The 56549-nt window shown below is 63.4% G+C and carries 48 protein-coding genes, 1 tRNA gene and 1 other RNA gene (1 of these 50 running past the window's edge); 32 read left to right on the top strand and 18 right to left on the bottom strand.

Annotated elements, in window-relative coordinates; genetic code table 11:
• On the top strand, positions 1–905 hold the 3' portion of the coding sequence (locus tag J2D75_RS09485) for a FecR domain-containing protein (protein WP_207854588.1). It extends 145 nt beyond the left edge of the window; the window shows 905 of its 1050 coding nt (coding positions 146–1050); its start codon lies beyond the left edge, outside the window; the stop codon is at positions 903–905.
• Between the two features lie 72 nt (positions 906–977).
• Positions 978–3494 (top strand): TonB-dependent siderophore receptor, encoded by a 2517-nt coding sequence (locus tag J2D75_RS09480; protein ID WP_207854587.1) that lies wholly within the window; start codon positions 978–980, stop codon positions 3492–3494.
• Positions 3495–3616: 122 nt separating this feature from the next.
• Here the strand turns inward: J2D75_RS09480 and nagA are convergent, their stop codons facing one another.
• The 3 genes from nagA to J2D75_RS09465 are packed head-to-tail and all read right to left on the bottom strand — an operon-like array spanning position 3617 to position 6526.
• Complete coding sequence (gene nagA, locus J2D75_RS09475; RefSeq protein ID WP_207854586.1) at positions 3617–4720, bottom strand: N-acetylglucosamine-6-phosphate deacetylase; 1104 nt, start codon at positions 4718–4720, stop codon at positions 3617–3619.
• On the bottom strand, positions 4717–6033 hold the full coding sequence (gene gluP, locus J2D75_RS09470; RefSeq protein WP_207854585.1) for a glucose/galactose MFS transporter: 1317 nt from the start codon (positions 6031–6033) through the stop codon (positions 4717–4719). The genes nagA and gluP overlap by 4 nt, the downstream gene beginning before the upstream one ends.
• 22 nt (positions 6034–6055) lie before the next feature.
• Complete coding sequence (locus tag J2D75_RS09465; protein WP_207854584.1) at positions 6056–6526, bottom strand: hypothetical protein; 471 nt, start codon at positions 6524–6526, stop codon at positions 6056–6058.
• Positions 6527–6661: 135 nt separating this feature from the next.
• Here J2D75_RS09465 and ffs point away from each other — a divergent pair.
• The 6 genes from ffs to folB all read left to right on the top strand — a co-directional run bounded on the left by ffs (position 6662) and on the right by folB (position 11197).
• Positions 6662–6759: signal recognition particle sRNA small type (ffs, locus tag J2D75_RS09460), an RNA gene on the top strand.
• A gap of 71 nt (positions 6760–6830) precedes the next feature.
• Positions 6831–8948 (top strand): DNA polymerase III subunit gamma/tau, encoded by a 2118-nt coding sequence (locus tag J2D75_RS09455; protein ID WP_207854583.1) that lies wholly within the window; start codon positions 6831–6833, stop codon positions 8946–8948.
• 55 nt (positions 8949–9003) lie between these two features.
• Positions 9004–9327: a YbaB/EbfC family nucleoid-associated protein gene (locus tag J2D75_RS09450; protein WP_207854582.1), complete on the top strand. Its 324-nt coding sequence runs from the start codon at positions 9004–9006 to the stop codon at positions 9325–9327.
• A gap of 26 nt (positions 9328–9353) precedes the next feature.
• The gene (gene recR / locus J2D75_RS09445; protein ID WP_207854581.1) at positions 9354–9962 is read left to right on the top strand and encodes a recombination mediator RecR; all 609 of its coding nucleotides are present in this window, start codon (positions 9354–9356) and stop codon (positions 9960–9962) included.
• 31 nt (positions 9963–9993) lie between these two features.
• Complete coding sequence (locus tag J2D75_RS09440; RefSeq protein WP_408736758.1) at positions 9994–10788, top strand: SDR family oxidoreductase; 795 nt, start codon at positions 9994–9996, stop codon at positions 10786–10788.
• Positions 10789–10795: 7 nt separating this feature from the next.
• Positions 10796–11197, top strand: coding sequence for a dihydroneopterin aldolase (gene folB / locus J2D75_RS09435; RefSeq protein WP_207854580.1), 402 nt, complete (start codon positions 10796–10798; stop codon positions 11195–11197).
• Positions 11198–11491: 294 nt separating this feature from the next.
• Here folB and J2D75_RS09430 read toward each other — a convergent pair whose 3' ends face one another.
• Together J2D75_RS09430 and J2D75_RS09425 are read right to left on the bottom strand one after the other, a co-directional pair.
• Positions 11492–12568 carry a DMT family transporter gene (locus tag J2D75_RS09430; RefSeq protein ID WP_207854579.1) on the bottom strand — a complete coding sequence of 359 codons (1077 nt, stop codon included), beginning with the start codon at positions 12566–12568 and terminating at the stop codon, positions 11492–11494.
• 237 nt (positions 12569–12805) lie between these two features.
• Entirely contained in the window at positions 12806–13138 is a 333-nt protein-coding gene (locus J2D75_RS09425) for an FYDLN acid domain-containing protein (protein WP_207854578.1), read from the bottom strand.
• A 305-nt stretch (positions 13139–13443) separates the two neighbouring features.
• Here J2D75_RS09425 and aroA point away from each other — a divergent pair, with 305 nt between their 5' ends.
• From aroA to rpsA, 3 genes are all read left to right on the top strand, one after another.
• Positions 13444–14796: a 3-phosphoshikimate 1-carboxyvinyltransferase gene (gene aroA / locus J2D75_RS09420; protein ID WP_207854577.1), complete on the top strand. Its 1353-nt coding sequence runs from the start codon at positions 13444–13446 to the stop codon at positions 14794–14796.
• Positions 14797–14816: 20 nt separating this feature from the next.
• Positions 14817–15473 (top strand): (d)CMP kinase, encoded by a 657-nt coding sequence (locus J2D75_RS09415; RefSeq protein ID WP_207854639.1) that lies wholly within the window; start codon positions 14817–14819, stop codon positions 15471–15473.
• A 384-nt stretch (positions 15474–15857) separates the two neighbouring features.
• Complete coding sequence (rpsA, locus tag J2D75_RS09410; protein ID WP_207854576.1) at positions 15858–17576, top strand: 30S ribosomal protein S1; 1719 nt, start codon at positions 15858–15860, stop codon at positions 17574–17576.
• A gap of 165 nt (positions 17577–17741) precedes the next feature.
• Here the strand turns inward: rpsA and J2D75_RS09405 are convergent, their stop codons facing one another.
• Entirely contained in the window at positions 17742–19553 is a 1812-nt protein-coding gene (locus tag J2D75_RS09405; RefSeq protein WP_243428650.1) for a DUF885 domain-containing protein, read from the bottom strand.
• 90 nt (positions 19554–19643) lie between these two features.
• Positions 19644–20309, bottom strand: coding sequence for an alpha/beta hydrolase (locus J2D75_RS09400; protein ID WP_141375873.1), 666 nt, complete (start codon positions 20307–20309; stop codon positions 19644–19646).
• A 384-nt stretch (positions 20310–20693) separates the two neighbouring features.
• On the opposite strand from J2D75_RS09400, the gene J2D75_RS09395 reads away from it, so the two are divergent.
• From J2D75_RS09395 to J2D75_RS09365, 7 genes are all read left to right on the top strand, one after another.
• Complete coding sequence (locus J2D75_RS09395; protein WP_207854575.1) at positions 20694–21857, top strand: cysteine desulfurase family protein; 1164 nt, start codon at positions 20694–20696, stop codon at positions 21855–21857.
• Entirely contained in the window at positions 21854–23107 is a 1254-nt protein-coding gene (locus J2D75_RS09390; RefSeq protein WP_207854574.1) for an aminotransferase class V-fold PLP-dependent enzyme, read from the top strand. The genes J2D75_RS09395 and J2D75_RS09390 overlap by 4 nt, the downstream gene beginning before the upstream one ends.
• A 45-nt stretch (positions 23108–23152) precedes the next feature.
• Positions 23153–23467 (top strand): ferredoxin family 2Fe-2S iron-sulfur cluster binding protein, encoded by a 315-nt coding sequence (locus J2D75_RS09385; RefSeq protein ID WP_207854573.1) that lies wholly within the window; start codon positions 23153–23155, stop codon positions 23465–23467.
• Positions 23468–23495: 28 nt separating this feature from the next.
• Positions 23496–24614: a tRNA 2-thiouridine(34) synthase MnmA gene (gene mnmA, locus J2D75_RS09380; protein ID WP_207854572.1), complete on the top strand. Its 1119-nt coding sequence runs from the start codon at positions 23496–23498 to the stop codon at positions 24612–24614.
• The gene (locus J2D75_RS09375) at positions 24607–25278 is read left to right on the top strand and encodes a glutathione S-transferase (RefSeq protein ID WP_207854571.1); all 672 of its coding nucleotides are present in this window, start codon (positions 24607–24609) and stop codon (positions 25276–25278) included. The genes mnmA and J2D75_RS09375 overlap by 8 nt, the downstream gene beginning before the upstream one ends.
• 28 nt (positions 25279–25306) lie before the next feature.
• Positions 25307–26446 (top strand): glycosyltransferase family 4 protein, encoded by a 1140-nt coding sequence (locus J2D75_RS09370; RefSeq protein WP_243428649.1) that lies wholly within the window; start codon positions 25307–25309, stop codon positions 26444–26446.
• 143 nt (positions 26447–26589) lie between these two features.
• Complete coding sequence (locus J2D75_RS09365; RefSeq protein ID WP_207854570.1) at positions 26590–28815, top strand: protein-disulfide reductase DsbD family protein; 2226 nt, start codon at positions 26590–26592, stop codon at positions 28813–28815.
• A gap of 68 nt (positions 28816–28883) precedes the next feature.
• Here the strand turns inward: J2D75_RS09365 and J2D75_RS14690 are convergent, their stop codons facing one another.
• Positions 28884–29594, bottom strand: a complete 711-nt coding sequence (locus tag J2D75_RS14690; RefSeq protein ID WP_207854636.1) for an RluA family pseudouridine synthase — start codon at positions 29592–29594, stop codon at positions 28884–28886.
• A 569-nt stretch (positions 29595–30163) separates the two neighbouring features.
• On the bottom strand, positions 30164–32932 hold the full coding sequence (locus tag J2D75_RS09355) for an FtsK/SpoIIIE family DNA translocase (RefSeq protein ID WP_207854569.1): 2769 nt from the start codon (positions 32930–32932) through the stop codon (positions 30164–30166).
• Positions 32933–33195: 263 nt separating this feature from the next.
• Here J2D75_RS09355 and J2D75_RS09350 point away from each other — a divergent pair, with 263 nt between their 5' ends.
• The 4 genes from J2D75_RS09350 to tyrS all read left to right on the top strand — a co-directional run bounded on the left by J2D75_RS09350 (position 33196) and on the right by tyrS (position 38947).
• Complete coding sequence (locus J2D75_RS09350; RefSeq protein ID WP_207854568.1) at positions 33196–35313, top strand: GMP reductase; 2118 nt, start codon at positions 33196–33198, stop codon at positions 35311–35313.
• Complete coding sequence (locus J2D75_RS09345) at positions 35310–36029, top strand: histidine phosphatase family protein (protein WP_207854567.1); 720 nt, start codon at positions 35310–35312, stop codon at positions 36027–36029. Before J2D75_RS09350 ends, J2D75_RS09345 begins: the two co-directional genes overlap by 4 nt.
• 52 nt (positions 36030–36081) lie before the next feature.
• On the top strand, positions 36082–37560 hold the full coding sequence (gene tldD / locus J2D75_RS09340; RefSeq protein WP_207854566.1) for a metalloprotease TldD: 1479 nt from the start codon (positions 36082–36084) through the stop codon (positions 37558–37560).
• 112 nt (positions 37561–37672) lie between these two features.
• Positions 37673–38947 carry a tyrosine--tRNA ligase gene (gene tyrS / locus J2D75_RS09335; RefSeq protein ID WP_207854565.1) on the top strand — a complete coding sequence of 425 codons (1275 nt, stop codon included), beginning with the start codon at positions 37673–37675 and terminating at the stop codon, positions 38945–38947.
• Positions 38948–39130: 183 nt separating this feature from the next.
• Here the strand turns inward: tyrS and J2D75_RS09330 are convergent.
• The 7 genes from J2D75_RS09330 to J2D75_RS09300 form a co-directional block, all read right to left on the bottom strand.
• Positions 39131–39205 (bottom strand) — tRNA-Thr (locus J2D75_RS09330).
• 123 nt (positions 39206–39328) lie between these two features.
• Positions 39329–39742 (bottom strand): RNA polymerase-binding protein DksA, encoded by a 414-nt coding sequence (dksA, locus tag J2D75_RS09325; RefSeq protein ID WP_141375850.1) that lies wholly within the window; start codon positions 39740–39742, stop codon positions 39329–39331.
• 344 nt (positions 39743–40086) lie between these two features.
• A complete protein-coding gene (gene ssb / locus J2D75_RS09320; RefSeq protein WP_207854564.1) occupies positions 40087–40680 on the bottom strand; it encodes a single-stranded DNA-binding protein in 594 nt (197 codons plus the stop codon).
• A gap of 110 nt (positions 40681–40790) precedes the next feature.
• Complete coding sequence (gene rsmD / locus J2D75_RS09315; RefSeq protein ID WP_207854563.1) at positions 40791–41429, bottom strand: 16S rRNA (guanine(966)-N(2))-methyltransferase RsmD; 639 nt, start codon at positions 41427–41429, stop codon at positions 40791–40793.
• A 2-nt stretch (positions 41430–41431) separates the two neighbouring features.
• Complete coding sequence (locus J2D75_RS09310; RefSeq protein WP_207854562.1) at positions 41432–42217, bottom strand: pseudouridine synthase; 786 nt, start codon at positions 42215–42217, stop codon at positions 41432–41434.
• Positions 42214–42945, bottom strand: a complete 732-nt coding sequence (locus tag J2D75_RS09305) for a gamma-glutamyl-gamma-aminobutyrate hydrolase family protein (protein WP_207854561.1) — start codon at positions 42943–42945, stop codon at positions 42214–42216. The genes J2D75_RS09310 and J2D75_RS09305 overlap by 4 nt, the downstream gene beginning before the upstream one ends.
• A gap of 118 nt (positions 42946–43063) precedes the next feature.
• Positions 43064–43210, bottom strand: coding sequence for a hypothetical protein (locus J2D75_RS09300; protein WP_207854560.1), 147 nt, complete (start codon positions 43208–43210; stop codon positions 43064–43066).
• Between J2D75_RS09300 and J2D75_RS09295 the strand changes: the two genes are divergently transcribed.
• The 3 genes from J2D75_RS09295 to J2D75_RS09285 all read left to right on the top strand — a co-directional run bounded on the left by J2D75_RS09295 (position 43209) and on the right by J2D75_RS09285 (position 45899).
• Positions 43209–43403: a hypothetical protein gene (locus J2D75_RS09295; protein ID WP_207854559.1), complete on the top strand. Its 195-nt coding sequence runs from the start codon at positions 43209–43211 to the stop codon at positions 43401–43403. The genes J2D75_RS09300 and J2D75_RS09295 overlap by 2 nt on opposite strands.
• A gap of 72 nt (positions 43404–43475) precedes the next feature.
• On the top strand, positions 43476–44024 hold the full coding sequence (locus tag J2D75_RS09290) for a nucleoside deaminase (RefSeq protein ID WP_207854558.1): 549 nt from the start codon (positions 43476–43478) through the stop codon (positions 44022–44024).
• Between the two features lie 285 nt (positions 44025–44309).
• Positions 44310–45899 (top strand): Do family serine endopeptidase, encoded by a 1590-nt coding sequence (locus J2D75_RS09285; protein ID WP_408736757.1) that lies wholly within the window; start codon positions 44310–44312, stop codon positions 45897–45899.
• Between the two features lie 137 nt (positions 45900–46036).
• Here J2D75_RS09285 and J2D75_RS09280 read toward each other — a convergent pair whose 3' ends face one another.
• Positions 46037–46822 (bottom strand): Crp/Fnr family transcriptional regulator, encoded by a 786-nt coding sequence (locus J2D75_RS09280; protein WP_207854556.1) that lies wholly within the window; start codon positions 46820–46822, stop codon positions 46037–46039.
• A 428-nt stretch (positions 46823–47250) separates the two neighbouring features.
• Between J2D75_RS09280 and J2D75_RS09275 the strand changes: the two genes are divergently transcribed.
• From J2D75_RS09275 to J2D75_RS09250, 6 genes are all read left to right on the top strand, one after another.
• Complete coding sequence (locus tag J2D75_RS09275; protein WP_207854555.1) at positions 47251–48060, top strand: OmpW/AlkL family protein; 810 nt, start codon at positions 47251–47253, stop codon at positions 48058–48060.
• Between the two features lie 7 nt (positions 48061–48067).
• Entirely contained in the window at positions 48068–49471 is a 1404-nt protein-coding gene (gene hemN, locus J2D75_RS09270; RefSeq protein WP_207854554.1) for an oxygen-independent coproporphyrinogen III oxidase, read from the top strand.
• Positions 49472–49726: 255 nt separating this feature from the next.
• Positions 49727–50413: a 2OG-Fe(II) oxygenase gene (locus J2D75_RS09265; protein WP_207854553.1), complete on the top strand. Its 687-nt coding sequence runs from the start codon at positions 49727–49729 to the stop codon at positions 50411–50413.
• A gap of 127 nt (positions 50414–50540) precedes the next feature.
• Entirely contained in the window at positions 50541–52178 is a 1638-nt protein-coding gene (locus J2D75_RS09260; protein WP_207854552.1) for an electron transfer flavoprotein-ubiquinone oxidoreductase, read from the top strand.
• A 63-nt stretch (positions 52179–52241) separates the two neighbouring features.
• Positions 52242–52991: an electron transfer flavoprotein subunit beta/FixA family protein gene (locus J2D75_RS09255; protein ID WP_207854551.1), complete on the top strand. Its 750-nt coding sequence runs from the start codon at positions 52242–52244 to the stop codon at positions 52989–52991.
• Positions 52992–52993: 2 nt separating this feature from the next.
• Positions 52994–53920 carry an FAD-binding protein gene (locus J2D75_RS09250; protein WP_207854550.1) on the top strand — a complete coding sequence of 309 codons (927 nt, stop codon included), beginning with the start codon at positions 52994–52996 and terminating at the stop codon, positions 53918–53920.
• 81 nt (positions 53921–54001) lie between these two features.
• On the opposite strand, the gene J2D75_RS09245 is transcribed toward J2D75_RS09250, so the two are convergent.
• The gene (locus J2D75_RS09245) at positions 54002–54733 is read right to left on the bottom strand and encodes a TetR/AcrR family transcriptional regulator (RefSeq protein ID WP_207854549.1); all 732 of its coding nucleotides are present in this window, start codon (positions 54731–54733) and stop codon (positions 54002–54004) included.
• Positions 54734–54889: 156 nt separating this feature from the next.
• Between J2D75_RS09245 and J2D75_RS09240 the strand changes: the two genes are divergently transcribed.
• On the top strand, positions 54890–56419 hold the full coding sequence (locus J2D75_RS09240) for an efflux transporter outer membrane subunit (protein WP_207854548.1): 1530 nt from the start codon (positions 54890–54892) through the stop codon (positions 56417–56419).
• Positions 56420–56549 lie beyond the last annotated feature (130 nt).

Here is a 56549-nt window from a genome sequence, read left to right as displayed (position 1 = left end):
AATTTGAGGTCTGGCGGGCGCAGGCTCCCGCACATGAGCAGGCATGGGCCAGTGTAACCCGTGCGGCTGGGGCCATGAGCCGGATGGCAGAGACTGCCGGGCATGCCAGTGCGGCAGGGCTGCAAACGCCCCAAACCGTTAGGGCCTCCCTTTCCTCCCGGCCTGTCAGGCCGCGCCGGGTCTACGGGCGTAAGGCTGCTGCCGCGCTGGCTGTTGGCATGGCTGCCTGTGTGGCGGGCCTTGTTTACGGATTTAATCTGCCCCTGCGCTGGCAGGCTGATCAGTATGCCCCCGTAGCCCAGACCCGTACCGTGCAACTGGCGGATGGTTCATCCATCCTGCTCGCTCCGCTGAGTGCGATCAGGGTCGAGTCCGCAGGGGGCGGGCGCACGATTACCCTGTTGCAGGGCGAAGCGCTGTTTACCGTGCGGCATGATCCGGCCCGGCCTTTCCGTGTCAAAGCGGGTGCGGTGACAGCCACCGATATTGGCACGGTGTTTGATGTGGCCCGTACAGCGCAGGGGGCCAGCGTTGCCGTGCGCGAGGGGGCCAGCCGGGTTGAAACCACAGACGGGCCGCAGACGGCGCTGGAGCTTGGCCCCGGTGCATGGGTGCGCGTGGCCGGGCAGTCTGTCCAGCGTGGGGAGGGGCTGCCCGGTCGGGTCGGTTTGTGGAGCGAGGGCCTGCTGATGGTTGAAAACACCAGCATAAGCGCACTGGTTGAGGCCATGCGCCCTTGGCAGCCGGGCTATATTGTGGTGCTGGACAAGGCGCTGGGCCAGCAGACTGTCAGCGGGGTGTATGACCTGCACCACCCGGCAGAGGCGCTGCAACTCGCGGTCAGGCAGCATGGCGGGCAGGTGCGCCGCCTGTCGCGCTGGCTGACGGTTATCAGCCGTTCCTGACACGGCGGTTTTTTATTTTAAAAAAAATCATCACCGGACAGGAAAAGTCCGCACGGGAAGCGTCTGGGTGTCATGCAACTGCGATCCATTCGCACACATGACCCGGAACAGGATGATTTTCTCGCAATGCGTGTGACAGCTTTCCCCAGAAATCGGCGTGCCTGCGCGTTGCAGGCACTCGGCCTTGCCTCTGCCCTGACTGCCCTGAGCCTGTCAGGCGCAGGTCAGGCCGCCGCGCAGCAGGCCATGCCTGATGTAGAGACTTTCCGTATTCCGCCGGGCGCTCTGGCCGATACGCTGTTTGCCTTCAGCCGTCAGGCGCATGTACAGATTGCCTCGGGTGGGGCCGCTCTTGAGCACAGGCTCTCCCCCGGTGTGAAGGGTACAATGACCCGCCAGCAGGCTCTTGCCCAGCTTTTGTCTGGCAGCGGGCTGACTTTTCAGCCTGCCGGGCCTGCGGCCTATCAACTGGTGGCGGCCTCAGCGGTGGCTTCCCCGGCACGCGGGGCGCAGGCCATGGCCCCCACGCGGGATATGGGCATTGAATCGCGTGAACAGGAACATATTCTTGTGCAGGGCGATGTTATTGGTAATGCCAGCCGTTATGGGCAGCGGCACTATGCGGGTAGCCGCACGGTTATCAGCAGTGCTGATCTGCATGAACATGCCGTACGCTCGATTGATGACGCCTTGCAGCGTATTCCCGGCATCAAGATTTTTGACGAAACCGGAACCGGCGCCCTTCCCCAGATCCAGATGCGTGGCCTTTACGAAAGCCGAAGCGGGCGTGTGCAGATTCTTGAAGATGGTATTCCTTTAGCGCTCGCCCCATACGGGCAGACCAGCGTATCCATGTTCCCCATGACCATGGACATGGTGGACCATATTGACGTGGTGCGGGGTGGGGCCGCCCTGCAATATGGCCCCAACAACATGGGGGGCGTGATTAATATTGTCAGTCGGCCCATTCCTGAAAAATGGACGACCAGCATTGGAGAGCGGCTGCAGATCGCGGGTAACAATGGTCATGTTCTCGCCAATACCGACTTTAGCACCGGCGGTAAGCTGACCCGGCGTTTTGGCGTGCAGCTTGATGCCAATTTTCAAAATGGCAACCAGTTCCGTGATAGCCATAGCGCGGCCAATGTGCGTAACCTGCGGCTGCGTACCGAATATGCCATTACGGATAATGACCGTATCCGAACAGACTTTGCCGATTACGAGGCGGATATAGACATGCCCGGCGCATTGTCTCCCGCTGATTACAAGAAAAATCCTTTCCAGAGCACACGTAATTACGACTCCATGTCAGGCTCTACCTATCGTGGCAGTCTTGTTGCCCAGCATGACATGCACCGCTGGAAAGGGATAACCGGCGGTCAGGCGACCCTGACCTTTTTTGCCGATGAAGCCAGCCGTAGCTTTACAAACGGCATGCGCCTGTCTTCCTCTGAAACATGGCGTTCAGACTTACCAGCCCAGCGTTTGCAGAACTCCCCACGTGATTTCACGGTTTATGGTGTGCAGCCACAAATGACCCTGCGTACCAAGGCATGGGGGGTATCGCATGAATTCGCTTTTGGGGCGCGTTATGTCAGTGAGGATATTCACTACATGGTTAACCGGCAGGCCCTTCCATCCGGGCCGTGGACATCCTTCAGGGACTGGCGGTTCAATACGGCGGCATGGTCAACATTCATTAGCGATAAAATGGGTTTCCTGAATGACCGGCTGACGTTCACGCCCGGTTTCAGGTTCGAGCATGTTGACCAGAGTTACGTCAACACCGCTACGGGGCAGAAAGAAGGCAATGGCACGCGCGACATTCTGCCCGGCGTAACCCTTGGCTACTCCATTGGCAAAACGGGCTATGTCTTCTTCGATGCACAGAAATCCATGCGTCCGGCGCAATCAACGGAAATCATTTACGGCAACAAGCTTGATACTGAAAAAGCATGGAATTACGAATTTGGTGGCCGCTGGTTCCCCAATCGCTATACCACTCTGGCGCTGACTTTCTACCGGATCGATTTTGGTAACCAGATTGAATATGACAGCACGATCATCAGCCCCACGCTGGGTACGCCGGGCGGGTATATCAATCTGGGGGGCACGCGGTATCAGGGTATTGAATTCTCGGGTGACTGGGCGCTGAAAAGCCTGCCTGCGCTGTCCTTCAATGCCGCATATTCCTTTCTTGATGCCCGGCAGCTTAATGGTGCCTATAAGGGCAATGTCGTGCCGTATACGTCCAAACATCAGGCTTCCGCTGGCGCGACCTATAAATGGGGGCAGACACGCTTTAACCTGAACGGGTTCTGGTTTTCGCGCTCTTATACCGATGCGGCCAACACCAAGAATGAAAACGCAACCGGCTCGGTCGGGCGTGTGCCGGGTTATGTCGTTTTCAATGCGCAGGTTACGCACACCATTCCCTTGCGTTCTGATGGCACAAAGCTCGATCTTTCACTGGCGATCATGAACTTTGCTGATGAACGCTATTATTTCCGTGGCATGGACACCAGCCCGTGGGGGCGTGAGGTGGCACCGGGCAGAACGTTCCAGCTTGGCAGCAGGATTACGTTCTGAAAGCCTGCTTTCACAAGGCTGTAAAGTTATAAAAGCTTCAAAGCCCATCGCCTTTTTTGAAAAAAGTCAGCACCAAAAAACTTTTATCATGTCTTATCAGGCGGTTGTTTTAGGCTAACCGTCTAGACAATGCGGCACCCACCAACCCAGACCTGCTCGACCTGCAAATCAGCAGACAGCACGACCAGATCAGCCCGCAGGCCGGTCTGGAGTGCACCCCGGTCTGTCAGGCCAAGATAGCGTGCGGGGTTGGCGGTGAGCAGGGCCGTGGCTTCCACCAGTCCGGTGCCTGCCTGCACGGCGTTACGCAGGGCGGCATCCAGTGTCAGCACGCTGCCTGCCAGTGCGCCATCGGGCAGGCGGGCGGTGCCATCGCGCACCATGACAGCCTGCCCGCCAAGCTGGCTTGGCCCATCGGGCAGGCCTGCGGCCTGCATGGCGTCTGTTACGAAAACAAGCCGGTCAGGCATGACTTTTTGTGCCAGACGGTACGTGCCGGGATGGACGTGATGGGTGTCAAAAATCATTTCCGCATAGGCATCGCTGCACATCAGGGCGGCAACCGGGCCGGGGCGGCGGCTTTCTATGCCCGGCATGGCGTTGAACAGATGTGTCCCCCCCGCCGTGCCGCCTGCGGCACAGATCAGGCACACGGCGTTGCTGGCCTGCTCGTAACTGGCGGTGGTGTGGCCAAGGCTTACACACACGCCCGCACGGGCAAAGCTGGCCATGGCCTCTGCCGCATGGGGCAGTTCGGGGGCCAGTGTCACCACACGCACGCAGCCGGGGGCCAGTGCTTCGGCCACTCGCGCGGCTGTGGGTTCCAGCGTGTGGGGGGGCTGTGCGCCCAGTCGGTGCGGGCTGACAAACGGCCCTTCCAGATGTGCGCCAGCAATAAACGGGCCATTGTCGATGGTCTGGCCTGTGACTTCGGCAATGGCATGCAGGGCCGACAGGACTTCGGGCCACGGACGGGTAATGGTGGTGGGCAGCAGGGTGGTGGTGCCGTGGCGGGCATGAAAACGTGCCAGCGTGCCAATGGCGGCCACACCGTCCATAGTATCCGCGCCATCGCCACCATGAATATGCCCGTCAATGAAGCCGGGCAGAATGTAGCGGTCGGGGGCCTGCGTACAGGGGGTTATATCCGCCAGCCGGTCGGTAAATGTCAGCCGTCCGGGCAGAATACGATCAGGTAGGACAAGGTGGCCGGAAAGGTCTGTCATGAGGGAGCCTGTTCCATGAGGGCGCTGGGGGCAGGGCGCGAAAAATACCAGCCATACAGCGCGATCAGCAGATAGGATGGCAGGCTGACCAGCGCTAGTGCTGGATGAAAGCCGATACGTGCGGCAAGATGAATGAACACCTGCGGCATGATCCCTCCCCCGCTATAGGCCATGACCAGCAGGGCCGATATGCGTGCGCTCTCCGCTGCATGGCCCCGCAGGGGGATAGGAAAAAGAGACGGAAAAATCATGGCGTTTGCAAAGCCGAACAGGCCAAGACAGATAACCGAGGCATAGCCTTGTGTTGCGCAGGCCAGTAGCGCCAGCCCTGCCCCTGCGGCGCAGCACAGCAAAAGATAGCGTTCCTGTGAGATGCGGCGGGGAATGAGAGCCAGCCCGCACAGATACCCCGCCAGCATGCAGCCAAGGGTCAGCGCGGTAAAAAAACCTGACTGGTTCAGGGGTAATCCGCTTGCCCGTGCATAGGTGCCGATGGCATCGCCTGCCAGAACCTCAACCCCGACATACAGAAACATCGCTCCAGCTCCCAGAAAGGCGCGGGGTGGCAGGGCGGAAAGCGGCTGTCTTGTCGTGTGGGGGCGGGCCTGCGGGGGGCTGGGTCTGAGGTCGGGCAGGTGGGCGCGGGCCATGCCCAATGCGGCGGTGGCCAGCACGCCCGCCATGCCCAGATAGGGCCATGCCAGCGTATCAAGTGCCTGCGCGCGCAGGGCTGTGCGGGTGGCGGCATCGGGGGCGTTTGTCAGGCTTGCGGCCAGCCCGTCCATGGTGTGCATGGCCAGTCCGGCCAGCACCAGCGGGGCGACAATCCCGCCCAGCTTATTGCACACGCCCATAATGGCCATGCGCTGGGCCGCGCGTGCATGCGGGCCAAGCAGGGTAACATACGGATTGACCGCCACCTGTAGCAAAGCCAGCCCGCCGCCCAGTGTCAGCAGTCCGGTCAGGGCCAGCGGGTATAACCCGGCATGCAGCCCGCCCCCGGTTATGGCCATACCCAGCGCCATGCTGCCAAGGGCCAAGGGCAGGGTGCGGTGTGGGCCTTGCCGCGTGGCCAGATGGCCCGCAGGCAGGGCAAAAACGACATAAGCGATATAGAACACCAGCGGAACAAGAAAAGCGCTGACATCATCAAGAGAAAAAGCAACCTGCACAAACGGGATAAGCGGGCCGTTGAGCCATGTTGCAAACCCGATAACAAAAAACAGCCCGGCCATGCACACCAGCGGCCCCCATCCGAACGAACCGGCCGGGCAGGCGGAGCGCGCAGGCGTGAGAGCCGCCGGACTGGTCATGCGGGGGTGTTCATGGGTGGGGTCAGTCGTTCTCGGGCAGGCTGTCTATGGCTTCGCAGGCGTGAACCAGTGCGGGGCTTGGGTTGGGGGCCATGCACAGGGCGCGCGCATCGGATGCGCAGCGCTCGGAAGCATTTTCAACATCGGAATCCAGCACGTCTTCAGCAACGCTCAGGTCGCGGGTGCGGTTGTCGTCCTGTTCTTTTTTCAGCACATCCTGCGTGGTGTGCAGGTCTTTGAGCGCATCAATACAGGCACTGCTGGAGGCTTCGGGCTTGAAGTGCAGTACCGCCAGCTCTTTGTGCAGCAGGATATTGGCTTCCGTATCCCGTGGGGCCACGCCGTCCTCATCGGCCCGGGCGGCCGAGGGCAGGCAGAACAGGGCGGCCAGCGCCAGTGCCAGAACGGAGGCCAGACAGGTGGTGTGGCGGGCCGGCCCTGCGGGCGGGCAGGCGGCAGGCTGAGCGACAGGCGCGGTATGCGAACCAGACACGGGCAACATTCTCCAGAACCTGTATGGTATGGTGTTGCGTTTTTTAGCCCGTGATCACGCCATGCGTAAAGAAACAAGCACGCCCGGCAGGCACGCCCTTGGCATGGCGGGTGCTTTGGTGCTAGACCGGGCCTTGGAAAGTCGGCGGTGGACGGATACCTTGCCAACCCGGTCAGGTCCGGAAGGAAGCAGCCATGACGAGTTTCATCCGGGTTACTGTCCGGCTTTCCACCCTGTTTCCCGCCATTTGTGGCGTGGCGGCCAGCCTGACTGGCAGGTGTCATACTCTTTCTTCGGGCAGGCCATGAGCGAAGATACAGACGCCCCACACGCGGGTGATGAAGGGCTTCCAAGCCCCGAACCGGAAGGCCCCGGTCTGTTCGGTGATGCCCCCTCCCCTCCGTCAGCCCCTGTGGCCGAGCCGTTAGCACCTGCCGCATCTGGTACGCCCGCTCCCTACCGGGTTCTGGCCCGCAAATATCGCCCCACCACCTTTGATGACCTGATCGGTCAGGAAGCCATGGTGCGCACCCTGCGCAATGCTTTTGCGCTCGGGCGGGTTGCGCATGCTTTCATGCTGACAGGCGTGCGCGGGGTGGGCAAAACCACCACGGCGCGTATTATCGCCCGTGCGCTCAATTGCACCGGGCCGGATGGCAAGGGTGGCCCCACGGCTGATCCGTGCGGTGTCTGCCCCAACTGCGTGGCCATTCTGGCCGACCGCCACCCCGATGTGCTGGAAATGGACGCCGCCTCCCGCACGGGGGTGGACGATGTGCGCGAGATTATCGAAGCCACACGTTTCCGGCCCATGCAGGGGCGGATGAAGGTCTTCATCATCGACGAAGTGCATATGCTCTCCCGCAATGCCTTCAACGCGCTGCTCAAGACGCTGGAAGAACCTCCAGCACAGGTTACATTTATTTTCGCCACCACCGAACTGCGCAAGGTGCCGGTTACGGTGCTGTCGCGCTGCCAGCGTTTTGACCTGCGGCGCGTGCCCCAGTCGGCTCTGGCCGGGCTGTTCGAGCAGATTGCCCGCAAGGAGCAGGTGCGTCTTTCGGATGATGCGCTCTCCCTTATCGCCCGGGCGGCTGATGGCTCGGTGCGGGATGGTCTGTCCCTGCTTGATCAGGCTATCGCACAAGGGGGTGGTGCGGGCACGGAGGCCGAAATCGGGGCCGAGGTCGTGGCCGACATGCTGGGGCTGGCGGATCGACAGGTGGTGTTTGACCTGCTGGATTCGGCTTTGCGTGGCCAGCCCGATGTGGCGCTGTCGCTGATGGATGCCGCCCACGCTCGCGGGGCGGATGCCGGGCTGGTGCTGGGCGATATGCTGGAGCTTGTGCATACGCTTTCACGCCTGCGGGCGGTGCCATCGCTCGAACACGCAGCCGACATGCCCGAGGCCGAACGTGTGCGCGGGCAGGAGATGGCAGGCACGTTCAGCGTGCCGGTGCTCATGCGGGCGTGGCAGATGCTGCTCAAGGGCATGCAGGAACTCGACACCGCGCCAGACCGGCGGGTGGCAGCGGATATGGTGCTGATCCGCCTGTGTTACGTGGCGGATATGCCCTCGCCCGAGGAACTGGTGCGCCACCTGTCCAATGCCGCGCGTGATGGGGCTGGCCCTGCTGTGAGTGGCCCTGTGGGGAGTGGTGCTGGCCCGGCGGGTGGTCTGCCACCTGCGGGGGCGCTCACGCCCGGTGCGTTTGTCGGTGGTAATGCCGCAGGCCATGTGGGTGGCGGGGCAACGGCCAGCGGCATGAGTGCTGTGGCTGATACACAGCCGCTGTCTGTCGGGGGCGATGACCGGCCCCGGCTACGGATGGTCGGCGGCACCGCCGTAGCGGTCGAAACCCACCCGGCGGCGCTGGATAGTGCCCCCCCGCAGCCAGCCCCCGTGGTGGAAGAACCGCCTGCTATCCCGCGCACATGGCGCGAAAGTGTCGCCCTTGTGCGCGATACGCGTGAGGCGGTTCTACACGGGCACCTGCGGCATGCGGCGCATCTGGTGTCGTTTGCGCAGGGGCGTATTGTCCTGCGGCTTGATCCCGGAGCCCCCCCGGATGTGCCTCGCCGCCTGCGGCTGGTGCTGGAGCGCGTGACCGGTATCGAATGGCAGGTTGAACTGTCGGAGGCGCCGGGCGAGCCTACTCTGGGCGAGCAGGGTGCCGAGGTGATCCAGTTCCGCCGGAAAGAGGCGGCCTCTCACCCGCTGGTGCAGGCGATCCTTGAGGCTTTCCCTGATGCGGAGCTGGGCGAGGTTTCCGAGCACGGGCTGGACGATTACGGCCTGCCCCCAGAAGAGGTACAGGCCGTTCTGATGGCTGATGACCCTTCTCTCATGTTTGCGCCGCTGGATGCGGAACTGCTTGATGAGGATGAACGGCCCTATGATCCGGGCCTTTCTCCAGACTGACGCGCATGGCCCGGCCACCGGGCCTGCCGGTTTTCAAAACCAGAGGAACTGACCAATGAAAAACCTTGCCTCGCTGATGAAACAGGCCACGCAGATGCAGGCCAAAATGGAAGCCATGCAATCCACGCTGGAAGGAATCAGCATCGAAGGGGCCGCGGGCGCTGGTATGGTCACGGTTGTGCTGAGCGGTAAGGGCGACATGCGCTCGATCAAGATCGACCCTTCGCTGGCTGATCCGGCGGAAATGGAAATGCTTCAGGACCTGATCGTGGCCGCCTGTACGGATGCCCGCCGTAAGCTTGATGAGCGTGCCGCTGAGGAAATGCAGAAGGTTACCGGTGGGCTGAACCTGCCCGCAGGTCTGAAGCTGCCGTTCTAAGTCCGACCCCACGAGAGAGCGCGCGCATGGGTGGGCAGGAAATAGAGCAGCTTATCCGGCTTCTGGGTCGCCTGCCGGGGTTTGGCCCCCGCTCTGCGCGGCGGGTGGCGCTGTACCTGCTGCGCGAGCCACAGTCCCGCCTTGCCCCGCTTGCCCGCGCCATGGAGCGTGCGGGAGAGGCCATTCGCACCTGCTCATCATGCGGCAATCTGGACACGGTGGACCCGTGCCATATCTGTGCCGATCCGCTGCGTGATCATGCTTTGGTGTGTGTTGTGGAAACGGTGGGCGACCTTTGGGCGCTGGAGCGCGCAGGGGTGCATCGGGGCGTGTATCAGGTGCTGGGCGGCACGCTTTCGCCGCTGGCTGGCACCGGGCCGGAAGACCTCAATACCGCTCCGCTCTTTGCCCGTCTTGAGGCAGGGCAGGTGCGCGAGGTTATTCTCGCACTCGGGGCCACGGTGGATGGTGCTACAACCCTGCACTGGCTGATGGATCGTCTGGCCCCCTATACCGCCCCGCAGGGTGCGGTAACGATCAGCCGCGTGGCGCAGGGTGTGCCGATGGGTGGTGCGCTGGATGTGCTGGATGATGGCACGCTGGCTGCCGCCCTTGGTGCGCGCCGCCCGGCCTGACCCCAAAAGCAATGGAGAACACCCCATGACGATGGATCTGTTTGCGGTATCCGACGCCATGCCGCGTCGCGCCCTTGTAACGGGCGGGGCCGCGCGTCTGGGCCGTGCGCTGGTGCTGATGCTGGCCCAAACCGGGTTTGATGTCGCCATTCATTACCGTGGCAACGCCGTGCGTGCGCGTGAGACACTGGCCGAGGTGGAAGCCCTTGGGCGCCGCGCCGTGCTGCTGCATGCCGACCTTGCGCGTGAGGAGGAAACCACTCCCCTGATCGAACAGGCCATGCAGGCGCTGGGCGGCCCGCTGGGGGTGCTGGTCAATAACGCCTCCACCTTTGAGCGGGATGAGTGGGATGACTCCACGCTTGAAAGCTGGATGCAGCATATGAAGCCCAACCTGCGAGCACCTTTTGTGCTGATGCAGGCTTTTGCCAAGGCGCTGCCTGCGGGGGCGGAGGGCATGGTGCTGAACATGCTCGACGAGCGCGTATGGTCGCTTACCCCCCATTTTATCAGCTACACGGTTTCCAAAAGTGCGCTCTGGACACTGACCCGCACCATGGCGCTGGCTCTGGCCCCGCGCCGCATCCGTGTTAACGCCATTGGCCCCGGCCCTGCCCTGCCCAGTACGCGCCAGACGGTGGAACAGTTTGCCCGCCAGTGTGCCTCTGTGCCACTGGGGCATGGTACCTCCGCGCGGGAGGTGGCGGGTGCCGCCCGTGCGCTGCTGGCGCTCCCCTCCGTTACGGGGCAGATGCTTGCACTCGATGGGGGACAGCACCTGCAATGGTCTCCGGCGATGGCCGCCGGTGACGCTCTGGAAGAATAGAACAATTATGTCCGTTTTCGCTCCCTGGGTGGAAAAGCCGCCCCTGCGCTGCCTGTTCATTAACAACATGCTGATAGAGGCCAATATCGGTGTGTTCCCGCACGAGCAGGGGGTGACACAGCGTATCCGCATTTCAGTCTGGTTCGGGGTGGATGACCGAACCGACCTTGAAATTGGAGCGGATGACCTCAGCCGCACGGTTTCTTACGAACAGGTGGTGGTGCTGATCCGCCGGATCGTGGCGGAAGGGCATGTGCGTCTGGTGGAAACTCTGGCCGAACGGATCGCCGCAGGTGTGCTGGCCGATACGCGCGTGCGCGTGGTACGGGTGCGGATCGAAAAACTGGATGTGTTCGAAGAAATCGAAGGCGTGGGCGTGGAAATTGAACGGCGGCCGGGTAACCCGTAACCGCCCAGCCCGGCCTTGATCCAAGAAAGAAAGGGCCTCCTGAATCACGTCCCGCTTTGGCTGGTCAGCGGCTCAGGGTTGCTTTGAGGGCAGGAGTTTCTAAATGCGTATTCTCGCAGAGTAGCTCAGAGAGTGTTTCAAAAACCAGTCTGAATGGGGCCCAGAAAACGCATAAAAGTTTTTGGTGAATATTTTTCAAAAAATCTTTAAGAGCCAACGTCTTTTTTAAAAAATACCACATCGGAAAACGTTCACCATTTTAGCGCCGCCGCAGGAGAGTCTCAAAACCCTCTTTTAGTGCGTATGCCGATGATGCAGGTCGGGGTAATGGGCATGGCGGTGCGTGAGTGCGCCATGCCGGTGCTGATGGGTGTGGGGTTCGCCTACGGGGTCGTTGGGGCCGTGGCTGTGCTGGTGGTGGGCATCATGCGTATGCTTGTGTTCATGCTCCATGCTGTCATGCGTGTGGTCATGGTCGTGCCGCTCGGTCAGGTGTAACCACAGGCCCAGCCCCATAAGTGCTCCCGCCAGCGCCAGACGGAGGGTGGGGGCTTCATGCAGCAGCGGAATGGCCAGACACGCACCCGCAAAAGGCGCCAGCGAAAAATAGGCCCCCGACCGTGCGGCCCCGAGTGCGCGCAGGCTGAGAATGAACAGCACCAGACTGGCCCCGTATCCTGCAAATCCGGTCAGGGCGGCCCCCAGTATCAGGGAGGGCGATGGCAGACTGGCCCCCGTAGCCAGAGCGAGAGACAGGTTGACCGTGCCTGCTACCAGTCCTTTGATAAGCGTGATCTGGGTTGGGTCAGCGCCAGAAAGACGGGCCGTGGCGTTGTTGTCCACTCCCCAGCATAAACAGGCCCCCGCAATCAGGAGTGCACCGGTGCTGGCGGTTATGCCCGTGCCTGACCATGACAGCACACAGGCTCCCGCCAGAATGGCGAATGCCCCCAGCACGACCCGTCTGTCGGTGTTTTCATGAAAAACACCCCAGGCAATGACCATGGTGGCCAGCCCTTCCAGATTGAGCAGCAGCGAGGCCGAGGCTGCATCCGTGCGTGCCAGCCCGAGCATCAGCAGCGCAGGCCCGGCCATGCCTCCGGTTATGACAGCCAGAGCCAGCCAGCCAAGATCAGCCCGGCGCAGGGGCGCTTCCTGTGTGTGTAGCGGACGTAGCCATGTTACGTGGCGCGCTGCGGTACGCAGGGCCAGAAGCCCAAGACCGGAACCCAGATAAAGCAGCCCTGCCAGCATGAGCGGGCTGGTTGCCCCCAGCAACAGTTTGGCGAGTGGGGTGCTGGCGCCAAACAGCAGAGCAGAAAACAGGGCAAGAGCAATGCCGGGCGGCGGAGGGGAAGCAGGGTCAGACATGCGGGCAGGCTCTCACAGAGCCGGAGCGATGGAAACCTGAAAATGTGTTCAGGCGGAGAGCGGGCAGGGCGCGGGCGCGATTGCTGTCTGGCATGGAGTGTCCCCAAAAACAGACACAAAAAAAGCCTGACCATTGTGCATGGTCAGGCTGGATAACGCCGTTTTGTTCACACCCGTTTTACGGTTGGTTCAGAGCGAACACAGCGTCAGGGCCGGGTGTGGGTCAGGCGGTGTATGTCAGGATTCGTGGTCTTCGGAATCGGAGCTGACATCGATATCGGAGCTGATGTCGTCGTCGTCATCGTCCAGATCGGTCGAATCTTCCATCACGTCATCATCTTCGTCGTCGGTATCGGTGTCGAGATCGATATCCTCGTCATCCTTCTTCTTGACGGGGGCCACGCTTGCCGTGCTGGCCGACAGGCTGTCCACGCTGCGGCGCAGGCGGGGCACCAGAGCGGGCTGTTCAGTTCCGCATTTGGGGCAAACTGCGGGAACGCGGCTCAGATCGTAAAAGCGGGCACCGCAGGAGACGCAGACGCGTTTGGTGCCGAGATCGGGCTGGGTCATCTTGCTACCTGTCGATCCTGATCAGAAGGATGTCTGATCAAACAAGGAAGGGGGCACATACCCCCGGAAAATACGGTCAAGTCCGCCGGGCCGCCACAAGGGCGTGCAGTCGGTGAGAATCGACCGGACGCTAGAGCGAGGCCAAATGCCATTGTGTGCGCGCTCATGTCAAACCCGAAGGTGGGAGGATGTGCATTTTTCCATGCCTGCCATGTTGCTGCCGCTGCGTGCAAGGCGGGTTTTTTATGGCGTAACCCTCCTGTGGCGGATTGACTTGCGTGCGCGTGCGCCGGAATGAACAGGGTATGACACATGCACCTGCTTCCGCCTCCCGTCCGCTTAGTGTGGCGCGTCCTGCTGCCCCGCTGTGTGGGGTCATCCGTGTGCCGGGTGACAAATCCATCAGCCATCGTGCGCTCATGTTTGCCGCTCTCGCGCGCGGGCAGACCACGATCCATCACCTGCTCGAAGGTGAGGACGTGCTGCGTACTGCCGCCGCCATGCGCGCACTCGGCGCGCAGGTAGAGCAGCAGGGTGCCGTCTGGATCGTGTCCGGGCCGGGAGTCGGGCATCTGAGCGAGCCGGAGGATGTGCTCGACATGGGCAATTCCGGCACGGCGGCCCGCCTGCTGTCGGGCATTCTGGCCAGCCACGGCATGGCTTCGGTCATGACGGGCGATGCCAGTCTGCGCCGCAGGCCCATGCGGCGCGTAACAGACCCGCTGGCCGCCACGGGGGCAACTTTCATTACCCGCGAGGGCGGGCGGCTACCGCTGGCTATCCGGGGGCAGGCTAACCCGCCAGCACTGGACTACCGCCTGCCGGTGGCCTCGGCGCAGGTCAAATCCGCCGTGCTGCTGGCCGGGCTGAACGCCACCGGCACCACCCGGGTGGAAGAACCCGTGCCCACGCGTGATCATACCGAAAACATGCTGCGTTATTTCGGCGCAACGGTAGAGGTTGAAACCACCCCGGAAGGGGGGCGTATCATCCGGCTTGAAGGCCGCCCCGATCTGGTGGCGCCGCAGGGCGGGCTGTTTGTCCCGGCTGATCCGTCCTCCGCAGCCTTTCCGCTGGTGGCGGCCCTGCTGGTGCCGGGGTCGGACATTACCCTGACGGATGTGGGGCTTAACCCGCTCCGCACAGGGCTGTTCACCACGCTTATGGAAATGGGCGCACAGGTTGATGTGGTGGAAAAGGCGTCCTCCGGCGGGGAGCCGGTAGGCGACCTGCGTGTGCGCGCCTCTGCCCTGCATGGCGTGGTGGTGCCTGCTGCCCGCGCCCCCTCCATGATTGATGAATACCCGGTGCTGGCCGTGGCCGCCGCTCATGCCACAGGCATTTCGCGCTTTTGCGGGCTGGAAGAACTGCGGGTGAAGGAAAGTGATCGCCTTTCCGCGACTGTCGCCCTGCTACGCGAAAACGGCGTGCGTGCCGAGGTGGAGGGGGATGACCTTGTGGTGCATGGCACCGCAGGCGCCATACCCGGCGGCGGGCTGGTTACAACCCATATGGACCACCGGTTGGCCATGAGTGCGTCCGTTATGGGGTTGGTGGCTGAAAAGCCCGTGCGGATTGATGATACCGCGTTCATCGACACCAGCTTCCCCGGCTATCTTACGCTCATGAACCAGCTTGGCGCGGGGTTTGCACAATGAGCAGCACACACGATAACGGCATGGTGCGTGGTGGCCCCGTTATTGCGGTGGATGGCCCGGCCGCGGCGGGCAAGGGCACGCTGGCCCGGCGTCTGGCCGAAGCATTGGGCCTGCCTTACCTTGATACCGGGCTGCTGTACCGCGCGGTGGGGCGTCTGGCCCTTGATGCAGGGCGTGATCCGGCAGACCCCGCGCAGGATATTGCCCAGACACTCAGCCCCGAAGCCCTGCGCCGCCCAGACCTGCGTGCCCCCGAAGTGGCCGTTGCGGCCAGCAAGGTGGCGGCACAACCGCTGGTGCGCGCAGCGTTGGTGGAAACCCAGCGCCGTTTTGCGCGTGAGCGCGGCGCGGTGCTGGACGGGCGTGACATCGGCACGGTGATTTTCCCCGATGCGGATTTCAAGCTGTTCATTACCGCCTCCCCCGCTACGCGGGCGCTGCGCCGCTTTCTGCAAATGGGGGGGGATGCCACCGCCCCGGATGCCCGGCAGAAGCTGGCAGACATGGAAGAAACCCTGCGCGCGCGCGATGCGGCGGATGCCGGGCGCGAAACGGCTCCGCTGTGCATTGCGGACGATGCCTGCGTAATTGAAACCGATACGCTGGATGCAGCCGCCGTGCTGGCTGAAGCGCTGCGTCTGGCCCGGGCGCGACTCGCCGGACAGCCAGCAGGCTGACGCGCTGGCCATAGCCTGCGGCATGGCTGGCGGCAGGCCGGGGCACCGGCCTGAACGCTCGGGCGGTTCTGGGTATTTCCCCCGCGCAGGACACGGGCTTTCAGCCTGTAGGCAGAAGCGGGGGCGAAGGAATGCCTCGCCCCCGCTTGTTTGAGTTGACAAACCCTGCCCGCGTGGTCTCTGTGCAATCATGGTTTGCCCGAATTGATACGGGCAGTCAGGGTCGGCCGCCTATGTGGCCGGCATGGACAAGGCCTGCAAGACAGCGGTGGGGGAAGGCTCCCGCCTGCTGGTCAGGCAAGACGTGCCGCGTGAAGCGGGGCGCAGGAACAGCCCGCCCGGCCCAGTATGGGTGCCGGTTCGGTGCAGGATTAACGGTTACACATGGCTTCAGCCACCCTTGATGCCACGGATCATTTCCGCGGCGAAGATTTTGCATCCCTTCTTGATGAAACCCTGGGCCGCGACACCGGCTTCGACGGGTCCGTTGTCCGTGGCCGTATCGTCCGTCTGACGGATGATTACGCGATCGTTGATGTCGGCCTGAAGAGCGAAGGCCGCGTGGCCCTGCGCGAATTCGCCCCCCCGGGCGTCAAGCCTGAAATCCAGCCCGGCGACGTGGTGGAACTGTATGTCGAACGGTACGAAGACCGTGACGGCAGCATCGTTCTGTCCCGCGAAAAGGCCCGCCGCGAGGAAGCCTGGACCAGCCTGGAAAAGGCGTTCGAGGCCAACCAGCGCGTGAACGGCACCATCTATGGTCGCGTCAAGGGCGGCTTTACGGTTGATCTGGGTGGCGCCATGGCGTTCCTGCCCGGCAGCCAGGTGGATATCCGCCCCGTGCGCGATGTCGGCCCGCTGATGGGTGTTCCCCAGCCTTTCCAGATCCTGAAAATGGATCGTGCGCGTGGCAACATCGTTGTGTCGCGTCGCGCCGTTCTGGAAGAAACCCGCGCCGAACAGCGCAGCGAGCTGATCCAGGGCCTGACCGAAGGCATGATCCTCGATGGCGTGGTCAAGAACATCACCGACTACGGCGCGTTCGTGGATCTGGGTGGCGTCGATGGCCTGCTGCATGTGACCGATATCGCATGGAAGCGCATCAACCACCCGTCCGAAGCCCTGCAGATCGGCCAGCCCGTGCGCGTGCAGGTGATCCGCTTCAACTCCGACACGCAGCGTATCTCGCTGGGTATGAAGCAGCTTGAAGCTGATCCGTGGGAGAACGTGGCGCTGAAGTACCCGCCGGGTGCGCGCTTCACGGGCCGCGTGACGAACATCACCGACTACGGCGCGTTCGTTGAGCTGGAGCCGGGCGTCGAAGGTCTGGTGCACGTCTCCGAAATGTCCTGGACGAAGAAGAACGTCCACCCCGGCAAGATCGTTGCGACCTCTCAGGAAGTGGACGTGATGGTTCTGGATGTGGACAGCGCCAAGCGCCGCATCTCTCTGGGCCTCAAGCAGGTTCAGCGCAACCCGTGGGAGCAGTTCGCCGAAGAGTACAAGGTCGGTTCGACCGTGGAAGGCGAAATCCGCAACATCACGGAATTCGGCCTGTTCATCGGCCTGTCCGCGGATATCGACGGCATGGTTCACATGTCCGACCTGTCTTGGGACGAAGCTGGCGAAGACGCCATGAAGCACTACGAAAAGGGCCAGGTCGTGAAGGCCAAGGTTCTGGACGTGGATGTCGAGAAAGAGCGCATCTCTCTCGGTATCAAGCAGCTTCAGGAAGACCCCGCAGCCGATGCCCTCGCGACCATCCAGAAGGGCGCCATCGTCACCTGCATCGTGACGGCTGTGCAGACCAACGGGATCGAAGTGAAGGTGGACGAAGTTCTGAGCGGCTTTATCCGCCGTGCGGAACTGGCTCGCGACAAGGCCGAGCAGCGCCCCGAGCGCTTCGCGGTTGGTGAGCGCGTGGATGCCAAGGTGGTGTCCGTTGACCGCGCCGCCCGCAAAGTGGCCCTGACCATCAAGGGCCGCGAGATGGAAGAAGACAAGCAGGCTATCAACGACTACGGCTCCGCTGACAGCGGCGCGTCCCTCGGTGATATTCTGGGTGCGGCGATCCGTCGTCGTAACACCGAAGGCGAAGGCTGATCCTGATCGGCTGGTGCCGGGGGCAACCCCGGCGCTGGCTGGTGCAGGCCAGTCTGGCTTGAGTGCAAAAAAGGCGTCGCGGTTTCCGCGACGCCTTTTTTCATGGCCCGGTGCACGGGCTACCCCCCGTGCAGAGGCAGCCCTGCGGCCCGCAAGGGGTTAGGGTTACAGGGCCGGGCCGTCATGGCCGGTCATTTCCCGGCGGATAAAACGCATGGGCACCAGCCCACGGCTGAGCAGGCCATCATGGAAGGCCCGTAGCGAAAAGTCCTTTCCGGCGGTTTTCTGCATATCCGCGCGCAGGTGCAGGATCATCAGCTTGCCTAGCAGATAGGCGTAATAGCCGGGGTCCATCGTACCCCGGCGGGCTTCCTTGTAGGCGGCATCGGGGCTTTGGTAGCATTCGTGCTGCATCAGGGCGGTGGCGTCCTGCACACTCATGTTCTGGGTATGCAGGCCAAAGGCCACCAGAAAGCGGCAGTCACGCAGCAGGGCGTCCTGTAGCTGGGCCAGATGCAGGCGTGGCGTAGCACCATGAAAGCCCTGCTCCACCATCATCTGCTCCACATAATGCGCCCAGCCTTCGGTTGTGGCGTAAGACTGAGCGCTTTTGCGGGTGAGCGACCATTGCGGGTTGGCCCGCAGATATAGCCCCTGCACAAAATGCCCCGGCATGGCCTCGTGTACGGTGGTGTTGAGCATGGTGGGGGTGTTGGCATCCCCCATTGCCGCCTCAATACTCTCGGGGTTTGCGCCCAGTGTTATGGGGGTGATGTAGTAATAGGATGTTGTCGCCACGCGCTCGAACGGGCCGGGCCAGTCGGTGGCGGCGGTAATGAGCGAACGCTCGAAGGAGGGCGTGCTGGTGACGATCGGCAGCGTCATGGCCGGGAGTGTCACCAGCTTGTGCGCCACGACAAAACGCTGGGCATCGACCAACTGGTTCTGAACCAGAGGGATCAGCCCATCAGGAAAGGTGTGGTCGCGGCGCAGGTTGTCCAGCGCGCGTTCGGGGTGCAGCGGATTGACGGCGCGTGCGGCATCATCAAGGGCGGCCTGATCGTGGCGGAGCTGGTCGCGGCCTGCGGCTACCACCTGATCAAGCGGGCTCTGCACGCCTTCGGTGGCCAGCATGGCGCTGAGCGTGTCAGCCCCCAGAGCGAAGGTGCCATCGGGTTTGAGCGTGCCAAGATAACGCTGATAGGCGTTCAGGGCGGCCAGCGCGCTTTTCGTGCTGGCCCGCAGTTCGGCCCGCGCCTTGCGGTCGGGAATGGTGTCAAAAACGGCGGGAATAACCTGTTCCACGAAGCTGAGTGCTCCGGTCAGATCTTCCTGTGCGATTTCAATAAAAATGTCGGGCACATGCGTCAGCTGTGCCTCGCCGGTTGCCAGCAGGCCCGGAATCTGGCGCTCACGTGCAATGACGGCGCGCAGACGGTCGGCGGCGGGGGCGAAGTTTCTGTCCACCAGACTGTAAAGTCCGTCCGTGGCCAGAGAGATATAAAAATCCGGGTTATGGAGAAAGGGCTGAACCTGTTCGTTTTCGATCAGGCTGAGGTCAATTTCCCCCAGCAGGATGTCGCGGTCATCCTGCCTGTCGGGTGGCAGGGCAGAGACATCGAGCGCTGCCAGTGCCGTGCGTTCGGCATGCAGGCGGTCGGTGCGGGCGTTAATGGCCGCCAGGCTGGTATTGTCCAGCAGGCTGTCGGTGGTGTGGATGCCAAGCTGGGTCGCACTGACCGGGCTATCGGCCCATTCAGCCTGAAAATGGGCTTTTTCCAGCGAATCCAGTGTGGCGGGGCTATCGGCATGCGCCATGCCGGTTGCCAGCAGCACCAGTGCGCTGCCAGTCATCAGTCCGGCACGTATGTTGTGCAGAAGGCTGGCTCGCCCAGTGGGGGGCAGGATGGCAGGCCGGGGCGTGCGGGAAGGAACGGGGCGGTCTGCCCGGTTCGGTATCGTAATGTCTGAAAGCATGCAAAACCCGGCACGGGCAGGTGGCGGCGGCCACGCGCCGCCAGCGTCACCCGGCGGAAAGCCGGGTGAGGAGATGGGCCAGAGGCAAGCCTAGTCGGCGGCCAGCGGCATGTTCAGTGCGCTCATGGCACGGGTAACGTGGTCTTCCATGGCGTTGGTGATTTTGTCTACCTGCTTGGCGAAGATGTGATCCGCCTCGGGGAAAACGCGGTAATCCACCTCAACACCTTTTTGGGTGTTCAGCTTGTCCACCAGCTTGTGGATGGCAGGCTCGGGGGCGAGTTCGTCTTTGCCGCCAGCAATCATCAGCCCGCCACACGGACAGGGTGCGAGAAAGCCGAAATCGTAATGGGCGGCAGGTGGCGCAATGCTGATCCAGCCGGTGATTTCGGGCCTGCGCATCAGAAGCTGCATACCCACGAACGCCCCGAAGGAATATCCCGCAATCCACAGACCGCTAGCGTTGGGGTTGACCATCTGCATCCAGTCCAGAGCGGCGGCGGCGTCTGAAATTTCGCCGATACCGCCGTCAAACCGGCCTTGAGAACGCCCGACTCCGCGCGAATTGTACCGCATGACCGAGAAACCCATTTTCTCGAACGACCGGTAAAGCGCGTAGGTAATGCGGTTGTTCATGGTGCCGCCGTGCAGCGGGTGTGGGTGCAGCACGAGGGCAAGCGGGGCGTTGGGCTCGTTGGAGTGGTGGTAGCGCCCTTCAAGACGCCCGTCCGGGCCGGCAAACATAACCTCTGGCATGTAGGTTCCGCTTGATCATGGGAACACGCCCGGGGGCATGGCGTGTCCAGGTTTGATAACTGTCCGTGCGGGGAGCGATGCCACGCTCCGTGCCCGGACATGCGGGCCGTGGCCCGCGGGCAGGTCTGTTCAGCGCGGGTCTTTTACAGTCAGGACGTATGTTCTACGTTTCCTGGCATTGACCTTGCGCGCGGGGCAGGCATAATCCATCCGTGCCATGATCTGTATGGCATGGTGCCTGATTAGGTTCCTGATCTGTCGGACAGGCAATGCCCCGTGGTGCTGACCATGTGGCTTCTATAGCGGCTGTGTGGTTCGTATTTCCACATAAATCGTGATAATAGCTGTCTTGCGTCCCCAGCAGAATAGTGCGGAAAGCTTTCCATGCCCCCTTCACCCGATGATGGTGCGGCCCATGCCGTCTATCTAGACGCCAACGCCACCGAGCCTTTGCGCCCATCCGCCGCTGCCGCCATGCTGGAGGCGGCGGGCCTGACGGGCAACCCGTCTTCTGTTCATGCACAGGGCCGCAGGGCGCGCGCCCTGCTGGAGGAGGCACGTGCGGTGGTGGCCCGCAGGCTCGATGCCGATCTGCTTAACTGCGTTTTTACATCAGGCGGGACAGAAGCCAACGTATTGGCCCTGCACGGTTTTGCGCCGGGGCGGCGTGTGCTGGTGGGGCGCACGGAGCATGATGCCGTGCGCATGGGCGTGCCTGAAGGGGCGGCGCTGGAATGGCTGGAGGTGGATGCTTTCGGGCAGGTTCGGCTTGATCTGCTGGAAGAAACGCTGGCTCGCCCCCACGCCCTACCTGCGCTGGTGTGCCTGATGCTGGCCAATAACGAAACCGGCGTGCTGCACCCCATGGCCGAGGTGGCGCGGCTCTGTGCGCGGTATGGCGCGCACCTGCATGGCGATGCGGTGCAGGCTGTCGGGCGTATGGATGTGGCGCTGCATGCAGGCGGTTTTGGCAGTCTTGCGTGTTCGGGGCACAAGCTGGGTGGCCCCAAGGGAGCGGGGGCGCTGCTGCTGGCCGGGCCTGCGCCGCGTGCGCTGTCGCCACTTTTCGTGGGCGGTGGGCAGGAGCAGGGGCGGCGTGGCGGCACGCAGGCCCTCCCCGCGATTGCAGGCATGGCCCGCGCATTGGAAGAGGCGCTGGATACCCAGCCCCACCACGCCCCCCTGCGCGATGCGCTGGAGCGGGCCGCATGTGCCGCGGGGGCCGTTGTCTGTGGTGCCGGAGCGCCCCGGCTGGCCAATACAAGCTGTCTGGCGCTGCCGGGCCTGCGTGCGCAGGGGCAGCTCATGCGGCTTGATCTGGAAGGATTCTGCGTGTCGGCCGGGTCTGCCTGTTCATCGGGCAAGGTTGCGTCTTCGCATGTGCTGGAGGCCATGGGGCTGGAGGAACTGGCGGGGCAGGCCATCCGTGTTTCTCTGCCATGGTCTGTCAGGGCGGAAGATGTTGAACGGTTTACCGCCACCTATGTGCGGCTGGCCGCAGGTCGGACAGGGGGCGGAGCCATATCCGTGGCCGGAGGTCTGGTGTGAGCACGCTGTATTTCGATCATGCCGCCACCACCCCATGCGACCCGCGTGTGCGGGCCGTGCTGGCCCATGCGCTGGAGGCGGAAAATGCCAACCCGCATAGCAATGCCCATGCCAGTGGCCGGGCCGCGGCGGCTATGGTGGAGCAGGCGCGGGCCGATGTAGCAGCCCTGATTGGCGCGGAGCCGCGCGAGATCGTGTTCACATCCGGGGCGACCGAGGCCAATAATCTGGCCATCAAGGGGGCCGCGCGGCATCTGGCTGCACGCGGTTCGGAGCGGCGGCGGGTGATGACCGTGGCCACCGAACATAAATGCGTGCTGCAAAGTGTGCTGGATCTGGCGCGAGAGGGGTTTGAGCCGGTGATCCTGCCCGTGGATGGACAGGGCCAGCTTGACCCTGCGGTGCTGGCGCGTGCCCTTGAGGTGCCTACGGCGCTGGTTTCCATCGCGGCTGCCAATAACGAAACCGGCGTATTGCAGGATCTGGCCACGCTCGGGCCGCTGGTGGAGGCGGCGGGGGCGCTGCTCCATTCCGATCTGGCGCAGGCGGCAGGCAAGATCGCACTGGATGTGCGGCAGTTGCCTCTGGCTCTGGCTTCTATTTCCGCTCACAAAATGTATGGCCCCAAGGGTGTGGGCGCACTGTTCATGCGCCACCGGCCACGCGTGCGGGTGGAGCCGCTGTTTTCAGGGGGCGGGCAGGAGCGGGGTGCGCGCTCGGGTACATTGCCGGGCTTTCTGCTGGCCGGGTTTGGCGAGGCCTGCCGGATCGCGGTGGTGGAACAGGCGCGCGATGCGCGGCATCTGGCCGAACTTCAGCAGGTGTTCATGACGCGGCTGGATACGGTTCTGCCCGGCTGTGTCCTGAACGCCGCACAGGCCGAGCGTCTGCCGGGCATTTTCAGTGTGCGTCTGCCCGCAGGCCTGCGGGCAATGGACGTGCTGGCCGCCATGCCAGACCCCGCCTGCCCAACCCCGGCGGCAAAAGCCGAGGAAAAACAGCAGGGTAATGAGGCGGACTGTCTGGAAGCCTCGCTTGGTTCGGCCTGTTCCTCGGCGGAGCTGGCGCCGTCCTATGTGCTGGAGGCCATGGGTCTGAGCCGCGATGAGGCCGCAAGGAGCTTGCGTCTGTCCCCCGGACGTTTTACCTCAGCCGCCGAAGCGTTGCGCGCGGCGGACAGTCTCGCGCGTGTGGCTGTCCGGGTTCGGGACGGCGGCGCGACCATGAAAGCCGGGGCCAGCGTAGCCTGAGCGCTTTTTTGGTCTGTAAAATTCTTACTGGCAGGACGGATACCAATGCCCCAGATGACGTTTGTTGAACAGGACGGGACGGAACACACGGTCGATGCGCCGGTGGGCCTGTCAGTGCTGGAAATCGCCCACAAGCACGATATTGATATTGAAGGCGCGTGCGAGGGCTCCCTGGCCTGTGCCACCTGTCATGTCGTGGTTGATCCTGCCTGGGCTGAAAAACTGTCCACCCCGACGGATGATGAGGAAGATATGCTCGACCTCGCCTTCGGTCTGGAAAAAACATCCCGCCTTGGCTGCCAGATCGTCATGACCGACGCGCTGGATGGTCTGGTGGTGCGTCTGCCCCGCAAGGGCTGAACAAGAAATAAGGGGGTAGAAAGCGTCCATGCGCGTTCTTGTAGCCATGTCCGGGGGGGTGGACAGTTCCGTGGTGGCCGCCCGCCTTTTGGAGGAGGGCCATGAGGTCGTGGGCGCGACCCTGCAACTGTACGACTCGCGCGCCCCGGCCAAAAAAGGGGCGTGCTGTGCGGGGCAGGACATCCGCGATGCGCGGGCCGTGGCCGACAGGCTGGGCTTCCCCCATTATGTTATCGATGCCGAGCAGCGCTTTACCAGCAGCGTGATCGAGCGTTTTGCCGATGCGTACGCGCAGGGTGAAACGCCAGTCCCCTGTGTGGCCTGCAATCAGGGCGTGAAGTTTACCGATCTTTTGGGTCTCGCGCGTGAAATTGGTGCGCAGGCCATGGCGACGGGCCATTACGTGCGCCGGATCGAAGGCCCGCAGGGTGCCGAGCTACACCGCCCGGTCGATGCCGAGCGCGACCAGAGCTGGTTCCTGTTTGCCACCACGCGCGAGCAGCTTGAGTTCCTGCGCTTTCCGCTGGGCGATATGCCCGACAAGGCAGCCGTTCGCCGCGAGGCGGAGCGTTTCGGTCTGGTGGTGGCGGGCAAGCCCGATAGTCAGGACCTGTGCTTTGTAACCGATGGCTCTTATGTCGATCTGGTCGAGCGCATGCACCCTGAAATGGCCGGGCCGGGCGAAATTGTTGACCGTCAGGGCCGCGTGGTGGGCCAGCATGAAGGCGTGATGCGCTTTACCGTGGGCCAGAGCAAGCGGCTGGGTAACGCCGCGCGACTGGAAGGCGAGCGCCAGATGGTGGTGGGCGTGGAACCGGCGCGCAGGCGGGTGATTATCGGCCCCCGCGCACAGGCCAGCGTGCAGGAACTGCTGGTGCGGGATGTAAACTGGCTGGTGGACGCCCCGCCTGAAGGGCTGGCCTGCCGGGTGCAGATGCGTGCGCGCGAAATCCCCCGCCCCGCCCATGTGGTGCCAACACCCGATGGGGCGCGCGTGCTGCTGGAAGAACCGGCCATGCCCGCTCCCGGTCAGGCCTGTGTGTTCTATCAGGGCAGCCGTATTCTGGGGGGTGGTTTTATCCGCCGGGCGGAGCCGCAGGGCGATCAGGCTCCGGCACGGGCGGAGGGAGAAAAAACACATGGCTGACGGACGTCTGGTAATCGGCACGCGGCGGTATTCCTCATGGTCGCTGCGTGGATGGCTTCCCGTGCGGTTGGCCGGTCTGGATGTAGAGATACAGGCCCTGCGGCTGGCCGGTGGCGGCAAGACAGTGGCCCTTAAAACGCTTTCGCCCAATGGGTGTGCGCCTTACCTTGAGCATAAGGGCATTGCGGTGTGGGACTCGCTCGCCATTGCCGAATACTGCGCTGAACTGGCCCCCGCTTTGTGGCCGCAGGCCCGCGCGGCCCGTGCTCATGCGCGCTCCATTACGGCGGAAATGCATGCGGGTTTCCGGGCTGTGCGTTCGGCCCTGCCCATGAATCTGGGCCGGGTCAACCGGCCGCTGGCCGCCGGTCTTGAGGAAGACACCCTGCGCGATATTGCACGGATTGACGCTATCTGGACGGATACGCGCAACCGCTTCGGGGCGGAGGGGCCGTATCTGTTCGGGGCGACCTTCTGCAATGCCGATGCGGCGTTCGCGCCCGTGGTCAGCCGCTTTGCCTCTTATGCGGTGCCGTGCCTGTCGGATGTATCGCACGCCTATATGCGCGCGGTGCAGGAGCATGCGCTCATGCGCGAATGGGCGGCGGATGCCGCGCGCGAGCCGCAGGACTGGCAGCTTGAGATGTACGAATCCCTGAGCTGACCGGCGCAGGCACCGGCAGGGCAACAGCATGTCTGAAACACACGGGCCGGTCATGGCCGCAACGGGCCTGCGGGTCATGACGGTTCTCTCCCCGCGTGAGCGGTTTGCACCGGGTGAGTGCGGGGCTATCGGGCTACTGGTGCGGCGTCTGGCCGGGCCGGGCGAGGTGGTTGTGGGCACAGCCCCGCAGCATGCCTCTTTTGCCGGTGTGGCGTTCAGGCCCGTGCCGCCGGTGTTTTCATGGCGGGGTGGTCGGGTGCGCTACCGTAAAGGAGTGGCGCGGCTTATCCGCGAAAACCGCCCCGATCTGGTGGAGGTGCATAACCGGCCGGATCTCGCACTTGCTCTGCGCCGTTGCTTCCCCTCCCTGCCGGTCGTGCTGGTGCTGCATAACGATCCGTGCTCCATGCGCCGTGCGCGGCGGCCTGCCGAGCGTGAATATCTGGCCCGTGCCGTGGCGGTTGTGGCGGTATCGGAGTGGGTCAGGCAGCGTTTTGTCAGTCAGGGTGTGGGGGGCTGCGTGTCCATCCTGCCCAACAGCCTTGACCTTGAAGCCCTGCCCGCGCCCCTACCGCCCGAACAGCGCGAAAACCTGCTGCTGTTTGCCGGGCGCGTGGTGGCCGATAAAGGGGTGGATGCCTTTGTTGCCGCCTGCGCCGAGCTTCTGCCCCGGTACCCCGGCTGGCAGGCGCAGATTTTCGGCGCGGATGATTTTGGCGAGCAAACGCGTGAGACCCCGTTCCTGCGCGCCCTGCGCCCGCAGGCCCATGCCGCCGGTGTGGAGCTTGTGGGCTACCGCCCCCACGAGGCCGTGCTGGACGCCATGAGCCGTGCCGCCATTGTGGCGGCTCCCAGCCGGTGGGGTGAGCCATTTGGCATGGCAGCGCTTGAAGCGCTGGGCTGTGGTGCCGCCGTGCTGGTTTCGCCCAATGGCAATCTGCCCGAACTGGCCGGACAGGCCGCTGTCTATGCCGATCCTGATTCGCTGCCTGAACTGGTGGCCGGGCTTGAAAGCCTGATGACCGATGCCAGCCTGCGCGCCCGGCTTGGGCAGGCGGGCCAGAGCCGCGCCGCCCGTTTTGATTGCCGCACCATGCGCGCCATCCGCGCTGAACTGCATGCCGAGGTTGTGCGCGCATGGCCGGGCAAAGGTCTGTTCAGCGCCTGAGCCCTGTCGGGGGCAGCGGGGCTGTCTGGCCCTGTCCGGCTCGGGGGTGGAAAAGCCGCATGTCTGTGGTTGAACCGGATGTGCTAATCCGGCTTCATGGCGTTGTCTGCTTCGCCTGATTTCTCGCGTTACGGGATCCATTCATGCTGTTTGTGCCTCTGCTCCGTCTTTGCCGTGCCTCTGTGGTTTTGCCGGTTCTGCTGTCCATTCTGGTGGCAGGCATGCTGTCTGGTGCTGTCAGGGCGGCGGAAAGCTCTGCGGTTATTACCCCCCACACTGTTGCAACGCTGATAACAGGCACCGATACGGCGCAGGCTGGCAGCACCCTGCCCGTGGCGCTGCGCCTGCGGCTGCAACCGGGCTGGCACACCTACTGGCGCAATCCGGGCGATGCGGGTGAGCCGGTGGCCGTGCAGGTGCAGGCACAGGGCGCGCTGGTCGGGCAGGCGGATACAATTATCTGGCCTACGCCGCTGCGTATCCGTGCGGCGTCACTCATGTCCTATGCCTATATGGGTGATGTTGTTCTGCCGCTGTCTCTGCCGTTGGCGCCGCCACCGGGTCATGATGCGGGTGAGACGGTTGTAGTGCATGCCCATGCAAGCTGGCTTGTCTGCGCGGTGGTGTGCGTGCCTGAGGAGGCGGAGCTGTCGCTGTCGCTACCGCGTGCGGCGCCTGCTACGGGTGGGCAGGCGGCTTCAGCGCAGGCGGGGCTGTTTGCCAGTGCCGCGCGGGCTACGCCGGGGGTATCGCCTTATCAGGCTGCTCTGGGTACGGATGGCGTTATGCGACTGAGCGGGCCGGGACTGTCCGCGCAGACAGTGCGGGCGGCGTGGTTCATGGCCGATGAGCCGGGGCTGATAGACCCTGCGGCCCCGCAGAACGAGCGCGTGCAGGAGGGTGCGGTGCTGCTGCACCTCAAGCCGTTGCCCGATTTTACGCCCGGTCATGCCTTGTCCGGGGTGATGGTGCTGCAAAGCCCCACAGGGGTCGAACAGGCTGTGGCCCAGACAGTCAGCCGCACCGCAGGCCCGATTGAAGCGGCCGCAGGGGCCGCAGCCGGGGTGGAGCCTGTGCAGGGTGCTTTAACCGCCGCTATCGGGCAGGCGGGGGGGCATGGTTTTGCCCAGATCATGCGGCTGGCGGTGTTTGGTCTGTTAGGTGGGCTGGTGCTGAACCTCATGCCCTGCGTGTTTCCGGTGCTGGCCATGAAGGCGCTTTCGGTTGCGCGGCTGGGCCGGGCCGGGCGGCAGGCCCAGCTCTGGGGTGGGGCGGGTTATGCGCTGGGGGTGTTGGCAACGTTTATGGCGCTGGGTGGGGGCATGATGGCCCTGCGCGCAGGAGGCCGGGCCGCCGGGTGGGGGTTTCAGTTTCAGTCTCCGCTGTTTGTCACTTTTGTTACCTGGCTGCTGTTTGTCATGGCGCTGAACCTGCTTGGGGTGTTTTCTTTCCTGCCGTTTGCCATGCGTGCGCCCCGTCAGGCGCAGGGTGAAACAGCGGAGGCACGGCTGCGCTGGCATGATGTGCTGACCGGCGTGCTGGCCGTTCTGGTGGCGACACCCTGCACGGCACCGTTCATGGGGGTTGCGGTTGCGGGCGCACTGGCTGGCCCGCCAGTGGCCGGGCTTGTGGTGTTTGCCTTCATGGGGGTGGGGCTTGCAGCACCGCTGGTGCTGCTGATGCTCGCCCCCGGTATCGCGGGCTGGCTGCCACGCCCCGGCGGGTGGATGATTGCTCTGCGGCAGTCACTGGCTTTCCCGCTGCTGGGTACCTGTGTGTGGTTTGTCTGGGTGATTGTTATGGAAGGCGGTGGCCAGACCGTGCTGCCGGTCGGGGCGGGGCTGGTGTTTCTGGGCTTTGCCTGCTGGCTGTATGGCGTGGCGCAGGCCGAGCAGGCCCGCACCGGCCATTCGCGCGCACAGGCGGCATTACACGGGCTGGCGCTACTGGGCTTTCTGGCGGCTATGGCGCTGCTGCCCACCCTGCGTGCCCAGTCTGCCACGCAGGGTGCTGGTATGGCGCTGCCAGAAGGGGTGGAGGCGTTCACACCGGCCCGTTTTGCCGCCCTGCGTGCACAGGGCGAGCCTGTTTTTGTGGATATGACAGCCGCATGGTGCATGACCTGTCTTGTCAATGAACGGCTGGTGCTGGACACGCAGGCCACGCGCACATTATTTGCCCGGCGCGGTGTGCATGTGCTGCGCGGCGACTGGACCCGGCATGACCCGGCTATTACCGCTTTTCTGAGCGCGCATGGGCGCGATGGGGTGCCGCTTTACGTTTATGCCCCGGCGCACGGGGCCGAAACGGTGCTGCCGCAGGTGCTGACCCCCGGCATTCTTGCCCGCGCTCTTGATGGCGCGCCCTGACAGGGGGCGTACCGGGTGGGGGTATCCCCGCCCGGTCGTGTGTGTGTGTCTGCGGGTTGTTTTACTCTTTACTCTTGGTCGGGCTTCCAGCCGCAGGCCCGTAGGGCGCCCTGCATGGAGGCAGGTGGTGGTGCGGTAACCGTTACGACAGGCTCCAGCGGCAGGGACAGACCCTGCGCCAGCAGGTGCAGGCCCTGCGCGTCAGCCGTGCCATACAGGGTATCGCCCACAATCGGCCAGCCCATGGCGGCGCAATGCACGCGGGCCTGATGGGTACGCCCGCTCAGCAGGGTCAGTTCCAGCCAGCATAGTCCTTTGCCCCGGCCCAGAACCCGCCACAGGGTGGTGGCGGCGGTTTTGCCCGCATCAGCCGGTTTGGGCTTTGGCTCGGGGCGCATGTGCCAGCCGGTAGGGGTATTTTCGCGCACCAGAGGCAGGTCTATCCGCCCGGTTTCTTCCTTTGGGCCATTGCGCACGATAGCCCAGTAGGTCTTTTGCGCCGTGTGGTTGGCAAAGGCCTGCTGCATGGCCACAAGCGGCTGCTTGCGCAGGGCAATGGCCAGACAGCCTGCGGTATCGGCATCCAGACGGTGAACCAGCCAAGGCCCATCCGCTCGGCGTGAGAGCATGGGAAACCAGTCTTCCACACACAGACCACCCCGTGGGCCGGGATGCACCGGTAGCCCGGCCGGTTTGTTCACGATCACTACATGGCGATCCTGATACAGCACGGGCAGCGGTTCGGTTGGCACGGGCCGGGGCGGCGGGGCCGCAAGCATATCCTGTGTGGCCTGCCCGAGGGGAGTGCGGGCGGCTTTGTCGTGGCGGGGGTTGCCCGCATTGCGCGGGCCACGCGGCTTGGCCTGCGGTGTGCGGTTGCCCGGCCCGTTATGCCGTGTATCGGGGCGTGCTGCGGTACGGGTGCCGGAGCGGGTATTGGGTCGGCTGTCAGAGCGGGTGCCAGAGCGTGCATCGGGGCGTGTCTTGGCCCGTGCGCCGGAGGGGGCGCTGGTGCGGGCGTTGGGCCGCCCGCCTGCGCCCCGCCTTGTTTCGCCCCGTCTTGTCTCGCCCTGCTCGGACGCACCGCGTTCAGTCGGGGTGTAGTCTGCGGGGTTGTACTGCGTGCGTTCAGCCGTTGCGGCGCGTTGGGGGGTGTCCCGGCGCTGGCCGTGGGGCCGGGCGGTGCGGTGCGCGCCGTCCCTGTTGCCGCCATGACCGCCGCCGCGTGGCGTATCGTGCCCTTTATCCTGCGTCTGTTTTTGCGTTCTGGCATGCGCAGGTTTGGCGTGCGGTCTGGCGGTTGGTCTGGCCGATGGTTTGGCCGGTCTGCGTCCTGTAGGGGGCATGTTCAGTCCTCGCGGTTGGGGCCAACCAGCACCTTGCGGCGGCCCACGTGGTCGGCGCGGCTGATCACGCCTTCTTTTTCCATTTGTTCGATTAGCTTGGCAGCGCGGTTATAGCCAATGGAGAGATGGCGCTGAATGAAGGAGGTAGAGGCCTTGCCTTCCTGCGTGACGATGGATACGGCCTCCGTATACAGGTCGGCCTCGCCGTTTTCGCTGTTGTTGCCACGACCGCTGCCACCGCTTGCCGGGGCTTCATCCGCCGGTTCGGACAGCACGTCCTCGTCATAGACGGGTTCGCCCTGTTCTTTCAGGAAGCCGACAACCTGCTCCACCTCATGGTCGGCCACAAAAGGCCCATGCACGCGGGTAATGCGCCCGCCACCCTGCATGAACAGCATGTCACCCTGCCCCAGAAGCTGTTCAGCCCCCTGTTCACCCAGAATGGTGCGGCTGTCGAACTTGCTGATGACCTGAAACGAGATACGGGTGGGAAAATTGGCCTTGATGGTGCCGGTAATCACATCCACCGAGGGGCGCTGGGTGGCCATGATGACGTGAATGCCCGCCGCGCGTGCTTTTTGCGCCAGACGCTGCACGCAGGCGTCGATTTCCTTGCCTGCCGTCATCATCAGGTCGGCCATTTCGTCGATAATGACCACGATATACGGCATGGGGTTGAGCGAGACCGACTGTTCCTCGAACACCGGCGTGCCGGTTTCGGGGTCGAAGCCGGTCTGTACGCGGCGCACCACCACCTCGCCATCGGCCAGCGCCTCGGCCGCGCGGGCGTTGTAGCCCGCGATGTTACGCACCTGTAGATGCGCCATCGTGCGGTAGCGGCGATCCATTTCGCGCACGACCCATTTGAGGGCTTTCACCGCGTCAGGCGGGTCTGTCACCACCGGGGTCAGCAGATGGGGGATCCCGTCATAGATCGAGAGTTCGAGCACCTTGGGGTCGATCATGATCAGGCGGCACTCCTCGGGCGAGAAGCGGAACAGCAGCGACAGGATCATGGCGTTCACGCCCACGGACTTACCCGAACCCGTGGTGCCTGCCACCAGCAGGTGGGGCATGCGGGCAAGGTCGCTCAGCACGGCCTCGCCCGCGATATCCTTGCCCAGTGCCAACGGCAGTTGCCCGGCTTCCTGCTGCCATGAGGGCTGGTCGAGCAGTTCGGACAGATACACGGTCTCGCGCGTCTGGTTGGGGACTTCGATCCCCATCACATTGCGGCCCGGCACGGTGGCGATTCGGACACTCAGCACCGACAGCGAGCGCGCCACATCATCCGCCAGTCCGATAATGCGGGCCGAGCGGATGCCCGGAGCAGGTTCGAACTCATACAGCGTGACAACCGGGCCAGCGCTCATGCCCGTAATTTTTCCCTGCACGCCATAATCGGCCAGCGTCTGCTCCAGCAGCAGGGCGGTGGCGTTCAGCGCATCGGGCGAGGGGCCGAGGCGCGCATGGGCCGGAGCCGGGCGCAGGAGCGAGATGGGGGGGAGTTCCCAGCCGGTGCGGCGGCGTTCCGCGCCGGTGCGTCCGGCCTGACCGCCTGTGGTGGCGTTATCCGCTGTCTCGCGTTTGCCCGTGGCGAACAGCCGCCCCAGCAGGCCGTTGCGTGCGGGTTCAGCCTGTGTGGGGGCGGCCTGCGCCGCCGGGAGAGGCGCAGTGCCCGAGGGGCCACGCGCGAGAATGGGGGCGGGCGCTGTTTCCGCCTCGTCCTGCTCCGCATCGTTCATGGGCCTGTAGGGCGCAAGGTCGGTGGGGGATTGTACCGCCGGGGCCGAAGGGGGCTGCGCACTGTGGTGCAGAACAAGGGCTGTGCCACTTTCAGCAGGGGCGCTGTAGGCGGGGCGCTGGGCGCGCGGAATGGCGTAGGGGTCGTCCGGGTCGTCCAGTTCTTCGGCGGGGGCGCGGGTGGCGGCGAAGGCCGCCCCAGTGGGTGTTGTGCGCGTGGGCTGGGTGTAGGCGGGCTGCGCGTAGGGGTCTGGCCGGGTGGTGGGGGCCTGTGGTGCGGGCGGGTTATGGCGCGCTGCGGCATTGGAGGCCGCGCGGGTTGCAAGGCGTGCCAGCCGTAGGGGCAGGCGGCCCAGCAGGCTGGTTGCCCGCCACAAGGTCAGCCATTCCTCGCGCCGTAGGCCCGTACCCAGAGCCAGCAGCATGCAGGCCAGCAGCCCCCCCATGAGCCATACCACCATGCCCCCCGCCGGGCCGATAGCCGCCATACCGGCAGAGACCGCCGCCAGCGCTATGGAATGGCCAATGCCACCCCCAAGCCCGGCCTCGGATGGCCAGTGCGGAGTGGGCAGGGCGGTAAACAGTAGAGGAATGGCCGCCACCAGCGCGGCCGCCACCGGCAGCAGCCCCAGCACTGCCGCAGCCCGCAGGCCGAGCAGCGGCCAGGGTTCCAGCCCGCGCACGTGGTGCGCCATAAGCCGCCAGCCCCAGATCAGCAGTAGGCCAGCGGGCAGCAGCGCCCCCAGTCCAAGCCCCTGTAACAGCCCATCCGCCACGAAAGAGCCGGTCATGCCCAAAAGGTTGGTGGGCGGCTGGCCGGTAGCGGTATCAAACGACGGATCAGCCGGATTATAGCTGGCCAGCGCCACCAGCAGCACACAGGCCAGCCCGCACAGCAGCAGCCCGGCCGCTTCTTCCATGCGGCGGTGCAACGTGTTTTTGCGGGGCGGCGAAAATGAACGGTCCTGTGCGGGTGGGCTTGTGCGCGCCAATGATACGGGTTCCTGCGTCTGGAGGTGGGCAAACATACCCGTGTGAAAACTTTGACAGTGTCCTGAACTTCTTAGCAGTCCTGCCCGTTCAATGTGAACCGCCATCCGTGCCGGTGAAGATAGTGTGACAGATAAACGTAACCTCTGGGCTAACAGCAGCGGCGGAAGATGGTATGCAGGGTAAAACTGGGGTCTACGGTTTGTGGAGGCATGCGTTTTTGCAGCACCCGCGTAAGGCTTTCTTGTGGCAAGGTGGCCGGAATGTCCATGAACGGAAACGGGAGAGCCAAGCGCTGAATTTGCCAGTCAGATCAGGTCAGGACATTGCTGCGCCGGATAGCACGGGGGCCGATGCCTCGATTGCTGGTGGTGTGGAGAGCGCCTGTTACGCGCCAGCGTCCTTTCCGTCCTTTCATGCCCTGCTCCTGCGGGAACTGGAAGCCCTGTTTGCCGGTGCGGTTGTATCGCCCGCTATTGCCGCCCGTTACCTGATTGCTGCCGCCCGTGCTGCGGCCTGCACCACGCCGCCGGGTCTGGCGGTTGCGGACAGGGCGGTTGTGCCGCCTACCGGCCCGCTGGCCTGTCTGGCCGAGACGTCCGCCCCGCCGGCTGGTGCGCTGGATGCCTGTCTGGTGGCGCTTGCACCCGTGCTGGCGCTGGTACCCGCAAGCCGGGGCGTGAATGCGCTGGACGGAGCCGAAACCCTGCACTCATGGGCCTGTGCTGTATGGGATATGCTGCCCTCCACCGCCCGTATTCTGGCGTCCGGGGGGGATGAGCGGCTTGATGGTCAGGCTGGCAACGGGCTGAACCGTTATGGTGTGGGCAGCCTGCCCCGGCCAGAGGTGCTGGCTTTTGCCTCCTCCACCGCGTCCGACCCCTCTGCACGCGGCTTTGCCGCCGCTCGTGCGGCGCGGCTGGCGCTGGTGCGTGCTCTTGCGCGGGAGTGGCCGGATTGTGCGGCCATGAATGCGGCCAAGGCAGCCGCCATACAGGAAACCAAGGCGTTTCTGGCGACATTTTTCGGGGTGGATAGCCCTGATCACATTATTCTGGCTGCTTCCGGCACGGATTGTGCGATGGCCGCTACGGCGGTGTGTGGCCTGCGTGGTAGCCCCGTAACCATTGTGTTGCCCGGTGCGGAGGAAACTGGCTCGGGTGTGCCGCAGGCCGCGCGGGGCCGTCATTTTGCCAGCCGCACGGCGCATGGTGTCGCGGTGGAAAAAGATACGGTGGTGGACGGGTTTTCCGCTCGCACGGTCTGTGTGCCGGTGGCCGTGCGTGAGGCGGATGGCGCGCCCCGCCCGGCGCGCGATGTGCTGGCGGACTGCACGGCCCATATCGAGCAGGCCATCCGTCTGGGGCGGCGTGTTCTGCTTTATGTGCTCGATGTTTCCAAAACCGGTCTGGTCATGCCCGATGTCGCGGGGGTGGAGGCGTTGTGCCAGCGCTTTCCCGGTCAGGTGGATGTGCTGGTTGATGGGTGTCAGGCCCGTTTTCTGCCTGAACAGGCCGGGGCGTTCCTGCGTCGTGGCTGGGCGGTTATGGTAACGGGGTCGAAGTTCTACGCCGGGTCAACTTTCTGTGGCGCACTTTTGCTGCCCCGGCGCTGGCGGGCACGGCTGGCGGGCGAAGGCGATGCGGCCCATGCCACAGGCCTGTCAGGCGGGTTATCGGAAGGCCTGCCCGCAGGGCTGGCCGATTACGCATGGCGTGTGGAATGGCCCGCAGCCCCGGTAACGGCCTGCCTGCCCGAAGGGTTCAACGCCGGGCTGTTCCTGCGCTGGCGCGGCGCCTGTGCCGAAATGGCGGCCTTTGCCGCAACGCCGTTGCGCGAACGCCAGCACAGGCTCAACCTGTTTTTGTCCGGTGTGACCGATGCGCTGATCGCCTGCCCTATGGTGCGGCTTCTGGCCTCCGGGTGTCGTGGCGATGCCGGGCACTGGACATGGGAAGAGAGCATCCTCAGCTTTCTGGTGCTGGCCCCCACCGCGCGGGAGGCCGATCATGTGCGGCCCGCCGTGCTGGATATGGAGCGTAGCCGCAAGCTGCATCGGTGGTTGCAGGCTGATCTGTCGCCTTACGTGCCTGATGGCCCGGATGCGGCAACCCTGCGCCCCCTTGTGGCCCTGCCCTGCCATGTGGGCCAGCCGGTGGCCCTACCCTGTGCGCAGGCGCTCGGCGGGGTGGCAGGCGCGTTGCGTATTGCCGCCAGTGCGCGCCATGTCACGGCGGGCGAGGCGGATGCCGTGACCGAAACCACGGCCCTTGTGCGGGCGGTTGGGCAGGTGTTGCGTAAGCTCGTTTTCGTGCTCGACCATTGGGAAAGCATCGCCGCGCGTGACCCGGCACCCTGTGCCGCCCGCGCATTTCCGCTCTTGCGCTTGAGCGGCGGGGGTCGCACAACAGGGGCATGAGCGACCCTATTCCCGGCAGCGTCACTCTTGCAGATGTGCAGGACACGCAGGAGCATTTTCTCGATGGCCCCCGGCTTGAGACCGGCATTACGCGGTTCTGGCTGATCCGCCATGCACTGGTGGAGGAAAATGCCCGCCTGTGCATGTATGGCAGCATGGATGTGCCGCTCTGCCCCGAAAGCCTGATTGCACAAAAACCTATGTACCGCGCACTGGCGGCCCGCCTGCCCGAGCGCGCACACTGGCTGATCAGCCCGTTATCGCGTACGCGGCGCACCGCAGAGGCGATTTTTGATGCGGGCTATACGCTGGCGGATGGCACCCTGCCCGCCTTGCAGGTTGAGCCGGAACTGATCGAGCAGAATCTGGGCCGCTGGCAGGGTCTGACCTATGACCGCCTGCCCGGCCACCTGCATCTGCCGCCGCATCCGTTCTGGCCGGTGGGGGCGACTGACCGCCCGCCGGAGGGCGAAAGTGTGGCCGATGTCTGTGCGCGGGTGGGCCATCTGCTGGACAAGCTGGCCGCGCAGTACGCCCGGCAGGATGTGGTGGCCATAGCCCATGGCGGGGTTATCCGCTGCGCACTGGCCCATGCCCTGCGGGTGCATGCGGAAACGGCGCTGCATTTTTCGGTGCAGAATCTGTCTGTCACTATTCTGGAGCGGCTGGATGCGGGCTGGCGGGTCGTGACCGTAAACGAGCTGCCCGGCATCTGAGGCGCATATTGCACACTGTTTTTCTGCCCCTGTCAGGGAAGGTTTTTTGGTCATGACGACATCATTCACTCAGTCAGGGGGGCTGTCTGGCTCACCGGGGGCGCTGGCGGTTACGGATACGCTGTTCTTTGCCCGCCCCGAGGCCACGCTGAGCCGGGATGAGGCCGAAACCCTGACCCGCAAGGCGCTTGCGGGCATGGATGACGGGGAACTGTTTCTCGAATACCGCGAGAGCGAATCCATAGCGCTGGATGACGGGGTGATCCGCTCGGCCTCGTTCAACACCAGTTCGGGCTTTGGCCTGCGGGCCGTGCTGGGTGAGGAAACGGGCTTTGCCCATGCCGATGAACTCAGCCGCGAGGCCGTGCTGCGTGCGGCCAATGCGGTAGAGGCTGTCCGGGCCGGGCGTTCTGGCACGCTGGCGCAGCCGCCGCGCCCCACCAACCAGCGGCTTTACACAGATGCCAACCCGCTGGGCGATACGGATTTTACCACCCGCTCGGGTCTTTTGAGCGAGATTGACGCCTATGCCCGTGGGCGGGATAGCCGCGTGGTGCAGGTTATGGCTTCGCTGTCGGGTGAATGGCAGGCGGTGCAGATTATCCGGGCTGATGGCGCACGGGTGGCCGATCTGCGCCCGCTGGTGCGGCTGAATGTGTCTGTGGTGGTGGAGCAGGACGGTCGGCGCGAAAGCGGTGGGCACGGTCTGGGCGGGCGCTATGCCATCAACCGCCTGCTGGAAGTCGAGACATGGCAGGGCGCTGTGGATGAGGCGCTGCGCCAAGCACTGGTCGCTCTTGAGGCCCGCCCCGCCCCCGCCGGGCAGATGGAGGTGGTGCTGGGGGCTGGCTGGCCCGGTATCCTGCTGCACGAGGCGGTAGGCCACGGGCTTGAGGGGGATTTCAACCGCAAGGGTACATCAGTGTTTTCCGGGCGTATGGGCACGCGCGTGGCCTCCCCCGGTGTGACGGTGATCGATGATGGCACCCTGCCCGACCGGCGCGGTAGCCTGACGGTGGATGACGAAGGCACGCCCACCAGCCGCACGGTGCTGATAGAAGACGGGATTCTGCGCGGTTACTTGCAGGACAGGCTGAACGCGCGGCTGATGGGCATGGCCCCCACCGGCAATGGTCGCCGCGAGTCCTATGCACACATGCCCCTGCCCCGCATGACCAACACCATCATGCAGTCGGGCTCGGCCACCACGGAGGAGATGATCCGTTCCGTCAAACGCGGGCTGTATGCGGTGCATTTTGGCGGCGGGCAGGTGGATATTACCTCGGGCAAGTTCGTGTTCGCGGCATCGGAAGCCTATCTGATCGAGGATGGAAAGATAGGCGCTCCGGTCAAGGGTGCTACCCTGATCGGCAGCGGGGCCGAGGCCATGAACCAGATTTCCATGATCGGTGGCAATCTGGAGCTTGATCCGGGGATTGGCACCTGCGGCAAGGCGGGTCAGGGGGTGCCGGTGGGTGTGGGTCAGCCCACGCTGAAAATGACCGGGCTGACGGTAGGCGGCACGGCGTAAGCACGCCACCGGCCCCCTGTTCCGCTTGTCTGGCCACCATGCTAGAGCGTGAACCGGACGGGGCCAGCCCTGCCCGGGTCTTGCTTTGGGCGGAAAAGAGGAAAACAGGATAATGGACGCAAACGGATTTCGCAGCGCTTTCATGCAGGAGGCAGCGGCGCGCGGCTTCATTTTTCAGTGCACGGATGCGCAGGCACTCGATGCGTTGATGGAGCAGCAGTCCGTTACGGCCTATATCGGCTTTGACCCCACGGCGGACAGCCTGCATGTGGGCGGGCTGATCCAGATTATGATGCTGCGCCTGCTCCAGCGCCACGGCCATAAGCCCATTGCGCTGATTGGTGGTGGCACGGCGCGGATTGGCGATCCCTCCTTCCGTGAGGAGGCCCGCCGCCTGATGACGGAAGACGTGATCCGCGCAAACATGGCGGGTATTGAAAACTGCCTGCGCCAGTTTCTGACTTTTGGAGAAAACGGCGCATCGGGGGCGCATGATGCCCGCTTAGTCAATAATGCTGATTGGCTGGACAAGCTGTCCTATATCGACCTGCTGCGCGATGTGGGCGTGCATTTTTCCATCAGCCGCATGCTCTCCTTTGATTCCGTCAGGAGCAGGCTTGAGCGTGAACAGGGGCTGACCTTTCTGGAGTTCAATTACTCCATTTTGCAGTCTTACGATTTCCGTGAACTCAACCGCCTGTACGATGCCCGCCTCCAGCTTGGTGGTTCGGATCAGTGGGGCAATATTGTCTCGGGCGTGGAATTGGTGCGCCGCACGGAACAGAAAACCGTCATGGGCCTGACGACCCCGCTGCTGGCAACGGCATCGGGTGCGAAAATGGGCAAGACAGCGGCGGGTGCCGTATGGCTGTCCGCTGCTAGGCTTTCGGTGTTTGATTACTGGCAGTTCTGGCGCAATACGGAAGATGCCGATGTGGGGCGCTTCCTGCGCCTGTTTACTGAACTGCCGCTGGAAGAGTGCGACAGGCTGGCAGCCCTTGGTGGGGCCGAGATTAACGAAGCCAAGAAAGTGCTGGCCACCGAGGCCACCGCCCTGTGCCATGGGCGTGAGGCCGCGCTGGCGGCTGCTGAGGCCGCCCGCCAGACCTTTGAGGAAGGCCGCACGGTTGCGGCGGACCTGCCGGTGCACACCGTGCCTGCGGCGGCTCTAGCGGAGGGTGTGCCTGCATTCCGGCTGCTGACAGAAGCCGGGCTGGTCAAAAGCAACGGCGAGGCCCGGCGTCTGGTACGCGGTGGCGGCGCACGGCTGAATACGGTGGTGATTGCGGATGAAAACCGCCTGATCGGTGTTGAGGATCTGGTGGATGGCGCAATCAGGCTCTCCGCCGGGCGCAAGCATCATGTGCTGGTCAAACCTGAAGGCTGATACACAGCCGCTTTTGCGGCGATTATGCTCTTTGAACAAAACCCGGCTTTGCAGGCCGGGTTTTTTTGTGCCTGCACCCTCTGCCCGTATGGTTGCAGGCAAGCGGATGCCTGATTGCGCGGCGGGCAGGCCCGAGGGCACTTTCGCGGCAAAACATACGAATTATCATGAATGAAGGAAGGCTGGTGCTGCTGGACAGGATTGAACTGTCGACCTCTCCCTTACCAAGGGAGTGCTCTACCACTGAGCTACAGCAGCGTTGCCTGCGGGGGTTTCTAGCGGCTCGCGCCGCGCACCGCAAGACTGAGGCGACCAAAAAACGAAAAAATTATCCTGCTACCGGCAAGGTTGGCGCGCAGCCGTGCCGGTAGCGGGAGAAAGTCAGTCGTCGCGGTGGGTTTTTTCCATCCGCTCGTGCTGTTCCTGCGCCTCAATGGACAGGGTTGCGATGGGGCGGGCCTCAAGCCGTTTCAGGCCGATAGGCTCGCCGGTTTCTTCGCAATAGCCGTAGCTGCCGTTTTCGATGCGCTGCAGGGCCAGATTGATTTTGCCAATCAGCTTACGGGCGCGGTCGCGGGTACGCAGTTCCAGCGCGCGGTCGGTTTCGACGCTGGCGCGGTCGGTGATATCCGCTTCATGAATACCGCCTTCTGACAGGCTGGCCAGGGTATCCCCGGCCTCTTTCAGCAGATCGGCACGCCATTTAAGCAGTTTCTGCCGGAAGTATTCCGTCTGGAGAGGGTTCATGAACTCCTCACCTTCGGACGGACGATAATCAGGCGGTAGAGTAATCATGTCAGTTATCAGCCTTTGCAATGACAGGAGGCCTGCCCTGAAAAGAATGACGCGGCTTATAACGGCAACAGGTTCATCAGCCAAGAAATTTATGTGATCACGTAAAGCGGAATTTTTTAAATATGAATATTACGTATAAAAATTGATCATATTTAATGTAACCGGACTGAAATACTTGCCTGCTTCCTGCCGGCTGCTATGGCCTTATTGCCACAGTCTGTGCGTACAGGCCACAGAACCACAAGCCCGGCCTGTGTCTATGCTTGTCGCGTGAGCCTGCCTCTGCCCTGTTTTGTTTTAGGCCAGAAGCAGGCTGGTACGGACCGTTTTTTGGCCTGCCGGTCTTAGAACGGAATTTCGTCGTCCAGATCGCTGCTGCCCGAGGCATCCCACCCGCCGGGGGCGTTGCCGCCACGCTGGGGCGAGGGCAGGCGTGAAGGCGCGGCCGAGCCGGAGCCACCGCCGCCATACTCGTTATTGCCCGAACCGCCATTGTTATAGCCGCCATAGCTGCTGGAGCCGCCGTTGCCACCGCCGTAACCGCCGCCGCTGCCGCCACCATAGCCACCACCGCCTTCGCCATCCTGACGGCTGTCGAGCAGGGTCAGCTCCCCACGGAAAGCCGCAAGCACAACCTCGGTGGTATAGCGTTCCTGCCCCCCCTGATCCGTCCATTTACGGGTCTGGAGCGAGCCTTCCAGATAGACCTTGCGGCCCTTGCGCAAAAAGCGTTCGGCGACATCGGCCAGACGGTCGTTGAAGATAACGACCCGGTGCCATTCCGTGCGCTCGCGCCGCTCACCCGAGGCGCGGTCGTTCCAGGACTCGCTGGTGGCCAGCGTAAAGGAGACAATCTTCGCGCCGTTCTGGCTGTTGCGTACTTCCGGGTCTTTGCCCAGATTACCTACAAGTATAACCTTGTTCACGCTGCCTGCCATGACGGACTCCTGTTTTCTGATATGCGGCTGAGGGGTTTCTGTTTTGTGCTCTTTAGCGCAGCCGGGCGACACCCACCAGCGAAAGGGATGAATTTTCGCCCGTGATCCGCTTACAGGCGCCAGACTGAAAGCCGTGCGGCGCCGTGCTGCCGTTCGGCCAGCGCTTCCAGCACCGGCCCCTGAAAGGCCCCGCCTGCCAGTGGTGTGGCGGGCGGCTGGGCGGGGTCGCTGTCCGGGGTTTCGGTGGGTGGGGCGAAGGGCAGGGCTTCATCGCGCGCGGTTTCAGCCACCACAATGGCGTCTGGCGCCAGCCAGCCCCGGTTGCGCAGGGCCAGCAGCGCCTTGCCCGGCAGGCCCATGCGGTAAGGTGGATCGAGAAAAACCAGCCGTGCAGGCCCCAGCGCCGGATTGGCGGCGCGTGGCGCGGTCACATCGCGCGGGAGCACTGTTGTGCGCGATTCCCAGCCGCAGGCATGGATATTGGCGCGCAGGGCGGCCAGTGCCGGGCGGTCGGTTTCGAAAAACGTGACATGCTCCGCCCCGCGCGAGAGGGCTTCCAGCCCCAGTGCTCCTGTGCCGGCGAAGGCATCCAGCACATGCGCACCTTCGAGCAGCGACAGGCCACCCCATGGTGCATGGAGCAGCATGTCAAACAGAGCCTGCCGCACGCGGTCGGCCGTAGGGCGCGTGGTGGAGCCTGTCGGGGCGTGCAGCATGCGGCCCCGGCGGCTTCCGGCGATAATCCGCATGCTCAGTCGCCTGCGGGGGTGCGGCCACCCGAGTGGGCGCGGGGCTTGGCCGGAGTGTCTTCGGCTTTGGGCAGCTGGTCGCGCAGGACGCGCGGGGCGACTTCCTCCAGCGCGCCACGGGGCAGCACCCCAAGCTGGAAGGGGCCATAGCTGGTGCGGATCAGACGGCTGACATGCAGGTTAAGCCCGGACATGACCTTACGGATTTCGCGGTTCTTGCCCTCACGCAGCGAGACAGTCAGCCACGCATTGTCGCCCTTGCGCGAATCCAGTGCCGCCGTAATGGGGCCGTAGCGCACGCCGTCGAACACGCTGCCATTGGCCAGTGCGGCCAGCTGCGCCTCGTCCACCACGCCAAACACGCGCACGCGGTAGCGGCGCAGCCAGCCGTTGGAGGGCAGTTCCAGCCTGCGGGCCAGTGCGCCATCATTGGTCAGCAGCAGCAGGCCTTCGCTGTTGAGATCGAGACGGCCAACGCTGATTACGCGGGGCATCTCTGCGGGCAGGGCGGAAAACACCGTGCGCCGTCCTTCGGGGTCGCGGTGGGTTGTTACCAGCCCGTCCGGCTTGTGGTAGCGCCACAGGCGGGTGCGCTGGGGCGGGGCCACCGGTTCGCCATTGACCTGTACGATATCGTTGTCACTCACGAAGGTGGCCGGGTGTGTTACCGGCTGTCCATTCAGGCGGATACGGCCTTCCCCGATCATGCGCTCGGCGTCACGTCGGCTGGCCACGCCAGACCGGGCCAGCCACTTTGCAATGCGCTCCGCGCGCGGTTCCTGCGTCACCCCTGCTCTCCTGCTGCTTTGATAAAGGCCCTGAACAGCGCCTTGTCCACGGGGTCTATGCCAAATTCCGGGTGCCATTGCACCCCAATGAAAAATTCCTGTGCCGGATCTTCCACCCCTTCGATCACGCCATCCTCGGCCACGGCGTTTACGCGGCCGCGTCCGACATCGCGCACGGCCTGATGGTGGGCGGAGTTGACAGCGGCCCGCGCGCGGTCTTGCGCTATGCTGGCAAGCTGCGTGCCGGGCAGGATGTCCACGGCGTGGCTGGCCTCGTCGCGCGGGTTGGGCTGTTCATGGGGCAGGGCATCGGGAAGGGTGTCGGGCAGGTGCTGGATAAGCGTGCCACCAAGGGCCACAGCCATAAGCTGCATGCCCCCGCATATGCCCAGCACCGGCAGGCCGCGCGTCATGGCTTCGGCCAGAAAGGCGCTTTCGGCGCGGGTGCGGCGGGGGCGCAGGGTTACGCTAGGGTGGCGGGTCTGCTCACCATACAGGGCGGGGTCTATGTCAAACGCGCCGCCGGTAATCAGCAGCCCGTCCAGCCTGTCCATGTAATCGTGTGCAAGCTGCGGAAAAAGCGGGAGCGCTACCGGCAGGCCACCTGCCGTGCTGACAGCCGAAAGATAGTTTTCCCGCATGGCGCACCATGCAAAGCGCGAGTACTGATCAGCGCCGCCGTCTTCAAGATCAAGCGTGATACCGATAACCGGACGGTCTGCCATCATGGCTATGCCTGCTGTGCCCTGCCTGTTTATGCTTATGAGACGCGCTGCACGCCCCACAGCCATTCAGGTGCCACAGCCTGGTGGCTTTGCCTATGCGCTATCGCAACTAGGGGTGTATTCAGCGACCCAGTGCGGAAGGCAGGCTGACCGGCATCATATGGACGGCAGGCTGTGCGGTATTGATGGGCGCTTCAGACACCCGATCCGCTATGGCCACCCCGATTCCCAGAGCCGCCGCCGCAAGAATGAGAGAAAGGCTGTTCATGATCCTGTTCTCCATCATCATGGCTACCAGTTTCCCCCTGTCAGACTGTGTTATGTTACAGAACGTGACAGGGCTTGTTCTTGAGAACGATGACAGAACGGTGAGCCGAATTGCAAGGGAAATCTTGCTTTTTGGTCGATTCGGGATGATTTTTTCATCGGTGGTGGCGCAAGATGGGCTGTGCGCGCTGTAATATTTCGTGAGTATTCTGCATGCGGGTAGGGCATGGGGTTGAAGCGGCGGAGCAAAAAGGGGCCGGACAGTCATGAAGGAGAAAGGCGGCATACCGGGGGTGACCGGGCAGGAAATGGCTCTGGCACTGGACGAGGCCCGGCAGGCCGCAGACCGGGGCGAGGTGCCGGTCGGGGCTGTGCTGCTTGATGCTACGGGTGCTGTTCTGGCGCGTGCGGGCAACCGTGTGGAAGAATGGCATGACCCGTCCGCCCATGCAGAAATGCTGGTCATGCGCGAGGCTGTGCGCCTGCGGGGCGGGCAGCGGCTGGCGGATTGTACGCTGGTTGTGTCGCTTGAACCCTGCCCCATGTGCGCGGCAGCCCTTGCGCATTTTCGGGTCGGGCGTGTGGTGTTTGGTGCGTATGATCCCAAGGGGGGTGGGCTGGAGCACGGGCCTCGGCTGCCCTACCGCGCGGGCGCACTGCATCGCCCTGAAGTGGTGGGTGGTGTGCGTGAGCGCGAGGCGGCGGCCCTGTTGCGGGCGTTTTTTGCGCCCTTACGGTCAGCCGGGGCATTGGAAAACAGCCCCCCGGAGCGTGAAACCACGTCTGACCCCTGCCCGGATGTTTGTCCTGAGTAACCGTACCGTGAGCCTTGCCATGAAAAAGGCGGAAAGTCCGGCACACTGTCATGCAGGCAGCTTGGAGTGTGGCTGACAGGGAGTGCGGTCTGCACCCTGACAGGTTTGTCCGGTGGGGTTTTTTTCCTTTGCGGGGCAACCATATAACCGTTTCAGGCGTAAGGTGGCGCGTTATCCCCGAGTGCGGGCATACTGCGCGCTGCCATGGAAACAGGGGCCAGCGCGGTGCGGTGGGCCGGTATGGAACAAGGAACAGTCAAGGTCGTGATGTCTGGAAAATCTGTGATGAATGACAAACAGCGTGGCCGCGTGCGGAACCGGGTTCCGGCGTTGCTGGCCGGGTGTGCTTTTTTTGTGGGTGGCGTGGTCTCTCCGCTTGGGGTGCACAGCGCACGGGCGGATACCGCTCCCGCTCCTGCAGCCTCCGTGGGAGGCATGATCAAGCCCACCAGCCCCGAACAGCGCATTCCTGATTTTGTTGGTCTGGTCAAACAGGTCAAACCGGCGGTGGTGTCCATTACCGCCATGATCAAGGCCTCTGTCGCGGAAAGCGAGAATGGTGGCGGCATGGGCGGTGGTTCGCCCTTTCCGTTCCCGTTTCCGTTCCAGATGATGCCCCAGCAGTCGCGCCAGCCGGTTGAGGCTCGTGGCTCGGGCTTCGTGATTTCGGCGGATGGCTACGTGGTGACCAACAACCATGTGGTTAAAGGGGCCACCAAGGTTACGGTTACGCTGGATGATGGCACCACCCTGCCCGCCCGCGTGGTGGGCCGTGACAGCAAGACCGATCTGGCTTTGCTCAAGGTGACATCCAGCCAGAAGCTGCCCTTTATCGAGCTGGGCCGCTCCGATGATGTGCAGCCGGGTGAATGGGTGATTGCCGTGGGCAACCCCTATGGGCTGGGTGGTACGGTTACGGCAGGTATTGTCTCCGCCCGTGGGCGTGACATTAACGAAGGCCCGTACGACAACTTCATTCAGGTAGATGCGCCTATCAACCGTGGCAACTCCGGTGGGCCGTTGTTCACGCAGGATGGCAAGGTGGTGGGGGTCAATACCGCCATTCTGTCGCCTTCGGGCGGTGGCTCCATCGGGATCGGCTTTGCCATTCCGTCCGATACGGTGCGCTCGGTTGTGGATCAGCTTCGCAAATCCGGCCATGTGGTGCGTGGCTATCTGGGTGTAAATGCCCAGACCATTTCGCCCGCTATGGCCAGCGCGCTTAACCTGCCTGCTCCTACCCAGCCGGGTGCGCCGCCTGCCGGTGCGCTGGTGGCCAGTGTGGCGCCGGGTAGTCCGGCCGAAAAAGCAGGGCTGAAAACGGAAGATGTCGTGACCGAGCTGAACGGCCAGAAGGTCGGTAGCCCGCATGACCTTGCCGTGCGGGTGGCCGATATTGCGCCGGGTACGCAGATTACGCTCAGCTATATCCGTGCCGGTAAGCCTGATACCGCCAAGGTGACGGTTGGCAATCTGTCAGGTGCGGCGGGGGCTTCGGCGGCATCGGGGTCTCCCACATCTGCCGGGCAGCATCTGGGTGTCTCGCTTGTGCCGCTGACACAGCAGACCCGCCAGCAGCTTGGCCTTGGGGCTGATGTGCATGGCGTGGTGGTGAGCGATGTCGAGCCCGGCTCGGCGGCGGATCAGGCTGGTGTGCGTCCGGGGGATGTCATTCAGGCTGTTGGCGGCGCCAGCGTGGATACGCCCAAGGCGGTGGTTGGGGCGGTGCATGCGGCGCTGGGTGCTAAAAAGCCCGTTCTGCTGCGTATCCTGCGTGAAGGGCAGTCGCTGTTCGTTGCTGTCTCTCCTGATCAGGGTGCCGCAGCTCCCGCATCGGGCGATGGTGACGCCGATGGGGATGACGACGCGAACTGACGCATAACCGTTTTTGTGGTGGGGTCGGGTGTTACAGCCCGGCCCACGACAGAGCGTGCTACGGTCAAATAAAAAACCGGCCCTGCCTGAAAAGGAGGGGCCGGTTTTTTATTGCGGGGCTGCGTGTGGCCTGTGGCTCAGCCCGCACCCTGTCCGGTGGCGATCTGGCGCAGCGCATCGGGTGAGAGAAGGCGGATGCCGTGGTTTTCCGTGCTGGCAATCAGTTTTTCGCGGCGTAACGCGCTGATGGTGCGGCTGACGGTTTCAATCGTCAGGCCCAGATAATCGGCTATGTCCACCCGTGTCATGGGTACGGAGGCTACGGGCATGGGGTCTGGCGGGGTATCGCCCCGCATGGTCTGCTCCGCCTGCGCACGGCCCAGAAGGAAAGAGGCCACTTTTTCACGCGCGGTTTTGCGGCCCAGCAGCAGCATCTGTTCCTGCGCTTCGGCCAGCTTGTCCGTTACGGCGGCCAGCAGGTTGCGTTTGAGATCGGGCTGGTCGTTCAGCAGGGCTTCAAACTGGGGGCGCTGGAAGCGGCAGGCATGCACGGTATCGACCGTTTCCGCCCCGAAAGCATACAGGCCCGAGCGGCTCAGGCCCAGAAACTGGCCGGGATCGGCAAAGCCGGTAATCTGCCGCCGTCCGTCAGGCAGGGATTTGAACAGTTTGACCGTGCCGCGCGTAATATTAAAAAAGGCCTCGGCTGTCTGCCCCTCCTCCACCATGGTAGAGCCGGGGGGCAGCACCAGCCTGCGCGAGGAATGGGCCAGTGCTTCGAGTCCATCGCGGTCTACCCCGTTGCACAGCCCGCCCCGGCTCCGGTCACACAGGAGACAGTGTTGCAGGTCTCCCTCTGCCCTTTCGAGGCGCGTGTGGCGGCCTGCCGTGGGCTGGGACGGAGGGAGGGGGGGCTGGGGCATTATTTGAAATCCAGAAAAACCAGCTGGGTGACCCGTAACCAGTGTGGCGGGGGCCATGGAATACCCTTGCTGCCCCGGACAGGGCGCTGAAACTGTCATAACTATGCGGAGTGTTTTGACATAAATCAATAACACCACATGGGCGCGCTGGGTGCGGGGCTGGGTTGCGTTCGTGCGGGGGTGGGATTGCCAGAATAGGCCCGGTGTCTGAACGCCGGGTTAAAGTCGTCAGGTTCTGCTGTAATCCGCCCATAATCCGCCCGTAACCGGCCTCTATCGGGCCTGTGTGGGGCTTGTGGTCAAAAAGTCACAGCCTGTGCGCATTGCTGGTGGAGCCCCCGGAAAGTTGATCTAGATCAAGGCCGCATCGGACGCGGCATGGTCTTTGCGCAGGAGAGTTTTCAAGTTGCAGTGAAGAGACAACAGGTATGGTCAAGTTCCGCTCCTTCCTTACGGTCATGGTTGCTGGTGTCGCCACCATGACGGGCGCTGCCCGCGCCCAGACAGCCACCTCCAACGCAGCCTATGTGAATGCGCCGGTCGTTGCCCGCGTGCCTGACGCACCGGTCGCCAAAGGCCATTGCGGCATTTTCGAAACCTGCGCCTCCACCAAGATCGGTCTGGGCAAGGGCGACATCATGCTGCGTCTGTCCGGCACCGGCGTTCTGCCGCAGGACCGTCAGAGCACGGTATGGCTGAACAACGGCGGGCTGCCAGGCACGCACCTGTCCACCACCAATCAGGCGATGCCGGAACTGGCGGTTGAATACTTCATCACCGACAACCTCTCGGTTGACCTGATTGCTACCAGCACCCGTCATGAAGTGCGCGCTACAGGTAAGGAAGTGTCCGGCCTGCCGAGCGGTGGTCTTGATGTCGGCAGCGCATGGGTTCTGCCCCCCACGCTGACCTTTGCCTGGCACTTCCGTCCCCACAAGCGCTTCAACCCCTATGTGGGCGTTGGTGCGACTCTGATGTGGTTCTACAACATGCAGGGTGCGAACGGCAGCTCGCTTAACTCCTCCTTCACGGCTGGCCCGACCATCAATGCCGGCTTCGATTATCAGCTCGTTGGCAACTGGTTCCTCAATGCCGACGTCAAGCAGATGTTCGTGAGCATGCATGCCTACGAAAAGGGTGGTCAGATTGACCAGTACCTTGGTCAGGGCTCCAAGATCCGCGCTCAGGATTCGCTGGACCCCACCGTGGTGTCCGCTGGTATCGCTTACCGCTTCTGATACCGGTATGAGCGTGGTTGAACAGCCTCAGGCTGATCTGGTTGCCCGATACAGTGGCAACCTGCCACGCTATACAAGCTATCCGACCGCTGCCAGTTTTACGGCGGCGGTCGGCTCCCCACAGGTGGAGCAATGGCTTGCGGCCCTGCCAGCGAGCGAACCTGTTTCCCTTTATTTCCATGTGCCGTTCTGCGACGAGCTGTGCCGCTTCTGCGGGTGCAATACCTCTGTCATGCGCCATGAGAGCGGGCGTGTGGCCTATGCCGACCTGCTGCGTGAGGAACTGCATCGCTATGTGCAGGCTCTGGGCGTGCAGCGCCGGGTTGGCCATGTGCAGTTCGGTGGCGGCACACCCACCACCCTGCCTGCCGAGGCCCTGCGTGCCCTCATGCGGGTGGTGCGTCTGTGGTTCAGTCTTGAGCCGCAGGCCGAACTGTCGATGGAGCTTGACCCGCGCCACGTGCCGCCGGGGCGGTTGAACCTGCTGGCGGAGCTGGGGTTCAACCGTGTCAGCCTTGGGGTGCAGGATATTGATCCCCGCGTGCAGGAAGCCTGCGGGCGTATCCAGTCCTTTGAGCAGACGCGCGATTGCGTGCAGCAGGCGCGTGCGGCGGGTATTGCTGGCGTCAATATCGATCTGATTTATGGCCTGCCGTATCAGACCGTGCAGAGCATTGCTGAAACCGCGCGCCAGATTGCCGCCCTGCGGCCCGACAGGCTGGCTGTGTTCGGTTATGCCCATATTCCGTGGAAGCAGAAGCGTCAGGGGTTGATCCCCACCGAGTCCCTGCCGGATTCAACCGAGCGTCTGGCCCAGCGTGCGCGCATGGATGCGGTGCTGGTGGAGGCAGGGTACGTGCCGGTCGGGCTGGATCATTACGCCCTGCCGCATGACCCGCTGGCCCGTGCCGCGCAGGATGGCACCATGCACCGTAATTTTCAGGGCTATACAACAGATTCCTGCTCGGTGCTGTTGGGTATTGGCGCATCCGCCATTTCCATGCTGCCCGAAGGCTTTGCCCAGAACGAGGTCAGCACCGCTGCTTATGCGCGGGCCATGGCGGCGTCATCCGCCCTGCCGGTGGTGCGTGGGGTTGCGCGCTCGGCGCAGGATCGTACGCGCGGGGCCATTATCGAGCGGATCATGTGCGATATGGGTGTGCGCCTTGATGGCGGCCCGGTTGCAGCTCTGGCCCATGAAGGGGGCGAGGGTGATTTTGCAGCCGAACTGCACGCGCTGCGGCCTTTTGTGCACGATGGGCTACTCCAGATAGAGGGCGCCACACTGCGCGTAACCGAGCGTGGCCGCCCGTTCCTGCGCAATATTGCCGCCGTGTTCGATACCCATCATGCTGCGCTGGCCGCGCAGGCGGGCGAAAAGGCGCGGCCCCGGTTTTCGGGCGCACTTTAGGCGTCTGCCGCCGGTCTGGCCGGTATGATGTGTCTGGCTGGCATGGGGGCATGACAGGCGGGGGCGGGTGTTGCGGCACAGGGGAGACCCGGCGCATGCCTTGATCCTGCCGGTATTTTGGCGCATGAAATGGAAGCTTACGCCTTTAAGCCCTGTTCCCTGTTGGGGTGAGGGCAGGCTTTCTGCCGGTTTTCCGTGCGCGTTCAGCCTGCATGGGGGCTGGGCCTGTGTCCCATAATGCAAGGATAGGACGGTATGAGCCACGGTGCTTCCCTGTCTCACGGTGTGGGTTCGTCGGATGCGGGGTTTGCCCTGCCCACGATTCTTGCCCGCACGGTCGCGGCCCGCACACCGTATGCCCATTGGCTTTTGGACGATGTACTGCCTGCGAGCGCATGCGCCGCGCTGGAGGCGTGGGACCCCGGCACAGACGCCATTGCAGGCGATGTGGAAGGCCGCCGCGAAACCCGCAACGCGCATCGTGTGTTCGTCAATGCCGAAACCCGTGCGCGTGATCCGCGGCTGGACAGTCTGGCCCATGCTTTCGATAGCGAGACCATGCGGAGCGCGTTCGAGCAGTCCTGCGGCATAGCGCTCGATACGGCGGCCCTGCGGCTGGAGCTGTGTCTGGATACGGATGGATTCTGGCTGGCTCCCCATACTGATATTGGCGCTAAAAAACTCACCCTGCTGGTTTCGCTCTCACGCGGGGCGGATGCGGCAGACTGGGGCACGGACCTGATGACGCAGCACGGCGAGTCCGTGGTGCGTGCGCCGGGGGCTTTCAATTCCGCTGTGCTGTTTATTCCAGCGGATAATACATGGCATGGCTTTGTGCGCCGTCCCATCAACGGGGTGCGGCGCACGCTGATCGTCAATTTTGTCGATGATTCATGGCGTGCCGTGCATGAACTGGCCTTTGGGCCACGGACACAACACTAGCGGCAAAAGCGCGTTCCGGTCTGTTTGCGGGGGTGCCGTCAGGCACCGGGGCTGCGTCTTTTTTTGCAATTTTCTGACAAATCGGGTTTAGGGAGGCCGTTGCAAGAACAACGGGGGTAAATAGGGGATGAGTGAGCCTGTGCGTGAGTCGATGGAGTTTGACGTTGTCATTGTAGGCGGTGGCCCCGCCGGACTGGCCGCTGCCATCCGCCTGCGCCAGCTATCCCCAGACATCAGCGTGTGCCTGATTGAGAAGGGCAGCGAGATCGGGGCGCATATCGTTTCCGGCGCGGTGATAGAGCCGCGCTCCCTGACCGAACTGCTGCCTGACTGGCGTGAACGCGGTGCACCGCTTAACACACCTGTCACGGCCGAGGACATGCTGTACCTGACACGCAGCAGCAGCCTGCGCGTGCCCATGCTGGACCGTTTCATGCCCCATATGGCCAACCACGGAAACTACGTGGTGAGTCTGGGCGAAGTCTGCCGCTGGCTGGCCGCACAGGCCGAGGAACTGGGGGTGGAAATCTATCCCGGTTTTGCCGGGGCGGATGTGCTGATTGAAGAGAACCGTGTGGTGGGCGTTGTAACCGGCGATATGGGCGTGGGCCGTGATGGCCAGCCCGGCCCCAACTACCAGCCCGGTATGGAACTGCGCGCGCGCTACACCCTGTTTGGTGAAGGCTGCCGTGGTTCGCTGACCAAAAAGGTCATGGCCCATTACGACCTGCGCCAGGGTGTCGATGCCCAGACCTACGGGCTGGGCATCAAGGAAGTCTGGGAAATCCCGGCGGAAAAACATCGCCCCGGTCTTGTGCAGCACAGCTTTGGCTGGCCGCTGGACAACAATACCTATGGTGGTGCGTGGCTGTATCACTTTGGCGAAAATCTGGTGTCCTATGGCTTTGTCATCGGGCTGGATTACGCCAATCCGTGGCTTTCGCCCTTTGATGAAATGCAGCGCGTGAAGCTGCATCCGGCGTTCCGCAAGCATCTCGAAGGCGGGCGGCGCATTGCCTATGGCGCGCGCGCCCTGTCCGAAGGGGGTTTGCAGTCCCTGCCCCGCCTCACCTTCCCCGGTGGTGCGCTTATTGGCGATTCCGCCGGGTTCCTGAACGTACCCAAGATCAAGGGTACGCATACGGCCATGAAATCGGGCATGCTGGCGGCGGAAGCCGTGGCCGAAGCGCTCAAGGCCGAGCGTCCTGAGCCTGCGGCCTTTACCGACAAGGTGCGGCGTTCGTGGCTGTGGCAGGAACTGCGCGGCGCGCGCAATATCCGCCCGGCTTTTGCCCGCTTTGGCGCACGTGGCGGCGCGGTTTACGCGGCGCTGGACGCCATGGTGCTGCGTGGCCGCGCCCCGTGGACGCTGCATTTCCAGCACAAGGACAACGAAACCCTCAAGCCTGCCAGCGCGTGCGAAAAGCCCGCTTACCCCAAGCCCGATGGCACGCTGACCTTCGACCGCCTGTCCTCGGTATTCCTGTCCGCTACCAATCATGAGGAAGATCAGCCGGTGCATCTGCACCTACGCAATCCCTCATTGTGGAAAACGGTCAACTGGGATGTGTTTCACGCGCCCGAAGCGCGGTATTGCCCGGCGGGTGTGTACGAAGTGGCGGACGAAGACACCGCACCACGCCTGCAGATCAACGCGCAGAACTGCGTACACTGCAAGACATGCGACATCAAAGACCCTACGCAGAACATAGACTGGACAACCCCTGAAGGGGGCGGCGGGCCAAATTATCCGGCCGGTATGTGAATTTCGGCCAAAATACTGTAAGGGATCGTCCGAACTCTCCTGCGTCAGCAAGCGAAAGAAGTCATGAAGATACTCGTACCTGTGAAGCGGGTTGTTGATTACAACATCAAGCCGCGCGTAAAGGCCGACGGCAGCGGTGTTGAGACCGCCGGTGTCAAGATGTCCATGAATCCGTTCGATGAAATCGCGGTGGAAGAGGCCGTGCGCCTGCGCGAAAAAGGTGCCGCCTCCGAAGTGGTGGTGGTGTCTGTGGGCGTGCAGCAGGCGCAGGACACCCTGCGTACGGCCATGGCCATGGGTGCGGATCGCGCCATTCTGGTGCTGTCCGATGAAAGCCCCGAGCCGCTGGCCGTTGCCAAGGTGCTCAAAAAGCTGGTCGAAAAGGAAGAGCCGTCACTGGTGATCCTCGGCAAGCAGGCCATTGACGACGACATGAACGCTACGGGCCAGATGCTGGCCGGTTTCCTTGGCTGGGGTCAGGGAACGTTCGCCAGCAAGGTGGAACTGGTCGATGGTCGTGCGCGTGTCAGCCGCGAAGTGGATGGCGGCACGGAAGAGGTTTCCCTTTCCCTGCCCGCGATCATTACCGCTGACCTGCGCCTGAACGAGCCGCGCTATGCCTCGCTGCCCAATATCATGAAGGCCAAGAAAAAGCCGCTTGAAACCGTGCAGGCGGCTGATCTGGGTGTGGACATGACGCCGCGCCTGAGCGTTGTCAGTGTTGCGGAACCGGCCGAGCGCAAGGCGGGCATCAAGCTCGACTCCGTGGCGGAACTGGTGGAAAAACTGCGTAACGAAGCGAAGGTGATCTGAGTATGACCGCTCTTGTTCTTCTCGACCACGAAGGCGGCCAGATCAGGAAGGCGGCTCTGTCCGCCGTGGCCGCCGCAACCAAGCTGGGCGATGTGCATGTGCTGGTCACGGGTGATGCCGCCGTAGCACAGGCTGCTGCGTCCATCGCCGGTGTGGGCAAGGTGCTGCATGCAGCAGATGCCCGCTACGCGCATGATCTGGCCGAGCCCCTGGCGGCTCTCGTAGCCTCGCTGGCTGGTGGGTATGATCATATCGTGGCGGCGGCGGGTGCGTTCGGCAAGAACGTGCTGCCCCGTACGGCGGCTCTGCTGGATGTGCAGCCCATTCCCGATGTGATCAGCATCGAATCCGCTGATACGTTCGTGCGCCCTATCTATGCGGGCAATGCGCTGGCGACCGTGCGCTCTTCCGATGCGAAGAAGCTGCTTACCATCCGCTCAGCAGCGTTCGATCCCGCCCCGGCGGAAGGTGGCAGCGCCACCATCGAAACGCTGCCCGGCGTGGACAGCCCTGACGTGTCGCGCTTTGAAGGTGTGCAGCTCAGCACGTCCGACCGGCCTGAACTGGAATCCGCCCGCGTTGTGGTGTCCGGTGGCCGTGGCATGCAGAGCGAGGAAAAGTTCCACACGCTTGATCCGCTGGCCGATGTGCTGGGTGCGGCCCTTGGCGCGTCCCGTGCGGCGGTTGATTCGGGTTTTGTGCCGAACGAATGTCAGGTCGGGCAGACCGGCAAGATCGTTGCGCCCGATCTGTATATGGCGTTCGGTATTTCCGGCGCTATCCAGCATCTTGCTGGCATGAAGGACAGCCGCGTGATTGTGGCTGTCAACAAAGACCCCGATGCCCCCATTTTTCAGGTGGCGGATTACGGCGTCGTGGGCGACCTGTTCGAGGTTGTGCCCCAGCTTGTCGATGCGCTGAAAAAGTAAAACGCTGCTTCAGGCGCCCTGCCCCCTGCGGGTGGGAAAAGGCGGAACCCGCACGCGACCGGCGTGCGGGTTTTGTCGTTTTCAGGGGGGGCTGTTGTTCTGGGCGTCCGGCTGGAGCGCATAGGCGGCCAGAAAGACATCCACCGCAGACTGGATAACCTTGCGTTTGTCTTCTTCCTCGTTTTCCAGCGGCATGTTGAAGCGCTTGCGGTGGGCGATCCGGGTCTGACATAGCGAAAAGAACTGCTCCGCCGCCAGATAGGGGTCATCCGTACGCATGGTGCCGCGCTCTGTCTGCTCGGCAAGCCAGCGGGCAAGGGTTGCCAGCGCCGGGTTGGGGCCGTGCTGCCAGAACGATATGGCCAGTTGCGGAAAATGTGGCGCTTCGGAAACGATGATCCGGTAAAGCACCAGACTTTCGGGTTGGGTAATAAGCTGGATAATGCCACCTGCCATCAGTGTCAGCGTTTCGCGCGGGGTGCGGCCACGCTGGATGGAGGCAAGAATGGGCGGCAGCTTTTCGCGGCAGCGGTGCTCCACATAGGCGGTAAACAGATCCGCCTTGTTAGTGAAGTAGTTGTAGAGCGTACCCTTGGAGACACCGGCCTTGCGCGCAATAGCCGACATGCTCGCTCCCTCGTAGCCGTGTTCAGCAAAAACGAGATTGGCGCCATTCAGAATCTGTTGCCTTTTGGCCTCCGATTCTCCCACACAGGACGGCGCGTTGGCGCCGCTGCCTGACAGCTCGGGTGCCGGTGTGGCGGCACCTGTAGGCCCGGAGGCGGGATCGGAAGGGAAATCGGGGCAGGACATAGGCGGCTTGCTCTGGTGGCTGAGTGATTGACGCGCGAAGGAAAGACGATAGGGTACGCAATGACCGAACCGGTCGGTCAGAACACAAGTGTTATAGCAAAAATTAACGTCGGCGCATAATTTTCCCGGCGTACGGGTTCGAGAAGGGTCAGGCAAGTGGCAAAAACGCAGGTGGCAAAAAGGCGGACAGACACATCCATACTGGTGCTGGCCGTGCTGCTGGCAGGGTGCGCGGTAGGGCCTGACTTTCAAAAGCCCGAAAGCTGGACACCCGATCAGTGGCGGCAGGCCGCAACCGCGCCGCGCTCTCGTCTGCTCAGTGTCACCACCACGCAGGAGCCGCCCGCTGCATGGTGGGGTATTTTTCATGACCCGGAACTGACAGCGCTGGAAGAACGGCTGGCCAGCCAGAACCTTGATGTGCAGCAGGCGGCCGAACAGCTTGCGGTCAGCCGTGGGCAGTTGCTGCTGGCCGGGGCGGAACGCTTTCCCGATCTTGCGGCCTCCGGTTCCTATAAGGCCGCGCAGTATAGTTCCAAGGAAATGCAGTGGGTGCTCAAGCGCGTAGGCCGTCAGGCCGGTGTGGGCGACCAGATCGAATCCGCTGCATCCGGGGCCTCTGTGCCGCTGCTCAACCAGTGGCAGGATGGCCTACAGTCAAACTGGGAAGTGGATCTGTGGGGGCGTGTGCGTCGGCAGTATGAAGCCGCCAAAGCCTATATGACGGCGTCTCAGGAAGAGCGTCGGGGCATTCTGGTGGCAAGGCAGGCAGAGCTGGCGTCTGATTACATCACCCTGCGCCAGTTGCAGGAGCAGGCGCGCATTACCCGTGCCAGCCGCGATCTGGCGGCTGAACTCACGCGCCTGAGCGAGTCGCGTTACCATAGTGGTCTGGTGAGCGAGCTGGATGTGGACAGCGCTCAGGCCGAACTCCAGCGCACCAATGCGCTGCTGCCACAATATGATCAGCGCATTGCCCAGCAGATTAACGCCATTAACCTGCTGATGGGGTCGCCCCCCGGTGCATTGGATGCAGAGCTGGGGCCGCGCGCGGCTATTCCTCTGGTGCCTCCTGCGGCGCCGGTCGGGCTACCGTCCGAACTGGCGCGCCGTCGTCCTGATATCCGTGAGGCCGAGGCCCGTCTGCATGGTGCCACGGCGGAAGTCGGTCAGGCCGCAGCAGATTTCTATCCCAAGGTTACGATTGATGCCGGGTTTGGCTTCCAGTCCCTCTCCTTCCGCGATCTGGGGTTCTGGAACGCACGGGCATGGAATGTCGGGCCGTCCATTACTCTGCCGATCTTTCAGGGCGGGCGTTTGAGCGGCCAGCTTGAAATGAAAAAGGCCTCGCAGCGGGCCGAGGCGCTGAATTACCGCAAGACCGTGCTGAACGCATGGCGCGAGGTAGATAACGCTCTAGTCGCATGGCAGGCCGAGCAACGGCGCAATCAGGCCGTGAGTGCGCAGGTGCAGGCAGACCGGCGGACGCTGACGCTGGCACAGGATCAGTATCGCCACGGGCTACAGAGCTACCTGCAGGTGCTGGACGCCCAGAGGCGCATGCTCCAGTCGCAGACACAGGAGGCCGAAAGCACGGCAACCCTGTCGGGCAACCTGGTGCAGCTTTACAATGCGCTCGGCGGCGGATGGGAACAGGCTTTCCCCGAAGCCAAGACGACGAAATGACCCACAAAGGGCGGCCGCAGGCCGCCCTTTGTTTTTGAGGGGTCTAACCATCTGTTTTGATAGCGTATTTTTTTTGGCAAAAAATGGCTGAATTCCTTGAAATATTTCAGAAAAATGTCAGCAGCCCCAT

It is taken from the genome of Acetobacter suratthaniensis, from assembly GCF_017377745.1.
Taxonomy (GTDB): domain Bacteria; phylum Pseudomonadota; class Alphaproteobacteria; order Acetobacterales; family Acetobacteraceae; genus Acetobacter; species Acetobacter suratthaniensis.
Note: the sequence above shows the minus strand (reverse complement) of the source record. Positions and strands in the feature narration are given on the sequence as shown.

Bases quoted from the DNA above. Each gene is read 5' to 3' on its own strand.
- J2D75_RS09255 (WP_207854551.1), top strand. From the start codon at position 52,242: ATGAAGATACTCGTACCTGTGAAGCGGGTTGTTGATTACAACATCAAG.
- J2D75_RS09480 (WP_207854587.1), top strand. From the start codon at position 978: ATGCAACTGCGATCCATTCGCACACATGACCCGGAACAGGATGATTTT.
- J2D75_RS09440 (WP_408736758.1), top strand. From the start codon at position 9,994: ATGGATCTGTTTGCGGTATCCGACGCCATGCCGCGTCGCGCCCTTGTA.
- J2D75_RS09345 (WP_207854567.1), top strand. From the start codon at position 35,310: ATGAGCGACCCTATTCCCGGCAGCGTCACTCTTGCAGATGTGCAGGAC.
- recR (WP_207854581.1), top strand. From the start codon at position 9,354: ATGGGTGGGCAGGAAATAGAGCAGCTTATCCGGCTTCTGGGTCGCCTG.
- J2D75_RS09425 (WP_207854578.1), bottom strand. From the start codon at position 13,138: ATGACCCAGCCCGATCTCGGCACCAAACGCGTCTGCGTCTCCTGCGGT.
- J2D75_RS09455 (WP_207854583.1), top strand. From the start codon at position 6,831: ATGAGCGAAGATACAGACGCCCCACACGCGGGTGATGAAGGGCTTCCA.
- ssb (WP_207854564.1), bottom strand. From the start codon at position 40,680: ATGGCAGGCAGCGTGAACAAGGTTATACTTGTAGGTAATCTGGGCAAA.
- J2D75_RS14690 (WP_207854636.1), bottom strand. From the start codon at position 29,594: ATGCTTGCGGCCCCGCCGCCCCGGCCCGTGCCAACCGAACCGCTGCCC.
- J2D75_RS09355 (WP_207854569.1), bottom strand. From the start codon at position 32,932: ATGTTTGCCCACCTCCAGACGCAGGAACCCGTATCATTGGCGCGCACA.
- J2D75_RS09280 (WP_207854556.1), bottom strand. From the start codon at position 46,822: ATGCCCCAGCCCCCCCTCCCTCCGTCCCAGCCCACGGCAGGCCGCCAC.
- J2D75_RS09300 (WP_207854560.1), bottom strand. From the start codon at position 43,210: ATGAACAGCCTTTCTCTCATTCTTGCGGCGGCGGCTCTGGGAATCGGG.
- hemN (WP_207854554.1), top strand. From the start codon at position 48,068: ATGAGCGTGGTTGAACAGCCTCAGGCTGATCTGGTTGCCCGATACAGT.
- gluP (WP_207854585.1), bottom strand. From the start codon at position 6,033: ATGACCAGTCCGGCGGCTCTCACGCCTGCGCGCTCCGCCTGCCCGGCC.
- mnmA (WP_207854572.1), top strand. From the start codon at position 23,496: ATGCGCGTTCTTGTAGCCATGTCCGGGGGGGTGGACAGTTCCGTGGTG.
- rsmD (WP_207854563.1), bottom strand. From the start codon at position 41,429: ATGCGGATTATCGCCGGAAGCCGCCGGGGCCGCATGCTGCACGCCCCG.
- J2D75_RS09370 (WP_243428649.1), top strand. From the start codon at position 25,307: ATGTCTGAAACACACGGGCCGGTCATGGCCGCAACGGGCCTGCGGGTC.
- J2D75_RS09375 (WP_207854571.1), top strand. From the start codon at position 24,607: ATGGCTGACGGACGTCTGGTAATCGGCACGCGGCGGTATTCCTCATGG.
- J2D75_RS09405 (WP_243428650.1), bottom strand. From the start codon at position 19,553: ATGCTTTCAGACATTACGATACCGAACCGGGCAGACCGCCCCGTTCCT.
- J2D75_RS09305 (WP_207854561.1), bottom strand. From the start codon at position 42,945: ATGATGGCAGACCGTCCGGTTATCGGTATCACGCTTGATCTTGAAGAC.
- J2D75_RS09415 (WP_207854639.1), top strand. From the start codon at position 14,817: ATGGTGCGTGGTGGCCCCGTTATTGCGGTGGATGGCCCGGCCGCGGCG.
- J2D75_RS09295 (WP_207854559.1), top strand. From the start codon at position 43,209: ATGATCCTGTTCTCCATCATCATGGCTACCAGTTTCCCCCTGTCAGAC.
- J2D75_RS09245 (WP_207854549.1), bottom strand. From the start codon at position 54,733: ATGTCCTGCCCCGATTTCCCTTCCGATCCCGCCTCCGGGCCTACAGGT.
- J2D75_RS09290 (WP_207854558.1), top strand. From the start codon at position 43,476: ATGAAGGAGAAAGGCGGCATACCGGGGGTGACCGGGCAGGAAATGGCT.
- J2D75_RS09400 (WP_141375873.1), bottom strand. From the start codon at position 20,309: ATGCCAGAGGTTATGTTTGCCGGCCCGGACGGGCGTCTTGAAGGGCGC.
- J2D75_RS09450 (WP_207854582.1), top strand. From the start codon at position 9,004: ATGAAAAACCTTGCCTCGCTGATGAAACAGGCCACGCAGATGCAGGCC.
- J2D75_RS09385 (WP_207854573.1), top strand. From the start codon at position 23,153: ATGCCCCAGATGACGTTTGTTGAACAGGACGGGACGGAACACACGGTC.
- J2D75_RS09265 (WP_207854553.1), top strand. From the start codon at position 49,727: ATGAGCCACGGTGCTTCCCTGTCTCACGGTGTGGGTTCGTCGGATGCG.
- tldD (WP_207854566.1), top strand. From the start codon at position 36,082: ATGACGACATCATTCACTCAGTCAGGGGGGCTGTCTGGCTCACCGGGG.
- rpsA (WP_207854576.1), top strand. From the start codon at position 15,858: ATGGCTTCAGCCACCCTTGATGCCACGGATCATTTCCGCGGCGAAGAT.
- J2D75_RS09285 (WP_408736757.1), top strand. From the start codon at position 44,310: ATGAATGACAAACAGCGTGGCCGCGTGCGGAACCGGGTTCCGGCGTTG.
- J2D75_RS09430 (WP_207854579.1), bottom strand. From the start codon at position 12,568: ATGTCTGACCCTGCTTCCCCTCCGCCGCCCGGCATTGCTCTTGCCCTG.
- J2D75_RS09395 (WP_207854575.1), top strand. From the start codon at position 20,694: ATGCCCCCTTCACCCGATGATGGTGCGGCCCATGCCGTCTATCTAGAC.
- folB (WP_207854580.1), top strand. From the start codon at position 10,796: ATGTCCGTTTTCGCTCCCTGGGTGGAAAAGCCGCCCCTGCGCTGCCTG.
- J2D75_RS09275 (WP_207854555.1), top strand. From the start codon at position 47,251: ATGGTCAAGTTCCGCTCCTTCCTTACGGTCATGGTTGCTGGTGTCGCC.
- aroA (WP_207854577.1), top strand. From the start codon at position 13,444: ATGACACATGCACCTGCTTCCGCCTCCCGTCCGCTTAGTGTGGCGCGT.
- J2D75_RS09260 (WP_207854552.1), top strand. From the start codon at position 50,541: ATGAGTGAGCCTGTGCGTGAGTCGATGGAGTTTGACGTTGTCATTGTA.
- J2D75_RS09250 (WP_207854550.1), top strand. From the start codon at position 52,994: ATGACCGCTCTTGTTCTTCTCGACCACGAAGGCGGCCAGATCAGGAAG.
- tyrS (WP_207854565.1), top strand. From the start codon at position 37,673: ATGGACGCAAACGGATTTCGCAGCGCTTTCATGCAGGAGGCAGCGGCG.
- J2D75_RS09365 (WP_207854570.1), top strand. From the start codon at position 26,590: ATGCTGTTTGTGCCTCTGCTCCGTCTTTGCCGTGCCTCTGTGGTTTTG.
- dksA (WP_141375850.1), bottom strand. From the start codon at position 39,742: ATGATTACTCTACCGCCTGATTATCGTCCGTCCGAAGGTGAGGAGTTC.
- nagA (WP_207854586.1), bottom strand. From the start codon at position 4,720: ATGACAGACCTTTCCGGCCACCTTGTCCTACCTGATCGTATTCTGCCC.